Here is a 57,671-nt window from a genome sequence, read left to right as displayed (position 1 = left end):
TGGGTCGCACCCTGGTGCGCTGACTTGCAGCCTTGTCATTCTGCAACAGTTCGCTCGCGGGGCTGCAACGCTGAAAGGGATTCACGGGGGAGGGCGGGCGACCCGGCGTCCGCCCGCAGTGCCTGTCAGAGGGCGCCGAGCGCAGCGTCGTAGTCCGGCTCGTCGGCGATCTCCGAAACCTGCTCGGTGTGCAGGACCTTGCCGTCACCGTCGATCACCACCACCGCACGGGCGAGGATGCCGGTCAGCGGGCCGCCGGTGATGGTCTGGCCGTAGTCGCTGCCGAAGTCGGAGCGGAAAGTGGAGCCGGTGGCGACCTTGTCGATGCCCTCGGCGCCGCAGAAACGCGCGGCTGCGAACGGCAGGTCCGCGGATACGCACAGAATGCTGGCGCCGGTGTCGGCGGCTTTCTGGTTGAAGGTGCGCACCGAGGTGGCGCAGGTCGGGGTGTCGATCGACGGGAAAATGTTCAGCACCAGTTTCTGGCCCCTGTAATCGCCGAGCGTCACTTCGCTCAGGTCGGCTTTGACGAGCCTGAAGTCCGGGGCCTGGCTGCCGACGGCCGGCAGGTTGCCGCAGGTTTCGACCGGGTTGCCTTGCAGAGTAATGTTCGCCATGGTCTGTATCCTTGTTCTTCGTTGGGGTTGGGCTGCAGAGTGAAAAGAGCATAGCACTTTTCGGTTGGGTCAGACTGCGGGGCCGGGGCGGCGGCAGCTGGGCGTCCTGCTGGCCCCGGAGGCTGTTCAGGCGAGCTCGGCAAGCTTGTCCTCGAGCAGTTCGAGGCGGTCCTGCCCCCAGAACTGCTCGCCATCGACGAAGTAGGCCGGCGCGCCGAGCATGCCCAGTGCCACCGCCTGGTCGGTGTCGCGTTGATACTGCTCTTCCACAGCCTGCGAATTCGCCTGCTCCAGCACCCTGTCGGCATCGAAGCCGCAGGATACGAGGCGGTCACGTATCAGTTCGGGGTCGGCAAGATTCTGCTCTTCGTTCCAGCAGGCGGTCAGGACGCGGTCGACAAAGGTGGACGCATCTTCGCCGCCCATCTGGAGCGCGACGATACAGCGATTGACCAGCGTCGAATCGACCGGGAAATATTGCGGCTGCAGGTTGAGGGGGCGGCCGCGTTTCTTCGACCAGCGTGAAAGCTCCAGAAGGCGGTAATCACGCCGCGACTGCGCGCGCTCGGCCAGCGGCTTGGCGCCGGATGCCGCAAATACTGGACCGAGCTTAACCGGGCGATAGTGAATAACGGCACCGGCTTTGGCGGCAATCTCCAGCAGAAGGGCGTGGCCCAGGTAGACGAAGGGAGACTGGGCGTCGAAGTAGTAGTCGATTTGGGGTTGCATTGTTATCTCGCGGCTTCCTGTGGGTCGATTTGAATTTTCGTGGGTCAGGCAGTCTAGCAGGATTTATAATATATCCGTTTGATGCAATCGGGAGTCCGAAATGGAAAGGCCCCTTCGGTTAGCTGCGCGGCGAGCGCCGGTTGCGACTGGCGAGGGGGGCGCGGCCTTCAGGTTGCTGTTGGCCGCCGGCATGGGTGCGCTTGTCGCCGCCTGCGCTTCGGTGGACGCTCCATCGGGCGGTGTGACGGTCTCGGAACAACGGCAGGCCGTGCCGGCATCGCTGGCGGACACCCGCTGGCGCCTGCTTGAATTTCAGTCCATGGACGATAACACCGGAACCCGGCGCCCGGCCGATCCGTCGCTTTACACCCTGCGATTGAACGCCGACGGCAGCGCCAGCCTGCGCCTCGACTGCAACCACGCCACCGGTAGCTGGTCCGCGGAGCCTGCCGCCGATGCGCGCAGCGGCCGTTTCGAGTTCGGCATGCTGGCGGTGACCCAGGCGCTCTGCACGCAGCCGGGCATGGACGGGATGATCGCCGCCCAGTCGGCTTACGTGCGCGGCTACCTGCTGAAAGACGGCAACCTCTATCTAAGCCTGATGGCGGACGGCGGTATATTTGCCTGGGAGCCCGATAGCGCAGATTCAGGCGCCGCTGGCGACTATGTCTCGCCCGATGAAGGAGGCCCTCGTCACTGGGAAGTGACCGGTCAAACCGGCCTGATGGCGCAGCCATCCCATCGAGCCCAGGTCATCCTGACCTACCTGTCCGGCACGATTCTTTCCAACCTGGGGTGTCAGGCCATCGACGGCGAGTTCTGGTGCGACGTTCAAGCCTTTGGCGGCGGGCCGCGGGGCTATGTGGCCGCCGATGCCATCCGGCCCGCGGTATCGCCCGATGGCAGCGTCGCGACGGGGCCCGACGATTCGGCGTACCGGGCGGGGCAGGAGCATTTCGACGCCACCGGTCAGGTGCCCTGTGCCTGGCATCGCGGTCAATCCATGACCCGCTGCGACTACGGCGTCGCCCGTTCAGGCGGTGGCTTCGCCACTGTGGTGGTCGGCAGGCCCGATGGTACCCGGCGGGCCATCTTTTTCAGCAGGGGACAGGCGACCGGGGCCGATACCAGCCAGGCGGATGGCTATCCGGCCTTCAGTGCCGACACGGAAAGTGGCCTGCACCTGATCGGCGTCGGTAACGAGCGCTACGAGATCCCGGATGCGGTGATCTGGGGCGACTGAACCCTGTCCAGGCGCGATCGGCGCTGCCAGTGGGCGCACCGAACGGCGCCGAAGGCGCCCTGCGCCGGAAGTATCTACAGGGTATTTATGCCTTGCCGCTTATCCATTTTCGGTGCTAAATAACGAGAGGTTTATACTGAAAAACCTGCTGTTCGATACAGGAGCTGTACTCATGAGCACTGGAAAGGACGGAAGACACAAGCAGTCGCGGCATATCAGATTGACCAGCCATCCCGAAGGGCAAGGCCCCGATGGTGTCCCCGCCATTCACTGGGGAGCCGCCAGCGCCGCGGAGCGCGGACCTGTCATCGGCACTACCACCAACCGCAGCCAGCGCAACGTCATTGGCGCCCATAGCGGCAGTTACGGCGTTTATCGCGCGCTGGCGGTCGCGGCCGGCACCCTGCTGAAAGACCACAAGGCCGACCTGACCAATACCTCACCCACCGACGTTATCGGCCCCAATCCCCAGTGGGCCGGCGCAGAGAAGATCGTCTCGATCGACCCCTGGGGCGCCAGCGTGGCCGACGTGTTTTCCGACTATATAGCCCAGGGCTACGACATCCGGCCCACCATCGCTGTCACCAAGGCGCACATCAATCTGCCGGAAATTCATCACGCACTGGCATTCAAGCGCCTGGTCCCCGACAACCGCATCCTGCTGGAGAACGGCTCGGCCGTCGTGACGAAGGTGGCCATCGAGCCGGTGTGGTGGCTGCCTGGCGTTGCCAAGCGATTCAACGTCAGCGAATCGGATTTGCGGCGCATCCTGTTCGAGGAAACCGGCGGCATGTATCCGGAGCTGGTGACCCGCAGCGATTTCGAAGTGTTTTTGCCGCCCATCGGCGGACAAACGTTGTATATCTTCGGTAATCCCCGCGATCTGGCCAATCCCGACGTCACCCTGACCGCCCGCGTGCACGACGAGTGCAATGGTTCCGATGTGTTCGGCTCGGATATCTGCACCTGCCGGCCCTATCTCACCCACGCCATCGAGGAGTGCGTGCGCGGCGCCCAGACCGGCGGCGTGGGGCTGATCGCCTACAGTCGCAAGGAGGGCCGCGCGCTGGGTGAGGTGACCAAATTCCTGGTGTACAACGCACGCAAACGGCAGGTCGGCGGCGACAGCGCGGACAAGTATTTTCTGCGCACCGAATGCGTGGCCGGTGTTCAGGATATGCGGTTTCAGGAACTGATGCCCGACGTGCTGCACTGGCTGGGTATTCGGACGATCCATCGCCTGGTCAGCATGAGCAACGACAAGTACCGCGCCATCACTGACAGCGGTATCGAGGTGGAGGAACGGGTCAAGATTCCCGAAGAACTGGTCCCGGAAGACGCCCAGGTGGAAATCGAGGCGAAGATTGCGGCCGGTTATTACACCGACGGGACCGTGCCGGATGCCGACGCACTGGCGGGCACCAAGGGCCGCGGCTTTGATAAATAACGTCACGGCCAGTGCCGTTGCCTGTTTGCGTTCTCCCGCAACCATTCGCGAGCGCTGCTCCAATATTCTGCGCGCGGTCGAAGCGGGTGAGTCTGGGTATTTTGATCTGCAGCTGGAAAAACTCGATGCTGTCGCATGCCAGGTGGAAGCCGTTACCCGCAGACAATATCCGGATCTGAACATTCCCTACCACAGCCGGTGGCGACATTTCGAAGCGGGCGGTGTGGATCGCAAAGCCGCTCTGGATGCGTGCCTAGCGCATCTCGACTCTGCTGCCCGGGCACGGGCGTGTATCGATCTGACCCTTGTCAGTGTGTTGCTGGACGCGGGTGCCGGCGCGCAATGGCGCTACCGGGAAGCTGACAGCGGCAAAACCTTCGTTCGCTCCGAAGGTCTGGGCGTTGCCAGCTTCCATGGCTTTATGCAGGGCGTGTTCTCATCACGGCGCGATGATCCTTACCGCGTCGATGCCCAGGCGCTGAAGCGGATCCAAGTGGCGGATCTGGCGGGACTTTTTCAGGTCAGCGATGCCAATCCGCTGGTGGGGCTGGAAGGGCGCGTGCAGTTACTGCAGCGGCTGGGACACTGCCTGTCGGCCAGTCCCGCTGTGTTTGGCGCCGGGGGGCGTCCGGGATGTCTGTTCGATCTGCTGACGCGCAATGGTCAGCTCGGCCAGCTCCCTGCCGCCTGCGTGCTGCAGGCCCTGCTCGAACATTTGAGTCCCATCTGGTTGACCGGCAATAGGCTCAATGACGAAGCCCTCGGGGATTGCTGGCGTCACCCGTTGGCGGGCGGGGAAGGCGAGTCTGCCGGCTGGGTGCCCTTTCACAAGCTTAGCCAGTGGCTTACCTATTCGTTGCTGGAGCCCTTTCAGTGGGCCGGTATCCGCCTGACCGATCTGGATGGGCTCACCGGTTTACCGGAATATCGCAACGGCGGATTACTGCTGGATATGGGGGTCATCGTTCCCAGACAGGCCGATTTTTTCGCGCGTCAGTACAGTGCCGCCGATGAGGCCATCATCGAATGGCGGGCGCTGACGGTCGCTCTGATTGACCGACTCGCTCCAGCGGTACGTCAGAAATTGCAGATGTCTGCGGACGAAATGCCCCTGGCCTGTATTCTGGAAGGGGGCACCTGGGCCGCGGGGCGCGAAGTTGCCCGCCAGTTGCGCGAAGGCGGGACACCGCCGCTGCTGATTGCAAGCGATGGTACGGTTTTTTAGCGAAAGAAGGGAATGCCAACATGAGTCAGTCCGAAGTCCATGTCATCAGCCATCCACTCGTTCAGCACAAACTCACGCTCATGCGGGAGCAGAATCGCAGCACCAGCAGTTTTCGTCGTTTGCTGAATGAAATCAGCATGCTCATGGCCTATGAAGTCACACGGGATATGCCGACCCAATTAATCGAAATCGAAACACCGCTGGAGAAAATGCGAAGCCCGGTGATCGACGGCAAAAAAACCGTGTTCGTCAACATCATGCGGGCGGGGGCCGGTTTTCTGGACGGCATGTTGAATGTGGTGCCGGGGGCGCGGGTCGGGCATGTCGGTTTGTATCGCGATCCCAAAACCCTGGTGGCGGTGGAGTACTACTTCAAGATGCCCCACAGCATGCACGAGCGCGACGCCATCGTGCTCGACCCCATGCTGGCGACCGGCAACTCCGCGGTGGCGGCGATAGACCGCTTGAAGGAAGCCAGTCCCCGCTCCATTCGTTTTGTCTGTTTGCTGGCGGCGCCGGAAGGGATCAGAAATCTATCGGAAACCCATCCCGATGTGCCGATTTACACGGCCGCCATCGACCGGGGCCTGAATGATCATGGTTACATCATGCCGGGCCTCGGGGATGCCGGTGACCGGATGTTCGGCACCCGGTGACCGGCGTGTAACGAAACGGGTTCTGCGCTCCTGCAGCGCTGCTGCAATCGGGGGGATCGGGACAGGATATCTTTCAGGCGTGGCCGCCATGGGCTTGTATGGCGGCCTTTCACTGCCCGGGGCGAATCCGGATCACGTCAGGTGCTTTCCAAAGATCCAGAGCTGCCCGCCAGGTCGGGCTCTCCGCAGTGGCGCAGGATATGCGCCCGGGCCCTGTCGCGCAGCGCCAGGGCCTGTTCCCAGGTTGCCTTGCCCGGATCACCGGAAATCGGCGCGCCTATCACCAGATCAAGCGCGCCATGGTAGGCGTACCAGCTGTCGCCCCTCAGTATCGGACGGGTGCCGCGAATGGCGATCGGCACCACCGGCGTGCCGCTCTCGGCGGCACAGACGAAGGCGCCGGTGTGAAAGGGTAGCAGGCCGGCGCTGTCCTCGAAGGTGCCTTCGGGGAAGAACAGCATCCGGGCGCCCTGTTTCAGGTGCTCGCTGGCATCGCGGGCGTCGAGCAGTCCCTGCTCGGGATCCCGGCGGTTGACGTAGCGGATCCCGAGCCGGTCCAGTAGCGGTCGCAGCAGTTTGGCCTCCTGCAGCTCGGCCTTGGCGACGAAAGCCAGTGGTTCCGGCAAGGCCGCCAGCAATACGAAGGCATCGAGATAGCTCGAGTGATTGGCGACGCAGACACAGGCGCCACCGCCGCCGAGGTTGTCCAGCCCGCGTACCCGTATCGGTGTGCGGGTCAGCCTGGCCCAGAGGCGGGTGATGCGATGAAGCGCACGCCAGCGCGAGCGGACGCTCGGCAGGCCGAGCAGCGCGAGCGCCGCGATCAGGGCCAGAGGTATGCCGGTGACCAGCGCCCAGCCCGCGAACAGGTGCTGGCCCAGGCGACGGCTCAGCCGCCTGCCGGCCGGTTTCAGGGTGGTCAGCAGCAGGCGCATCTTTTGCCGCCAGGGCGGACGAATCCGGTAGTCGCCGCGCCGATAGCGTTCCCGGCAGTCGTTGCGGCGAATCTTGCCGCTGGAGGTTTTCAGCAGTATGCCAGCGGGCACCAGTACCACCTCGTCCGGCGGCTCGCCGATCAGGGCGCTGACCGCTGCGGCGGCATCCCGGCGCTGCTGCTCTTGCAACCGCTCGTCCCGGGTCCGTGACTCGGCCATCAGAATCAGGCGCTCGGTACCGGCGTCGTCGATGCCGAACGCCGCTACCCGGCCCCGGCGCAGCCCCGGCACTTCGCCCACCGCCCGTTCCAGTTCTTCGGGGTAGAGGTTGCGCCCGGCGCGAATGATCAGGTCCTTGCTGCGGCCGGTAATGTGCAGACCGTTGGCGGTGAGGTAGCCAAGATCACCGGTTTCCAGCCAGTCGCCTTCGAACAGCCGGGCGGTGGCCTCGCTGTTGCGATAGTAGCCGCTGGTGGCCGACGGGCCGCGGAACTGGATGCGCCCCTGCCGGCGTTGCGGCAGTTCGCGGCCGCTGTCATCGCAGATGCGAATGCGATGTCCCGGTATCGCCCGGCCGCAGCAGGCGAACTCGAGCGTATCGCTGTCCCTGGCCGTTGCCGGCTCGGCGATGCCCTCGCGCATCAGCGGCGCGCGCTGCACCCGGTCGATGACGGCTTCGAGGCCCGGCTCGGGGAAGGCCAGGGCGACGCTGCATTCCGCCAGGCCGTACACCGGAAAGACGGTGGTGCGCTGCAGGCCGCAGCGTTCGAAGCGTCGGGAGAAGGCCTCCAGGGTAGCGGGGTTCACCGCTTCGGCGCCGTTCAGGGCCAGGCGCCAGGCACTGAGGTCGAGGCCCTCGAGCAGGGGTTCCGGAACGCGTTGCAGGCAAAGCTCGTAGGCAAAGTTGGGGGCGGCGGACAGGGTGCCCCGGTGGCGGTGCAGCGCCTCGAGCCAGCGCGCGGGGCGGGCCAGAAAGTCCTGTGGCGGCAGGCTGACCAGCCTCACGGCATGGTAGAGGCTGCCGAACCAGGCGCCGATCAGCCCCATATCGTGGTACAGCGGCAGCCAGCTGACGAAAACATCGCGGCTGTCGACCCGTAGCGCCTGGCCGGCGGCGCGAATATTGGCCAGCAGGTTGGCGTGGCTGAGCACCACCCCCTTGGGGTTGCCGGTACTGCCCGAGGTGTACTGCAGCAGGGCGATGTCGCCGGGCGCGCAGGGCAGGATCCTGGCCTGGTCGGCGTCCGCTGCAAGGTCTGCAGGCTGCACCAGCGCCTGCAGGCCACCGACCCGGGCTTTTAACAGTGGCTCGAGCGGCTGGGCGGCCGCGGGTGCGATCAGCAGCCGTGCCTGGCAGTTGTCGAGAATACCGGCCTGGCGCTGCAGTTGGTCCTCGAGCTGACGCCGGCCCAGCGGTGGATAGAGTGGCACCGGCGTGGCGCCCGCCAGCCAGATGGCGACGAAGCTTATAAAGTAGTCGCGCCCGGTCGGCAGCATCAGCGCGACCTTCTGCCCCGCTTCGACGCCTTTGCGCTGCAGCCCTGCGGTGAGGGCGCAGGCTTCGCGCCAGAGCCCGCCGTAGCTGAGCTGCTCGCCGTCGTCGGCATCCCGGTGAAAATGGATATGGGTGCGTTGCGGATGGTGCTCGACATGCCAGGCGAGGGCTTCCACCAGTGTGCCGGCATGCCTTGGCAGGCCGGCAACGCTGTCGCCGTTATCGGCCGTAACCGGCGCCGCTTGCGGCGGCACGGCAACGGGGCTGGCGTTTTGCAGCGCCCGCAAAAGGTCGCGCGGGGTTTCGGCCTCGGCAAAGGTCTGGCCCGGCAGGGCGGCGCCGAAGCGCTGCTCGATGCGACTGAAAAGCTCGGCGCGGCTGAGGCTGTCGAGGCCAAGATCCTGCTCCAGTCGGCTGTCGAGCTCGACCGGACGGTCGAGGCCCTGCGAGCGAAGCTCCGTGCACAGTTGATCCACCAGTTGCAGCAGTTGCGCGCGGATGTCGGCGTCGGGGCCGGTCGCCATCATGTTCAGTCCTGTTCAGGCCCGGGAGGGCGGCGCCGGTTCAGGCGGCACTGCGGCGCGAGCCGTCACCCAGCACCTCGACCAGGCTGGCGCGGGACAGCTCGCCGCAGAGATTTCCGTCCTCTGAGACCACCGGCAGCGGGCCGGGGGTTTCCAGAGTGTCGGGAATCACCGATTCGATCAGCGCATTCGGCGCAACCGTCGCAACCGTCTCGAGCAGGCTGGCGTCGATATGATCACCCGGGGCCTGCTCCAGCGAGCGCCGGCTGAGAGTGCCGCGATACTGACGTCCCGCGACCTGGAAACCGTACTCGCGACCCGCCTGCTCCAGTGCCTTGAGTGCCGCCTGCACCGAATCGCCTTCGATGCAGCACTGTGCCGGGGTCATCACCGTTTCCACCGTCAGCGCCCGCGCCCGGTTGACGTCCTTGACGAAAGCGGCGACGTAGTCGTCGGCCGGGTGCAGCAGTATGTCGACGGGCGTGCCCTCCTGTACCAGGGCGCCGTCCTTGAGAATGGCGATGCGGTCGCCCAGGCGCAGGGCCTCGTCGAGGTCATGGGTGATGAAGATGATGGTCTTGTGCAACTTTTGCTGCAGTGCGAGCAGCTGATCCTGCATTTCGCTGCGGATCAGCGGATCCAGCGCCGAAAAGGCCTCGTCCATCAGCAGGATTTCGGCGTTGGTGCAGAGCGCGCGTGCCAGTCCTACCCGTTGCTGCTGGCCGCCGGACAGCTGGGCGGGGTACTGCTCGCCGTAACCGGAAAGCCCCACCGCCTCGAGCCACTGCTGCGCCTGCTGCGCCCGGCTGCTGCGGTCGACGCCCTGGATGGCGAGACCGTAAGCGACGTTGTCGAGTACGGAGCGGTGTGGCAGGAGACCGAAACGCTGGAATACCATCGACATCTTGTGGCGACGAAAATCGATCAGCTGCCTGGGCGACAGCTGCATGACGTCGGTGCCCTCGACCAGAATGCGTCCTTCGGTGGGGTCGATCAGACGGTTGAAATGGCGGATTAGGGTCGACTTGCCGGATCCCGACAGGCCCATGATGACGTAAATCTCGCCCTTGGCGATCTCCAGATCGATCGACTTGAGGCCCAGGGTGTGGCCGGTTTCGGCGAGGATGTCGTCTTTGGAGCGGCCCTCGTGCACCAGCGGCATGACCGACGCCGGGTCCTTGCCGAACACCTTGTAAAGCCCCTCGACCCGGATCAGCGCGTCAGACATTGCGACCTCCATTCGAGTGCCGTTGGGTGCGGCGGGCATAGGCCTGGGAGACGCGGTCGAAGATGATCGCAAGGGCGACGATCGCCAGACCGTTGAACAGGCCGAGGGTGAAGTACTGGTTGGTAATGGACTTCAGTACCGGCTGGCCGAGCCCCTTGACGCCGATCATCGATGCGATCACCACCATCGCCAGCGCCATCATGATGGTTTGGTTGATGCCGGCCATGATGGTCGGCATTGCGAGGGGCAACTGCACGCCGAACAGCCGCTGCATGGGGCTGGCGCCATAGGCCGTCGCCGCTTCCATGACCTCCGGGTCGACCAGACGGATGCCGAGGTTGGTGAGGCGGATCACTGGCGGAATGGCGTAAATCACCACCGCGATCAACCCGGGTATCTTGCCGATGCCGAGCAGCATGACCACCGGAATCAGGTAAACGAAGGCCGGCATCGTCTGCATGATGTCGAGTACGGGCGTGACGAAGGACCGGATGCGGTCGGAGCGTGCCATCAGAATGCCGATCGGTATGCCGAGCACGATCGACATCAGGGTGCAGACCGTGATGATGCTCAGCGTGCTCATGGTGTCTTCCCACATGCCGAAATAGCCGATCAGCAGAAAGGACACAACCACGCTCAACGACAGTTTCCAGGAGCGGGTGGCGGCGTAGACCAGCGCCGTGACCACCAGAATCACCGCCCACCAGGGCGAGTTGATCAGCAGCTGCTCGAACCACACCAGAAAGTGCAGCAGCGGATCGAAAAAGGATTCGATGCTGTCGCCGTAGCTGCGGGAGAATTCGCGGTAGGCGCTATCGAGGGTCTTGCGGATTTCGAGCAGGTCCATCCGGTCCATCTGGGGAAATTCCCTGAGCCAGGACGTATCGGCCATAGGTTACCTCCGGGAGAACAGGCGCAACAGTGCAGCCGTAGGATGGGTGGAGCCGCCGTGGGACCTGCGATCGGTACGCAAGGTCGGTCGAGCGGCGCAACCCATCAATGACCGGTGTGGGGGCCTGATTCAAATGCAGTATTCAACGCCTAAAGGTTGGCCAGGGCGTCTTTGACCTTGCCGGCAACGTCGTCCGGAACCCAGGCTGTCCAGGTGTCCTCGTAGTTCTTGAGAAAATACTCCATGGCGAAGTCGCCGTCGGCCTGGTTGTCTTCCATCCAGGCGAGGATTTCGTTCATCCGGGCATTGGTGAAGGAACGCTTGCTCAGGTATTCGAAGGCGCCGGGCGCCCGCTCCGCGAAGCCCTCGGTGGTGACGGTGTGCACCGGTGCCGGCGGATACATGGTGACATGTGGCTCCAGGCAGTCGGCAGCGCTGATACAGTTGACGTAGTGTTCCTCGTCGACGCCGCTACCGAAGTCGACCTTGACCATTTTGTACTTGCCCAGTACCGCGGTCGGCGCCCAGTAATAGCCGAACCAGGGCTCCTTGCGCTCGTAGGCACGGGCGATGGAACCGGACAGGCCGGCGGCGGAACCCGGATCTATCAGCTCGAAACCGGCTTCGCCGAGTTTGAGGGCCTTGAACAGGTTGCCGCTGGTGATCTGGCAGGTCCAGCCGGCCGGGCAGCCGACGAAGGCGGACGTGCCGGGATTTTCAGGGTTCTTGAACAGGTCGGCATGGGCGACGACACCTTCAATGGTGGCCAGGCTCGGGTCCTCGTCGACCATGTACTGCGGCACCCAGAAGCCTTCCTCGCCGCCGTCGGACAGCGACTTGCCGGCGATGCGCAGGCGCTTCTCCTCGACGCCTTTTTCCAGCGCCGCTTTCATCGAGTTGCTCCAGAGCTCCGGCGCGATATCCGGTTCACCCTTTTCGGTCATCGAGGTGCCGGTCGGCATGGTGTCGCCGGGGACCAGTTCGGCATCGCAGCCATAGCCGTTGCTGAGGATGAAACGGTCGACGTTGGCCATCAGGGTGGCGGAGTTCCAGTTCATGTCTGCAATGGTCACGCGGCCGCAGTCGTCGGCGGCCTGGACGAAAGTGGCGGCGAGTACAAGCGGGAGTGCGCCGATCAGAGCCTTCATATCTTTCTCCTTGATAAGCGATGGGGAAGCGACATCTGGGTAAATTATTGCAGAACAAACAGTTTTTGCCCGCAAATGGCTGAGGGCGGGTGACAATCGAACAGACAGGGATACCCGTTCGCTTGCCTTGGGGGAGGGCGGGAGGCGTGCTGCAACCGGGGCGGTCGCCCGGTGCAGCGGGATTCAGGCTCCGGCGCCGAGCCCGAAACGTTCGGCGGCGGTTTCGAGGATATGCCGGCCGATTGGCAGCGCCGAGGTGGCCGCAGGGGAAGGGGCGTTGCAGACATTGATGCTGCGGGCACTGTTGACGAACAGGAAGTCGTCGACCAGCCTGCCGTCGCGCGAGACCGCCTGGGCGCGGACGCCGGCCGGGTAGGGCAGCAGGTCGGCCTTGTCAAGCGAGGGGCAGTACTTGCGCACCTGCTCCAGATAGCCGCCCTTGAACAGCGAGTTCTTCAACTCTGCAAGTCCGGGTTTCAGGTTCTGTAGCAGTACCTTGCGAATGCCCGGATAGCCCAGGGTCTGAAGGCTGTCGCGCAGCGAGATGTCGCTCTTGCGGTAGCCCTCGCGCTTCCACGCCAGCACGGCGTTGGGGCCGACCGTCACACTGCCGTCGATCATGCGGGTCAGGTGTACCCCGAGGAAAGGCATCGACGGGTCCGGTATCGGGTAGATCAGATGTTTCACGATGCTGTTGTGTTCCGGGGCGAGACGATAGTACTCGCCGCGGAACGGGCAGATGCGAAAGTCCGGTTCAATGCCGAGCATGCGGACCACACGGTCGGCCATCAGGCCCGAGCAGGACAGCAGATAACGCGTGCTGAAGTCGCCGGCAGCGGTCGTGACGCGCACCTCGGTGGCGGATTCGTGCAGCGCCGTGACCTCGCAGTTGAGCCGGATTTCCCCGCCAAGCCGGCGGAACTCCCGGCCCATGGCGGCGGTCACGGCGGAGTAGTCGACGATGGCGCTCGATGGCACGAAGATACCGCCGACGCCGGTGATATTCGGCTCGCGCTCGCGCAGCGCGCCGGCCTCGAGCCATTCCCGTTCCAGACCGTTGGCTTCGCTGCGCTCCCAGAGCGCCTTCATGCGCTCCATCTCCAGCGCATTGGTTGCGACCAGCAGCTTGCCGCATTCGTCGTACCTGATGCCGTGCTCGTCACAGAATGCCTTGGTCGCCCGGTTGCCCTCGAGACAGAACTTCGCCTTCAGACTGCCGGGTGTGTAGTAGACCCCGGCGTGGATCACCCCGCTGTTGTGGCCGGTCTGATGCGCCGCCAGGGCGCTTTCCTTTTCGAGCACTACGACCTTGCGGTCCGGGTAGCGTTGCAGCAGCTGCATGGCGGTCGACAGACCGATGATGCCGCCCCCGATAATGATGAAATCGTACAAGTCATTCTCCCTTCAGCCGTTGTCGGCGCTGGCGCCCGGCAATGTCTGTGCGTGGGTGAAATAGCCGCGCTGGCGCATCAGCTCGCGGCGCAGGCCCCGATGGGCGGTGAAGCGGTCACGACCGTGCAGCCAGAAGTGGTTGTTGATCAGCAGGAAGCTGCCGACCGGCACCGGTACCGACAGTCTGCCCCGGCTGTTTTCCAGGGCCTCGGAGAGGTCGGCCAGCCAGTTGCCCTCTTCGAAATCCTTCGGCTGCACGAACTGATCGATGTAGGACATCACCGGGCGGCCGCGGTTATCGCTGCCGAATACCGGGTGAAAGACATCCCTGCGGGTGTTCTTGCTCGGCGGCGCCGCCCAGCGCATCACCCTGTGCGCCATCGGGTCGGAACTGAAGCGATCAAGATGTTCCCAGTCGTCCAGATGCAGCAGCAGCGAATCGCCGCCGTCCATGTTCTGCTCGTCGATCTTCAGCATCAGCACGTAGTCGGTGCGCTGCTCCACGAAGGTTCCGTCGTTGTGGAGCTCCATGACCCGGTGCGCCTGACGCAGGTAACTGTCGGAGTCGTCCTCGTTCCTGACCACGAAACGAGCATAGTACTGGCTGCTCATGGCGTCGAAGTTGGAGCGGCCGAACAGGTGAGCGACGGCAGTGGTGAACTTTACCATATCCTCCGCCTGCCCGGCGTCGTCGAGGCCCTCCGGCGTGATCAGCAGGGCACCGCTGTCGCGGTCCACCAGGGTTTCGATGAGTAGCGGCTGCAGTTGATTACCGCACAGGTCGTCGAGAATCTTCGCTGCGCGAAAACGCAGAAACGATTTGTACTCCAGTGCCTGTACCGGGAGGTCGGCGACCTGGTCGAGAAACTGTTTCACGGTGGCGGGATGAAAACGCAGCTCCAGCAGCCGCGGCGAGCGGGCGCTCGGGGACAGGCTGAATCCGGTGTCGTCGACGGGGTTTGCGTAAAGGGGTGTGGCCGCTTGTGTCATGGCTCTCGGGTCTCTGTCGGTTAATATCGTCGTTTTTTAAAAATATCGACATTTTTATTTTTCGTCAACATATCGATGTGTGGGCGACAAAGCGTCTGAATGGGTATAATCCTGCGGTGATAAGCGCGATGGGATGGCGAGATGGAAACCGAACGACAGAACCAGGCCGTGGCGGCTTACGACCGGCTGAAACAGGATATCGTTGCCGGGCACTTTCGCCCGGGCGAAAAACTGCTGATGAGTCATTTGAAGGAGCGCTACAGCTTGGGCACCGGCCCGATGCGCGAGGCGTTGTCGCAACTGGTGGCGGAGCGTCTGGTGACCGCGATCAGCCAGCGCGGCTATCGCGTGGCGAAAATGTCGCTGGCGGAGCTGGAGGATATCTACGATGCCCGGGCGCACCTCGAAGCGATGATTGTCGGGCTGGCGGTGGAACGTGGCGATGAGCACTGGGAGGCACAGGTGATTGCCAGCGCCCATACCCTGGCGAGCGTGGCGGAGATTCGCAGTCCGGAGGAAATGCTGAGCCTGTGGGACCGCCGCCATCAGGCGTTCCATACCGCCATCGCTTCGGGTTGCGGCTCGGACAAACTGATGGAAGCGCGCGCCAGCCTGATGGGGCAGGCCGAGCGCTACCGCCAGCTGTGGTTGCGTCAGACGGTATTCTCGACCGAGGCGCTGGCGCACAAGCGCGAGGAGCATGCAGCACTGGTCGAAGTGCTGCTCGCACGGGATGCGGCACGGGCGTCACAGATGATGCTCGAGCACCTGCAGACGCCCGTACCCATCATCACCGCGGTGGTGCGCGACGCGCACCTTGTCGCCGATTGAGGGTACGGCGCAAGGCCCGGTACCGCCCCTCCCCAATGAAACACCGGACCGGAGGATGACCGCCATGGTTAGCAACGCATCGCAGCGAGGTTCAGGTTCACTGCAGGGCTCGGGCATCGCGAACCCCGTCAAATCGATCGTATTCCAGATCGATTGGTGTCGGTCGGTATCTGGCAATCCCGAAATCTCGGGTGTTGGGTTACGGTCCTTCGGACCTAGACCCAACCTACAGATAGTGCCGCCCGGTCCGCCATTTCCTTCAGCCCCGCAACGACTTCACCAGATCCCGTACCGCCGCCCGGCCGCCGTCGTTGAAGGCATCGAGAATTCCCGAGCCGAGAATGGCGATATCGGCCTTGCCGGTCAGCGCTCGGACCTGGTCGGCGCTACGAATGCCGAAGCCGACCGCAAGCGGCAGGTCGGTGCCGGTACGGATGCGCGCCAGGTAGTCATCGAGCGGTTGCTCAGCGCCCGTTCCCTTGCCGGTTACGCCGCGGCGGCTGACGCAGTACAGAAAGCCGCTCGCGGCCGCGCAGATTTCCCGCATCCTCGATTCCGGGGTTTCCGGCGTCAGCATCCAGACAGGCTCCACCGCCGCATCCTGGCAGGCGGCGCGGAAGGAGTCGGCCAGCTCCAGTGGCAGATCGGGCACGATAAAGCCGCCCACGCCGGCTTTCACCGCGTCGGCGGGCAGGCGTTCGAGCCCGTAGCGATACAGCGGATTCAGGTAGCTCATCAGCAGCACCCGGCTGTCGGGGAAGTCCCGCGCCAGGCCGCCGATATCCTCCAGGCACTGCGCCAGCGTAGGTTTGTTCACCAGCGCCGCATGGCAGGCGTGCAGTATCGAGGGGCCGTCGGCGGACGGGTCGGAGAACGGAAACTGGACCTCCAGCAGCTCGACCCCGGCGCCGAGCAGATCGCGCATCAGCGCCAGGCTCTCGTCCACGCTGGGATAGCCGTAGACAACATGGGTCATCAGCAGAATCTCGCGATCGCCACGCTGTTGCTGGATAAAGCTCTGAAGTGCGCTCATCGTCCTGCCTCCCGTTCCAGATAGCGCTGCAGAAATCCCGTGAATTCGGGGTCCTGCAGTGCGCTCGCTACATTGAAGATATCCTTGTCGCCGCGGCCCGATACGTTGATCACGACGCGCTGTTCCGGTGACAGTTGCGGTGCTTCGCGCAGCGCGCCGGCCACGGCGTGGGCCGATTCCAGCGCGGGTATGACGCCTTCGTGGCGCAGCAGCATGCCGAAAGCGGCCATGGTTTCGTCGTCGCTGGCGGCGTCCATGCGTATCCGGCCGGCTTCTGCCAGGTGCGCCAGAATTGGCGAGACGCCGACGTAGTCGAGGCCGGCGGCGACCGAGTGAGTGTCCATCAGCTGGCCCTGGTCGTCCTGCAGAAACATGGTTGAAAATCCCTGAGCGATGCCGGGGCTGCCGAGATCGTCGGACAGCCGGATCGAGTGTTCGCCCGGCGCCTTGCCGCGTCCGCCGGCTTCGATACCGACCAGTTCCACTTCCGGATCGTCGAGGAAGGGCAGCAGGATGCCGGCGGCGTTGCTGCCGCCGCCGACGCAGGCGTAGATGCGGTCCGGCAGGGCGCCGAACTGCGCCAGGCTCTGCTGGCGAACCTCGCGCCCGATCACCGACTGGAACTGCGCCACCATCTCCGGGTAGGGTGCCGGTCCGCAGGCGGTGCCGATCAGGTAGTGGCTGCCGGAGGGATCGGCCGACCAGTCGCGCAGCGCTTCGTCGAGGGCGTCGCGCAGGGTCTGGCCGCCGCTGGTTACGGGCACCACGGTGGCGCCGAGTTGCTTCATCCAGAATACGTTGGGGTACTGGCGCTCGATGTCGCGGGCGCCCATGTAGACGGTGCAGTCGAGACCGAGGCGCGCGGCGATCAGCGCCGAGGCGACGCCATGCTGGCCGGCGCCGGTTTCGGCGATGATGCGCTTCTTGCCCATGCGTTTGACCAGCAGGCCCTGGCCGATGACGTTGTTCATCTTGTGGGCGCCGCTGTGATTGAGATCTTCGCGCTTCAGGTAGATCCGGGCCCCGCCCAGCGCCCGACTCAGATTGGGGCAGGGGGTCAGCGGTGTCGGCCGGCCCGAATACTGCTGCATTTCGCGGTCGACGAGCGCCATGAAAGCAGGATCTTCCGAGGCTTCCTGCCAGGCGGCAAGCAGGTCGCGCTGGCTGGCGTGGAGTATTTCCGGAATGTAGCTGCCGCCGAAGCGGCCGTAGAAGCCCTGATCGCTTTTCATCACCGTCTCTCTGATTAATTTAACTATACCGTTTAGTTAAAATATTGATAAAATCCGCGTTTGTCAATCGGGTTTCGGGAGCGGATATGGCCAGGGGACGACCGTCGAAAAAGCTGCAGATTCTGGACAGTGCCCGCGAACTCTTCGTCGAGCTCGGCTATCAGGGCACGACCATCGATCTGGTGGTACAGAATGCTGCCGTGTCCAAACCCACCGTTTACGGTCATTTCCCCAGCAAGCAGGTGCTCTGGCAGGCGATGCTGGAGCAGACCATTGAAGCCGCCGAACAGCAGCGCAACGCCATCGAGGTGCTGAGCGGCGACTGGCTTGGCGCCGTCATCGAGGCCTATCGGCTGCTGGCTGCAAAGCCCGAAACGGTGGCGGTCTATCGCATAATGCTCGGTGAACGGCACAAGATGGCCGGGGAGGCACGCCGGCTGTTCGACGATTTCGAATACAGGCTAACGGTCTGGTGCGATGCGGTGCTTCAGGCGCAGGGAGCGACGCTGGACGAGGAGCAGCGTTTCGTGCTTCACGCCCTGTGCCGGGAAGGCATGCTGCAGCCGGCTTTACGCCAGCGTCCGGGGCCCGACGTTGGCCGCCTCAAGCAGACGATTGCCAGGGCAATCGAATAGGTCCCTGGCGGCGTGCCGATTGTCTTCGCGTTCGCGGCGGGGCGCCGCTCCTACGCTACCGTGGCTCCGCGGTCTCCGTAGGAGCCCGGTCTCCGGGCGAAGCCGCCCGGCGCCATACCAAACCCGTTTCGCGGCGGGGCGCCGCTCCTACGCTACGGTGATTCCGCGCTCCCCGTAGGAGCCCGGTCTCCGGGCGAAGCCGCCCGGCGCCATGCCAAACCCATTTCGCGGAGGGGCGCCGCTCCTACGCTACGGTGATTCCGCGGTCCCCGTAGGAGCCCGGTCTCCGGACGAAGCCTCCCGGCGCCATACCAAACCCGTTTCGCGGCGGGGCGCCGCTCCTACGCTACGGTGATTCCGCGCTCCCCGTAGGAGCCCGGTCCCCGGGCGAAGCCGCCCGGCACCATACCAAACCCATTTCGCGGAGGGGCGCCCCTCCTACGCTACGGTGATTCCGCGGTCCCCGTAGGCGCCCGGTCTCCGGACGAAGCCTCCCGGCGCCATGCCGAACCCATTTCGCGGCGGGGCGCCGCTCCTACGCTACGGTGGCTCCGCGGTCCCCGTAGGAGCCCGGTCTCCGGACGAAGCCGCCCGGCGCCATGCCGAACCCATTTCGCGGCGGGGCGCCGCTCCTACGGTGTCGTGCGGTGGTCCCTGGTGCGTAGGATGCCGCGCCCCGCGGCGAACCGGGTCTGGCACCTTGGTGGATGGTTCGCGGCGAGGGAAGTGCCCGTAAGTTTGGGTACGCCGCTCCTGCGGGCGTCGCCCCTGGTGGGCTGTTGCGCTAGCGCTCGCCGCGGTCCTGTTTCGGGAACAGCCAGAACGCCAGCAATCGGGTCAGTAACGGCATCAGCACATAGGTCATCAGCAGTGTTATCACCACCGTCATCCCCAGGGTTCGGGGAATCAGCGGCAGGTGACCGAGCCAGGGCCCCAGTCCCCAGGTGATCAGCGTGATCAGCGGGAATATTGCCAGCCAGGCGACGACGGCCATCTTGTACTTCGGCGGCGGTTGCACCGGGTTCTGGCCCGGCAGCGAAAACCAGGCGACCAGCCCGGAGAGCACTTCGGTGCTGTCGGGCGCATCGAGACACTGTTCGATATCATCCAGGTACTGATGGCGCTCGGCGGAGTGTTGCCAGCGTTCGAAGTCCTCGCGGGTGCGGAACTTGAAAATGATGCGGTATTCGGGATCGTCACTGCTGGCCGGGCGGAACAGGGTGGTGCCAAGAAATCCGGGAAATTGCAGCGCTTCGCGGCTGAGGGCCGCATTGAGTTGTTCGAAATCCTTTTCCTTGCCTTTCTTGATGCGGCGGGAAATGACCACCGTGATGGCATTCTCGGCCGCCTCGGTGGCGTTGAGCTTCGGCGTCGGCTCTTGATACTTCGGGTCCATAATGGGGCAGCTCCTGTGCAAGCTGCCATCTTAGCAGGCTGTTGAAGATCTATCTGCGTTGCCGAATGCGTCGTTAAAATCAGGCTCAAAATGCTCATTTAGTCCACTAAACTGCGCTTTTTCGCCTGTTTTTGCCTAGCCTCGGCTGCCTCGAAAACGTTTTTCAACACCCTGTTAGGAAACCTGCGAACAAGTCTCAACGAAGCGCTGGCTTGCCGCGCGTGCGCGAATCGAGGCGCCCCGGCGGGGCGCAGGTCTTACAGGTCTCGAAATTCCTTGTTGAAGCGGTAGCGACTGGACGTGACATAGCGCTCCATCGCCTGCAGGCGCTCATCGAGGGCGCGCATCCGTTCGCCGATCTGTCGCAGTCTGGCGTTCATCGGCTGGCCGTAGTCGAAGGCGGGTCGGCGCGGGGTTTCCCGCGGTGCTTCACTGGGGCGGCGCGCCAGCAGCACCACACCGGCGAGATACAGCAGTACCGCCAGGCTGCCGCTGAACAGAAACAACGTCAGAAAGATAATGCGTGCCAGCCATACCGGCTGACCGTAGCTTTCGGCAAGTCCTGCGCAGACGCCGGCGATCCAGCCCTGGGACGAGCTGCGGTAGAGGTTGCGGTTGTATCCGTTGGCTTTGCATGCCTTCTGCATGATCAACTCCTTGCGCTGCGGCGGGTCGGCCCGTCTTCGTCCCGGGCCGTACGCCAGCCGGCGTGTTCGCTGTCGAGAATGGTTTCAAGAGTCGCAACGCGCTGCTCGAGGCGTTCGGCCACGGCCAGTGCCTCTTCCAGTTCGTGGCGCTCATCGTCGGACAAACCCTTGTTCAGGCGGGCGCGGGTCCAGTAATGCAGCACCAGCCAGATCGGCACCACGACGGTGAGGAAAATCACCGTCGGGATGAAGAAGAACATCATTGTGGACATCAGTCGTCACTCCGCTTGTCGGCCTGCATCCGTGCCTTGAGGGCCGCCAGCGCCTCTTCGACCTGGTCGTCACGCTCCAGGTCCTCGAATTCCTCGTGCAGGTTGCGGTTACGACCCAGGTCGCGGGATTCGAGTTCCGCCTCCATGTTGTCCATCCGGCGCTCGTAGGTCTCGAATTTGCGGAACGCCTCTTCGAGTTTTTCCCGGCTGCCGGAGCGGTGCATGTCCATGCGCGAGCGGTTGGTCTGTTCGCGAACCTGCAATGACTTCTGCTTCGCCTTGGCGTCGTCGAGCTTTTGCTGCAGCTGGCCGACCTCCTCGTTGAGGATGCCAAGCTGTTCCTCGATGGCATCGACCTCGCGGCTGGCCTGGCGCAATGCCTCCTCGACGGCCTGCTGCTCGGCCAGCGCGGCGCGGGCCAGGTCCTCGCGGCCCTTGCTGATGGCCAGGCGGGCCTTGCGTTCCCATTCGACGGCTTCTTCCTGAAGCCGGGCCATGCGGCGCTCCAGGGTCTTGCGGTCGGCGATGACGCGGGCGGAGGTGGTGCGGACTTCGACCAGGGTATCCTCCATTTCCTGAATCATCATGCGGATCATCTTGGCCGGGTCTTCGGCGCGGTCGAGCAGGGCGGTGATATTGGCGTTAATGATGTCACCAAAGCGTGAAAAGATGCCCATGATTGCGGTCCTCCTGCGAATCGGGTTTCGCGATAGTCTTGACCGATTAGAAGCGAGGGTCGTGCCAGTAATTTTTAACTAATTGAAAGTAATTGGTTTTTTTGGGTCATGGCTATCGCGGGTAGCCTTTGACTGATTGTAGATGTGGGTGATAGGGCTATTATATGGTTAATTTGGCTGATAAATAGTTAATATGGCTCAATCCCGACAGGCCTTGATCGGCAGTTCTGACAGCTTTCACCGCGTGCTGGCGCAGGCCTCGCGGCTGGCGCCGCTGAACCGGCCGGTGCTGATTATCGGCGAGCGCGGTACCGGCAAGGAGCTGGTCGCCGAACGGCTGCACTACCTTTCCGGCCGCTGGCAGCAGCCTTATCTGCAGGTCAACTGTGCCGCGATGAGCGAATCACTGCTGGAGTCAGAATTGTTCGGCCACGAGGCCGGAGCCTTTACCGGCGCCAGCCGGTCGCGCGCCGGGCTGTTCGAGCGCGCCGAGGGCGGCACCCTGTTCCTCGATGAGCTGGCGACGGCCTCGCTAAGGGTGCAGGAAAAGCTCCTGCGCATCATCGAGTACGGACGTTTCGAGCGACTCGGCGGCAGCCGCACCCTGCAGGTGGATGTCCGGGTGGTGGCTGCCACCAATGAGGATCTGCCGGCGGTGGTGCGGGACGGGCGCTTTCGCGCCGATCTGCTCGATCGGCTGGCGTTCGATGTGCTCAACCTGCCGCCACTGCGTTACCGGCGTGACGATATTCCGGAGCTTGCCGAGCATTTCGCCCAGCGCATGTGCCGCGAACTGGATCAGGACTGGTTTCCGGGTTTCAGCAGCGAGGCGCTTGCCCAGCTGCTGGAGTACGACTGGCCGGGCAACGTGCGGGAGCTGAAGAACGTCGTCGAGCGCAGCATTTATCGCAATCAGGATCCTCAGCAGCCGGTGTCGCGTATCGTGCTCGACCCCTTTGCTGCGCCCTGGAGAGCGGCTGGCGAGCCGTCGGCGGAGGTCGCTGACAGGAGTGCTGGAGAGACTGCTGCGTCATCCGCGCAGGCCGCTTTTCCGCTGGATTTGCGCGAACACCTGGCGACGCAGGAACAGCAGTTGATCCGGCAGGCGCTGGAAGCTTCGCGTTTCAATCAGCGCCGCGCTGCCGAGGCGCTGGGGCTGAGTTATCACCAGCTGCGCGCGGCACTGCGCAAGTATCCCGGGTTGCTGGCCGAAGCCGACTGAATGTCGGGGATTCCGCGGGCGGGCACCGGTCGCGCCGTGCAAAGCCTCCGGCATGGGCATGCCGGCGAGGCTCCGCGGGCTCATCAGGTCATGCGGGTACGGTTCATCAGTTCGGAGTTGGGACAGAAGTCGGGTGCGGGGTCCTCGTGATGTTCCTGGCTCAGCCAGCGTTCGCACTCGGCCTCCCGGCGACAGCCGAGACAGCGATAGGCGGCGGAACGGAATTCGGTTTCGAGGGTTTGGCCGGATAGCCGGGCAAGGTCGGCGCCGGTCGCTTCCAGCATCAACCCCATTAGTTCGAGGCGGTCGTCGATGTGTCGAATGATGCCCATTGTCGGATCCTCCGGTAGAGACTGGTTACCATCATCGGACGAATCGCCGGTCATTGAATTGACGGTCGTCAAGACCATGACTCAGCCGCCTGCTGACGGGAAGTTCGACCGGTATATAAATAGCTTTTAACTATTAGTTGATTTTATAAAATTGATTTTAACAACATTCTGATGCTCGCTACCATGACTCCTGTTTTCGAGATACCCATCAGCGAGCAGGAGCACGACATGAGCCAGTCTCTGATCAATACCGAAGTCAAACCGTTTCAGGCGACCGCTTTTCACAACGGCGAGTTCGTCGAAGTCAACGAAGCCAGCCTGAAAGGCCAGTGGTCGGTGTTCTTCTTCTACCCGGCCGATTTCACCTTCGTCTGCCCGACCGAGCTCGGCGACCTGGCGGATCACTACGAGGAGCTGAAGTCCCGCGGCGTCGAGGTGTACTCGGTCTCCACCGACACCCACTTCACCCACAAGGCCTGGCACGACACCTCCGAAACCATCGGCAAGATCCGGTTCCCGATGATCGGCGACCCGACCGGTGCCATCACCCGCAACTTCGGTGTGATGATCGAGGAAGCGGGCCTCGCCGAGCGTGGCACCTTCGTCATCGATCCGGAAGGCAAGATCCAGATCATCGAGATCAACGCCGGCGGCATCGGCCGCGACGCCAGCGAACTGGTGCGCAAGATCAAGGCTGCCCAGTACGTCGCCGCCCACCCGGGTGAAGTCTGCCCGGCGAAGTGGAAGGAAGGCGAGGAAACCCTGGCGCCGTCACTGGATCTGGTCGGCAAGATCTAAGACCAGGGATGCTCTGTATGTCGATAATGCAGGAGCAATTATCGACGAGTGACTGGTGAGTGGTTTGCGACTGGCACGATCCGGAGGGTGGGTCTAGCAGCCCGTCGGACTTAACGCAGATCTACTGCGGGAAAGCCGATTTTGGTCATTTTTTGTTCTCCTTTTCGTTAAATCGAACCACTATTCGCCTCAAAAGAGCTCAAAAACTGCCTCAAAACGGACTTCCCCTCGCTACGATCGGTCAAGCCCGACAGGCTGCTAGCGATGCAATGCCGTCGTATGATTCGGTTGGCACGGGGGTTGGGCATCGCGTAACCCGCCATATCGATCGCATTACAGATCGATGGTTGTCGGCTGGCACGCACTTGCCTGAAACCTCAGTGTTGGGTTACGGTCCTTCGGACCTAGACCCAAGCTACGGGGTCTGAGCGCTTTGCGAGCTTCGCGTAACCTGTTATATCGATCGTATTAGAGATCGATGGTTGTCGGCTGGCACGCACTTGCCTGAAACCTCAGTGTTGGGTTACGGTCCTTCGGACCTAGACCCAACCTACGGGGTCTGAGCGCTTTGCGAGCTTCGCGTAACCCGCCATATCGATCGCCGTACAGATCGATTCGTGTCGGCTGGCACCGCGCAAGCCACGGACCACACTCGAAACCCCGCAGGCGCATGCGCGTCTGCGGGGTTTTGCATTTTTGCTTCTGTCGAAACGGCGGCAGGGACCCTGTGGCCGGATCGGCTGTCTGACGGTGGACAGGTTCCCGCAGGAGGTTTGTACGATGCGGTCGATCGATCGACGCACGCTGCTGGCGTCGGCACTGGCCAGCCTGGGCTGGCTGGTGCTGCCGCGTCCGGTGCGCGCCAGCGTCATGCATGCTCGCACCATTCCCTCCAGCGGCGAGGCGATTCCCGCGATCGGCATGGGTACCTGGCTGACCTTCGATGTCGGCGCAGACGCCTCCGCGCTGGCGCAGCGCGCCGAGGTGTTGCGTACTTTTTTCATGGCCGGCGGCGGACTTATCGATTCCTCGCCGATGTACGGCTCGTCCGAGGAGGCCGTCGGGCGCTGTCTGGAGCTGATGGGTTATCCAGGCGGGCTTTTCTCCGCGACCAAGGTCTGGACGCCGCTCGAGTTTCATGGCCGTATGCAGATCGAGCACTCGTTCGATCTCTGGGGGCTGGAGCGCTTCGATCTGATTCAGGTGCATAACCTGGTGGCCTGGCAGCAGCAGCTTGAAACCCTGCGCGGATTGAAGGCCGACGGCAGGTTGCGCTATATCGGTGTGACCACCTCCCACGGCCGGCGTCACGACGAGCTGGAGGCCATTCTGCGCAGCGAGCCGCTGGACTTCGTGCAGCTCACCTACAATGTCCTCGATCGCGAAGCCGAAGCCCGGCTGCTGCCGCTGGCGGCGGAGCGCGGCGTGGCGGTGATCGTCAACCGGCCGTTTCAGCGCGGTGGGCTGTTCCACCGCTTCGCGCGTTATCCGCTGCCGCCCTGGGCCGTCGAGATCGAGGCGGGGAACTGGGCCCAGTTCTTCCTTAAATACATCCTTTCCCACCCGGCGGTGACCTGCGCCATTCCGGCAACCCGCCGGGTCGATCATATGACCGAGAACATGGGCGCGCTCTACGGCCCCTTGCCATCGCGGCGGATGCGGGCGCAGATGGTCGAATATATCCAGGGACTGTGACAGCAGTCGGGTGCAGGGTAGACGGCCGCAGGAGCCCGGTGCCCGGGCGAAGCTTTTGCCGAGGGGGCTATTCGCCGTACGACCGGTCAAGACCGGCAGCCGGCTAGGGCAGCAGCTTCATCGCCTCTTCATTGCTCAGCAACTGGCGGGTCAGCTGGTAGCCCAGCTCGCGGTAGGCTTCGAACTGACGCTCGTCGAAGAACTGATCGCTGGTGGGCTGATTGGGATAGCTCGGATTGCTCAGCTTGTAGGAATACAGATCTCCCGGCAGGTGCCGGGTCATCGCCGATTTGATGTAGACCAGGCGTCCGACGAAGGCTTTATTGTCGCCTGCATCGGGGTAGAGGATATCGCCGATGGCGTAGCCGCGCTCCGACAACTGGTACTTTTCGTCGTAGATGCGGGCGCTGTTTTCGCTGCTGGCGGCCTGACTTCCCGGCAGCACGCCGGCCATGTTGTAGGATTCGTGGGGAAAGCGGATGGAAACGCCGAAATCGACACGGATGCGCTCCACGGCATTGCCGAAGTCGTCGAAGGTGGCGCCGGGGTCGGCGCTGGCGTCGGAGAGAATGATCACCGGCGTACGCCGGCGCACCAGTTCGTAAAGCCCGGTGTTGTCGAAGTGGCCGCCGTCGGAGAGTTCGACCAGCAGGCTGTGTTCGGTATGACCATAGTTGAACAGGCTGCGAAAACCCGGGAACAGATAGTTGGGACCGATCAGGCGCTGCAGTGCCAGCAGCGGATGGTTCGGGTTAAAGGCCCAGTATCCCAGTCTCAGGCCGAGAAAGGTGGCCAGGAACGACAGCACCGGGCTGGTGACGCCGCCGGCACCGGCGACACCCGAATGGGGGTTTTCCGCGGCGCCGGATATCGACATGGCGGTGGCGAGCGTCATGCTGCCGTTGGCAAAGCCCCGGGTGTCGATATAGTCGGTCGCCAGACTGCCGCAGTACAGCGGCGACAGCAGAAAACTGTCGCCGAGGCGGCCGCGGTAGCGGGGCGTGATGGCGTTGTTGAGAATGATATTGCAGTTGATCAGGTGGTAGGGCGACCAGCTTTTGGCGCTGGCGATGTCGGCAAGGGTGGTGGCGTTGGCGGCTTTGCCCCGTTCGCACAGCGGCTCGGTTGGCGCTACCTCCGGGGCCTTGAGAAAGGTTTCCATCAGCCGGTCGCGGTACATCTTGTGCGGCGATACCTGGTTGATGTTGACGATCAGTGGTACCACCACCGCCAGCAGCACGAACAGCAGCAGCCAGGAGGGGTCGCCGGAGCCGCGGTACAGCTCGTGAACGTACTCTGCGGTGATGTAGGCGATCAGGAAAACGAAGAAGGTAAAGAGCATTGCCGCGACGATCGTCAGTGCCCGGGTAATCCAGCTGCTGCGGCTTTGGTTGTTGCTGGCGGCCTCGGTATTGAGGCGGAACTGACGTATCGACAGCAGCACGCCGGCCAGACCCGACGCCATCGAACTGAAGAGTCCCGGGTCGTTCAGCGACAGGTGAGTACCGAACACCAGGTGTGCGACCAGCGGTATGGCGGCGAAAAACAGCGCGGTGGCGATCCCTTTCAGCAGCAGTCCCAGGGTGCGCTGTATCCGAACCCTGTAGCAATAGGCGCGGGAAAAGGAGGTGGCGAAGTAGCTGCTCAGGCCATAGAGGAAGACGATGGCAAGAAACAGCGCTGTGCCGATCAGCGCCAGGGTGAGGAAAAACACCGAGAAGGCGATGCGGTGATTGCTGACGGCCTCGTCCTGTATAGAGGCCAGCATGCGCGGTCCCCGCTCCAGCAACGATTCGACGCTGGTGGTGCTGATGACCGTCATGTTCAGCAGCGGGTCGAGCACGCCGGTGGTGATCAGGATCGAGAACAGCAGAAACGCCAGGCCGAACAGCAGCGTATAGGCGACCACCGAGTGGGTCACGCTGAGCAGCACATTGCCGATCAGCGAGGCGGTGCCCAGGTGTGAAGGCGTGAGGTATTTGCCGTGCTGGCGAATGTAACTGAGGATGCGGTCCTCTTCGCTCTGGCTGCGCAGACTGCCGGCGAAGGTCTCGATGTTGCCGAACGGAAAGCAGTTGAACAGCTTCTGGTACCAGGTCAGCGCAGAGCCGGCGTAGCCGCCGCCGGATACGGTGGACAGGTATGCCAGACGTTCGAATACCGGCGGCTTGTTGCCGGCCAGGTGGCGGTTGCGCAGCGCCTGGATCACGCCGGTGGCGAAGGAGGCCGAGCGTATGCCGCCGCCGGACAGCGCTAGGCCGTAGCAGGGGCGCTTTTTGTGCGGATAGGCCTCCGGATCCATGTAGTCGTAATGGGCGCGCACATAATCCGGGTATTCCTTCTCGGTGAAGGTGCGATAATGCTGCTCGAGATAGGCCCTGTGGCTTTCGTCGAAGGCCCGGGACTGTCCGTCCTCGATATACTCCCGTTCCTTCGACATTACCGTCTCGACCTTGACGGGCTCGCAGCGAGCGAAGCGTTCGGCCAGCCATTTGAGCATCGGGCGGACTCCTCAGCCGGCATCCTTGAGAATCACATCGGCGGCTTTCTCCGCCACGATGTAGATGGCGCAGACGATGAAAAAGCCCGGGATGCGCGGAAATACCGACGCGTCGACGACGCGCAGGCCTTTGGTGCCGCGTACCCGGAACTCGCTGTCGAGTACCGCCATCGGATCGTCGTCGGCGCCGATCGGGCAGGTGCAGGAGGCATGGTGTCCCCAGGCCTGGTTGCGCACGAAGTCGCGCAGTTCATCGTCGCTCTGCAGCGCCTCGCCCGGCAGTTCTTCCTCGGCGATCAGGCCCTTTTTCTTCAGCGGTGCGGTGAGTTTACGGATGAACTTGATGCCCTCGACCACCGACTCGAGGTCTTCGCCACTGGCATCGTTGCCTTCCTCGAAGTAGCGGAAATTGATGTGCGGCGTATCCCGGGGATCGCCGGATCGCAGTGTGACCGACCCGGCAGTATTGTTGGTATGCGCCTTCAGGATCGCCCAGGTCAGGTAATTGAGATGCTCCGCCAGCAGCTTCGAGTAGGTCGGAAAGTAGCCCCTGAAGAGCCCGAGCAGCGCGAAGCAGAACAGGTCGGGCAGCGGCCGCTCCTGCAGCGAGCGCTTGATCACCGCGATGACCGCACCATTGGTGGTGTAGACCCCCTCGCGTTTCTCGGCCCACTGCCGGTACTGAGGGTCGCCCTTGGCGTATTTGGCCCCCTCCAGCACTTCCCAGTTCTCGAAGTTCATGCGGTTGACCACGCCGACCTCGTAGCGATCCTGCAGGTTCCGGCCGACGCCCGGCAGCTCGACGCGCACGTCGATGCCGTGGCGGTTGAGTTCATCCCGCGGACCTATGCCGGACAGCATCAGCAGCTGCGGAGTATTGAAGGCGCCGCCGGCGAGGATGACTTCCCTGCGCGCGCGCGCGATCACGGTTTCCCGAGGCTGGCCATGGGGTTTGCAGTGGGCGCGATAGAGGCGTGCGCCCTTCATGACTTCGACTCCGGTGGCGCGGTTGTCATCGTCGAACAGCACCCGGGTTACCAGAGCGTCTAGTTCGATCTTGAGAAGATCGGGGTGGCGTTTCTGGACGTCGAGCAGACGCTCGCGTGATCCCATGCGCTGGTGGTTTTTCGTCGCCAGCGGCGGATAGCGCAGCCCGGTGGCATTGTCCTTGACCAGCCGCCAGTCGTTGGGGTCGCCGTGTCCCTGGCGCAGCCACTCGCCACGCTTGAAGGGCTCGCCCAGCTCGTCGAAGGCGGTCTCGACCGAGCTGACCAGTGTCTTGACCAGGTCGCCGTCGCCGAGCGCGCTTTTCGGAATCGCCTTCTCGGTTTGCAGCCAGCCCTTGAAGCCGTGCTTGCTGGGATTCGCCAGCCGATTGTAAAAGCGCTCGTCGGGCCGGTGGTGGCAGTTTTCCAGTTTCTGGAAGTATTCGCGCATCGGCCGCGCCTTCCAGGAGTCGTCGCCGGTGATTGCGGCGATATGCTCCCAGTCGTCGTTGTGCGGATACACGGTGATCATGGCGTTGTGGGCGGTGCAGCCTCCAAGGCAGCCGGCGCGGGGGTAGAGCACCCCGTCGACGTCCTCGCCCTCGTAGCTGGCACTGTACTTGGGGTCTTTCCGCTGTTGCCCGTCGTCGCCGTAGTGGCGCACGAAGTAGTCCCACTTCATGGCCTTGTTTTCGCTGGAGAAGGCGTGGAACACCGGCACGTCGTAGTCGTCGGGTAGCCGGTTGTCGTCGCTGACGGCGTCGCCGCCTTTCAGTGTGCGGGGGTCTCCGCCGGCCTCGAGCACCAGTACGCTGTGGCCGCTTTCGGCAAGCCTTGCGGCGAGGGTGCCGCCGCCGGCGCCGGAGCCCACGACGATATAGTCATATTCAATGCTCATGCTGATTCCCCCGCTCAGAGTGTTTTCAGGAAGGCGATCAGGGCGTATTTGTCGTCATCGCTAAGCCCCTGTTCGTCGACCATGTAGTCGGTGCCGAAGTAGTGGCCCTTGTTGACGACGAAATCCGGGCATTTGTTGACCGCCAGAAGCGGGTCGACCAGATCGGCAAAGACCGCTTTGGCCTCCTCGTCGCTGGCGTTCTCCGGCAGCGCCTTGAGGTCCTTCTTGGCCTCGAGCAGCACTTTGATGACCTCTTCGCGCTTTTCCATGTCGATGTTCGACAGCAGATTGATCGGCGTGCCGGTCGGGATCGGGCCGATCTCGACGCCGCCGTCACCGAACAGCCAGGGCAGCAGTTTGGCCAGGGTGCCTTCCAGGGCCTGCAGCGAGCTTGGCAGATATCCGCTGGCGACCCGCAGGTAGCTCTGCTCGGAGGTGCGGTCGATCACGCCCGGGTGGGTCTTGCCGGAGCGGGTGATGACCTCGAAGTCGCCCTCGCGCTTTTCCGGCCACAGCATTTTCTCGATCGAGTCGTCGAACGAGGCCATGCGGTCGGCGACGGAGCCCGTCCACTTGAAGTCGCCTACGGTGTTGTTGAGCAGGTAGGGGGCCGAGGACCAGAGGCTCACCAGCGAGGCCGGGCGGGTATAGCCGCGACCGTCGGCGGGCAGCTCGTAGTTCCAGGGTTCGCCGCTGATCGGGTGCTGAACGGTCAGGGTACCGGCCGACGGCAGCTTCTTGTACGACTCGGAGGTGAAGTTGTCCCAGATATTGCCGCCGATGCCGTTGGTGGCCAGCGGACTGCAGGCGTTGGTTTCCAGCAGGGTCACGGGAACGCGCAGCTCGGTGGAGAGGAAGTTGTCGTCCAGGAAATCGTCCTGCTTCACGATTTCGCGCATCTGCCCCTTGAACTCGTCGCTCTGGCTCCAGCGCCAGTAGTTGGCGAAGCATTGCAGGTAGCCGTCCTCGACGCAGCCGTGGTTGGGGAAGAAGTCGAAGGTTTTCTCCGGCAGTTTGCTGGAGTGGCAGCGCGCGCAGGTGTCGGCGAAGACCTCCTTGCCGCGTTCGAGTTGCGAGCCGTCGCGGCTCAGGTACTGTTCGCCGCCGGGGGCGTTGGCGAGGTAGTCCGGGCGTGCCGAGGCCAGCAGGAACAGCGCCAGGTCCGGGGTTTGGGTTTCGTTGGCGTTCCAGTAGCTGGAATTCTTGCGCGCCACCTCGATTTCGAACGGGGTGATGGGCTTGCCGCCGATCAGCGGCTTGAAGTGCTCCAGCCACTCCTGGCTGAACAGACCGATGTTGATGTAAACCCGGTTCAGCGCGCCGAGGGCGCCCACCGAGTCCGCGCCGTCCTTGAGTACGCGCGGGGTGAATACGGTATCGGGCTCCTCATAGAACTGATTCAGCGGGCTCTGTTCGGGAACGGCGTCGAGCTGATTGAACTGCTTGTTGTTGAGCCCGCCGCCGGCGAGTTTTTCACGACCGAGTTTGGAGGCGATCTCCATGCGCGCGCCGAGGTTGTAGATGGCGTTCATGGTGCGCGGATTGTTGATGTAATCCGATGAAATCAGCGAGGTGTCCAGGGCGCCGGGTCGCGAGGTATGGAACAGCTGGAACGGGAAACTGCTGCGATCGGCGTCCCACATGAAGATCCGATCGACCCAGAAGTACTGTGCGCCGGGGTTGGAATTGAGGTTGGCCCACTCGGGGTTTTCCGGATCGGCGGGCGGATTGGCCGGATTCGGGCCGACGTGGCAGAAACCGCAGGACATGCCCACGCGATAGGGCTTCACCAGGTCCCTGTTCTGATAGTAGTCGGGGTCGTTGTAGTAGCGTTCCGGGTCCCAGTTCTCTTCGGCCTCTTCGTCGAAGTCCGGGTTCGGGAACAGCCGCAGACCGACGATGCCGGTACCGTAGCCGTAGTAGGATCCGGCGGGGATGTTCTTGCCGCGAGCACCGATCTCGACCCCGGGATACTTGACCTCGTCTTCGAACGGGTCCGGCCCGCAGTCCGGATCCCGGACATCGAGCCATAGGCCGTAGCGATCCTCCCGCGGCCCTTCGGCCTTGTTGTAGCAGGGCTCGTTGACCACGCCGAGATACTGCCAGCGATTGTCGCGGCTGAACTTCAGGCTGGGGTGGTTGGAAAGGGTCTTGAGAAAGTCGAGGTTGCCGACGCTGACCCGCGAAATTTCGTCCCAGAGCGCATCGTTGCCGGCCGTCCAGACGATCCAGTTGTTGCGCCCGCGGACGATGGCATCGCGCGCCTGCTGCGGTGTGATGCCCGGTATATAGGGCTCGAGGCGCCGCGCGACTTCCTCGGGATCCTTGCTGATGCCGTAATCCATATCGGCGAAGTAGTCTATGTCCGAGCCGGCCAGCGAGTCTGCATCCCGGCCGACGCACAGAGCCTCGTCACGTACCTTGCCGGCACCCTCGCCGCAGATATTGGATGGGCTACAGGCCTGCAACAACAAAGAAAAGGCGGCCAGCAATAACGATATTCTGACGGCTTTCATCTCCTCGACTCCTTTCCGGGCTTTATTGGGTCATCTGTGCACAGGTTCCGATTTACCGGAACAGACCGGCATATCGGGATATCCGTCCGGTTGATTCGTATATTTCCGATTCGACCGCTACGTTCTCGGTTCTCGGGCAGGGAGGATGACGCCAGACAGTCCGGATACCGCGGAAATCAACCGCCCTGTGCGGGCAGTGCGAGGCTCCGGGATAGGGAGGTGCGTCCCTGCCTTCGAATATTCAGCTTCCTTTTGCCAAGAAGTATAGGCCGGCTTTTTTTCGAACATAAAACCGGCTCTCAAGTTTTTTCCGGGGTGCAGCATTAGCGAAGGCTTTTACTGAATCTTTAAAATCTTAAACGCTTGTTTTAAGTAAGATTTTTTATTGCGAATTGTGCTGGAGTTTTATTTTCTCATTCAAGGGTCGGTGTTTGTTAGGGAACCTGCGAATAAGTCCCAATGAGGCTCTGGCTTACAGCGCGAGCCGGAATCGAGGCGCCGTTTCGAAGGCATGCTGGTGGCCTGTTGAGAAGCGGCAACAAAGAGTCCGGTTCGCGCTGTAAGCCCCGAAGGGCGGGCCCTGAAGCATGCATCTGCTGTGTTGCAGTGCTTGAAAAGGACTAAGGCCATTCCCTGCGCACTGCGTCGGGATGCCGCACCACTTGCATCTGCACGCTTCAGGGCCCGCAGAGTCCAAATGGGACTTGTTCGCAGGTTCCTTAGAAATACTGAAATTTTAACTGTCTCTATAAGGCAACATTTCAGGTGGGTGGCCGCGAAAAGCAGCGGATCGCATCAGTCGGTGGGCGGTCGAATGATTTAGGGAGCCTGCGACCAAGTCCGCAGAGACCAAATGGGACTTATTCGCGGGTTCCCCAGGGGTCTGGATATGAGAATCGCGCATTACGAACGCAACGACCGAGGACGCGATTTTGCCGTCGGCGACCTGCACGGCCACCGTGGTTTGCTGCAAGCGCGTCTTGATGGGGTCGGTTTCGATCCCCGGCGTGACCGCCTGTTCTGCGTCGGGGATCTGGTCGACCGGGGCCCCGAGTCGCTGGCGTGCCTGGAGCTGGCCTTCGAACCCTGGTGCCACAGCGTGATGGGCAACCACGAGGCGATGATGTTCGATGCGCTGCTACGCAGGCGGCACTTCGATCTCTGGATGCGCAACGGCGGCGAATGGATCTACGAGCTCAGCATCGGCAGGGTCACCGGCCTCTGTCACCGTCTCGCGCCATCGTTGCCGCTGGCACTGGAGGTCGAAACGGCGTGTGGCCGGGTGGGGCTGGTGCATGCCGAGGTGCCGGGCGACGACTGGCCGCAGGTCGAGAACGGCGATCCCCAGATACTGCTCTGGGCGCGGGAGCGGGTCGAGCGTCGCCGCGAAGATCCGGTCCGGGGCATCGCCCAGGTAATCTGCGGCCACACGCCGGTACGCGAACCGCTAAGACTGGGCAACGTGCTCGATATCGACACCGGCGCATACTTCACCGGACGTCTTACCCTGGTCGGGCTGAATGAGCTGCTTCAGCAGGGCTGATCCAGGCCCGCGGGCTTTGGACACGGCTCGGTGTGGTTTTCCCAACAGAACCGTCTATGCTGCATTTGCGCAAAACAACGCCTCGCGGTTCGCGGGTGGCGACCGGTTGTCGTGCGTCATGGAGAGGGAATGTATACGGAAACGTCCAGCGAACGGCCGGGCGACGGCGGCAGCCCGGCGGGTGCCTATGCCATCCTCGATCAGGCCCTTTGGACCCGCTTTCGTGAAGCGGCCGGGCCTTCCGAATATCTTGCCGTCTGGCTCGCATTGCAGTGCCGTCAGTTGGGTCCGGATGTCAGCGGTGTGCTGCTGATGGGAGAGCCCGACACGGGGCCCTTCACGCCGGTTGCAGGCTGGCCCGATACCTCGGCGCCGGACAACAGTCTGCTGTCTGCAGCGCAGCAGGCGGTGCAGCAGGGGCGGGGTGTCGTTGTCGGCGAGGGCAGCAGCGAGCGCATCCTGGCGCAGCCGCTATTCGTGAAACAGCAACTCTATGGCGTCGTCGCGATCCTGGCGGGCAGCGTGCCGGTCAGGACCGTCGACCTGTTCCGGCGTTTGCAGTGGGGCGCCGGCTGGATCGAGGTAATGACCCGGCGCGAGCAGGAGTCGATGGATGCGGAGCTGCGCGAGAAAAGCGCCGGCGCCTTCGATGCCCTCGCCACCGTGCTGGAGCATTCCCGCTTCGATGAAGCCTGCAATGCGCTGGTCAGCGAGCTTGCCACTACGCTCGCCTGTGACCGGGTCAGCGTCGGCTTTGTGCGTTTTCGGCGCTGCCGCGTTCGCGCGCTGTCGCTGAGCGCCGGATTCGCCAACCGCATGAGCCTGATGCGGGATATCGCCGTGGCGATGGACGAGGCCGCCGATCAGGAAGCCGTCATTCTCTATCCTCCACCCGAGGACTGGGAGTTCCGCGTCACCCGGGCCCATCAGGAGCTTGCCGACAGCCACAGAAGCGAAAGCGTCCTGACGGTGCCATTGCAGTCGGCCGGTGAAGTCACCGGTGCCCTGACGTTCGAGCGCGCCTCCGGTGAGCCATTCGAAGCGGCGGAAGTGGAGCTCGCGGATGCCATTGCCGCCGTGGTCGGCCCGGTACTCGAGGACCGGCGACTCAACGACCGCCTGCTGCTGATCAAGGTGCTGGACTCGGCGGCGACACAGCTCAAGCGGCTGCTCGGGCCTTCCTACTTCGGACGCAAGCTGGCTACCCTCGGTGTGGTGGCGCTCGCCGCTTTTCTCTGGCTCGCCAAAGCCGACTACTCGGTGTCGTCGCCGGCTCATCTGCAGGGCACCATTCAGCGCACCATCGTTTCGCCCGTCAGCGGGTATCTTGCGGCGCAGTACGCCCGTGCCGGAGATCTGGTGGAGGAAGGCGAGCTGCTGGCGGTCCTGGACGATCAGGATCTGGCACTGCAGCGGTTGCGTCTGCTGACCACCGTGCAGCAGCGCAATGCTGAGCATGATCGTGCGCTGGCCGAGCGCAACCGTGCCGAAGCCAACATCATCAAGGCCCAGATCGAGCAGGCCCGGGCCCAGCTGGCGCTGGTCGAGGAGCAGCTGGCCCGTACCCGTATCGTCGCCCCCTTTGCAGGTGTGGTGGTCATGGGGGATCTGAGTCAGTCGGTCGGAGCGGCGGTCGAACGCGGCCAGGAGCTTTTCCAGATTGCGCCGCTGAACGCCTACAGGGTCGTGCTCGAGGTCGACGAGCGTGACATTCAGGACATCGCGGTCGGGCAGCAGGGCGTGCTTCGGGTTTCGGCCATGCCCGAAACACCGCTGCCGTACCGGGTCGAGCGCTTCACCCCGATGGCGCAACAGGGGGAGGGACGCAACTTCTTCGAGGTTGAAGCCGCGCTGGACGCCGCCGACGCCGACCTGAGGCCGGGTATGGAAGGGGTGGCGCGCACCGAAATCGAACAGCGCCGGCTGCTGCGGATCTGGGGCGAGAAGACCTGGAACTGGGTCCGGCTTGCGTTCTGGCGCTGGCTGCCATGACGGGGGCCTTGCAGCCATGAGCAGGTCATGGTTCAGCGCATCCTGGTACCGTGTCGCCGAGTTCAAGCCGCGGCTGCGGGCGCACGCCAGCATTCACCGACACCACTTCCGCGGTCAGCTCTGGTATGTACTGCAGGATCGGACCTCGGGACGCTTTCACCGCCTCACGCCCCAGGCTTATCGAGTCGTGGCGATGATGGACGGCACCCGTACGGTCGACGAGATATGGGATATCGCCTGCCAGCAGCTGGAAACCGACGCCATCACCCAGGACGAGATGATCGCGCTGCTCGGCCGGCTCCATACTGCCGATGTGCTGCTTGGCGATATACCGCCCGATATCGCCGAACTGTCGGAGCGTGGGCGCAAGATGAAACGCCAGAAACTGGTCAGAAGCATTCTCAATCCACTGGCGGTGCGGATTCCGCTGCTCGATCCGGATGACTTCCTGCGCGCCACCCTGCCGCTGGTGCGGCCGCTACTGTCCTGGCTCGGTGCACTGATACTGCTGGCACTGGTGCTTTACGGCGCGACTCTGGCCGTTCTGCACTGGAGCGAACTGAGCGAAAACGTCGTCGACCGGGTGCTGGCCTTCGATAACCTGCTGCTGCTGTTTCTGGCCTACCCGGTGGTCAAGGCCCTGCACGAGCTCGGCCACGCATACACGCTGAAGCGCTGGGGCGGCGACGTTCATGAAATCGGCATCATGTTCCTGGTCTTCATGCCGGTGCCCTATGTCGACGCCTCCGACAGTATCGCCTTTCACAGCAAATGGCAGCGGGCGCTGGTCGCCAGTGCCGGTATTCTCACCGAGATGCTGCTGGCGGCCCTGGCCATGATTGTCTGGGTCAACGCGGAGGAGGGACTGGTCCGGGCACTGGCGTTCAACGTCATGCTGATCGGGGGCGTCTCGACCCTGCTGTTCAATGGCAATCCGCTGCTGCGCTTCGACGGTTACTACGTGCTGTGCGACCTGCTCGAGATACCCAACCTCGGTACCCGCGCCAACCGATATCTGGGCTACCTGATCCAGCGTTACGCCTTCGGCATGGAGGAGGCCGACTCGCCGGCGACCTCGGTGCGCGAAGGATACTGGATGTTCGGGTACGCGGTAGCGTCCTTTCTCTACCGGCTGTTCATCACCTTTGCGATCGTGGTGCTGCTGGTGTCGAGCAAACTGTTCGCGGTCGGCATTCTGCTGGCGGTGTGGGCGGTGTTCCTGATGCTGGTATTGCCGCTTCTCAAGCAGCTGCGGTTTCTGCTCACCGGGCCCGCACTTAGACGCCGGCGCGGACGTGCTCTGGCGGTGACGGCGGCCTTTCTGGCAGCTCTGGGCGTGCTGTTGTTCCTGGTCCCGACGCCGCACTACACCCTGGCGCAGGGCTATGTCGCGACCGGCGAGGAAGCCGCGGTCAATGCCAGGGCCGATGGCGTCATTGCCGAACTGCTGGTCGCGCCAGGAGCGGAACTGGCGGCTGGGGCGCCGATACTGCGTCTCGAAGATCCATTGCAGCCGGCGCGCCTGAACATGCTGCGCGCCCGTATCGATGAGCTGAAGCTGCGCCTGCAGGCGGATCTGGTGTCCGATCAGGCGGCGGCGATTATCGCCCGCGAGGAGCTGGAGCAGGCCGAGGCGGATATCGAGGATGCGCGGCAGCGCGCCGAGGATCTGGTGGTGCGGGCTCCGGTGGCGGGACGCCTGGTGCTGGCGCGACCGTCGGATCTGGTGGGCCGTTTCGTCCATCGCGGTGATCTGCTGGCCCATGTTGCGGAATTTCGCGATCCGCTGATAAGGGTACTGGTGCCGGAAAGGCGGGCCGATCTCGTGCGGCGGCGTACCGAAAGCGTTGACGTGCGCTTTGCCAGAGCTCCGGGGGATATCCATGTCGCCCGGATCGTGCGCGATGCGCCGGCGCTTTCATCGCTGGTGCCAAGTCTTGCGCTGTCGACGGAGGGCGGCGGCGACATCGCACTGGATCCCGCCGCCCCCGGGCACGACCGCGCGCTGCAGCATCTGTTGCACCTGGATCTGAAACTGCAGGACGCCCCGTCTGTCGAGACCTACGGCGACCGGGTCTATGCCCGCTTCTACCATGGCAACGAACCTATGGCGGCGCGGCTGTACCGCGGAGCGATGCAGGTGTTTCTGAGATTTTTCAACCAGTGATCGATCATTTTTCGGGCGCCCGAAAAGGGTGAGCGCGAATCCATGAGGCAAAGGAGAACAGCGATGGCGACGCAATTGCTTTTTTACCATACGGCGGTACCGGTCAGTCAGGAGAAACACGGCGACATATCCGTCAAGGCGGGCGGCACCTACGCCTTTGCACGCGAGGTCAACTCGGTACCGCTGACGGCGGTGGAGTTTTCGCGGGCGGCGGCGGAGTACCCCATTGTCTTTGCCGGTAACGACGAGGCCGTGATGCCGGCGGTGATTCTCGGTGTGCGCGACAGTCAGAACCTCTTCGTCGATGATGAAGGACGCTGGAAAGAAGGCTACATACCGGCTTTCGTGCGCCGCTATCCCTTCGTCTTTTCGGCGGACAAGAGCGGTAAGCAGTTCATTCTGCACATCGACGAGGGCTTCGAGGGCGTCAATCGCGACGGCAAGGGCGAGCGGCTGTTTGATGCCGACGGCGAGCGCACCCAGTACCTGCAGAATGTGCTCGGCTTCCTGCAGGAGTACCAGGCCCACTTCCAGCGTACCCAGGCGTACTGCAAGCGTCTCAAGGAGCTTGGGCTGTTGCAGCCGATGCAGGCGCAGTTCAACCTGGCCGACGGCGAAAAGCGCTCGCTGTCCGGCTTTCAGGTTGTTGACCGGGAGAAGCTCAAGGCGCTCGAGCCCGAAACCCTGGCGAAGATGATGAAGAGCGATGAGCTGGAGTGCACTTTCCTGCACCTGCATTCGCTGCGTCACTTCAACGATATGGTCGGCCGTATGGCGTCCAGGTCGCCGGCTGCCGGAGTCGCCGGGCCGATGGCCGATACCGAAGAGGTCGTTGCCGATGCCTGACCGGCAACGGTTGCGCGGTGCCTAGCGGCACGCCTGCGGCAGAGCCGCGGCTCTGGTCTTACCCGGAGCGGGAAGACCGCAGGGACGGCTGGCAGGCGCGGCTGGAGGCCCTGTGCGCGACGGCACCGGCAGCTCTGGGTCACCGCAGCTTTCGGCTGCGTGCCAGAGGCTTTCTGCGGCGGGTCAACGCCGCAGAGCCTGCGATGCGGCAGTGCGACGAGCGGGAGCTGGCGGCGGTGGTCACGGAGGTGCGCTCCCGGCTGCGCCGGGACGGGCTGGATCCGGTCGCTGTCTGCCGCGCCTTTGCGCTGGTGCGGGAGCTGTCCCGCAGGAGTCTCGGGCTGCGCCATCACGACGTCCAGCTGCTCGGCGGTCTGGCGATCCTGCGTGGTCATATCGCCGAAATGGACACCGGCGAGGGCAAGACCGTTACCGCGGCTCTGGCGGCCGCGACGGCGGCGATGAGCGGCGAAGCGGTACAGGTCGTCACGGTCAACGACTATCTGGCCGAGCGCGATGCCACCGGCCTGGCACCGCTGTATGCGCAGCTGGGGTTGCAGGTTGCCGTGATCAAGGCGGGTATGAGCCCGGATGAACGCCGGCGCGCCTACCAGGCGAATATCGTCTATGGCTCCAACAAGGAAATTGCCTTCGACTATCTGCGCGACCGTCTGGCGCTGGAGGGTCGGCCGCAGGAGCTGCGACGCCGGGTGCATCAGCTGTCTGGCGGCGCCTGCCCGGAAAGCCGGCTGGTCATGAGGGGACTGCACTTCGCCATCGTGGACGAGGCCGACAGCGTGCTGGTGGACGAGTCGCGCACACCCCTGATCATTTCGCGTAAAAGCGATGTCGAGGACGAAAAGCGCTGGGCGGAAACGGCCATCGAGCTGGCGCAGGCGCTGCGCCCGGGCGAACACTTCAATCGCAAGGCAACGGCAAGGCGGATCGAGCTGACATCGGCGGGTCGTGCTTTCGTCGAGAACCTGGCCCAGGGCTACGGCGGCATCTGGGACAGCCGTATTCGTCGCGACGAGTCGGTGCGCCAGGCGCTGTCGGCGCTGCACCTGTTCCGGCGCGGCGATCAGTATCTGGTACAGGATGGCAAGGTGCAGATCGTGGACGAGTACACCGGCAGGATTCAGGCTGACCGGTCCTGGTCCGAAGGCCTGCATCAGCTGGTCGAAGTGAAGGAGGGTGTGGAGGTCACCGCCCGCAACCTGCCGGTGGCCCGCATGACCTATCAGCGGTTTTTCCGGCGCTATATGCGCCTTGCCGGCATGACCGGTACCGCCTCTGAGGTGCGCACCGAGCTCTGGCGCGTTTATGGGCTCGGGGTGGTGAGGGTGCCACCGCACCGGCCGTCGCGGCGCAAGCGCTATCCGGTCACCGTTGCGCGGACCCTGGATGACAAGTGGGACCGGGTCGTTGCCCGGGCACAGCGGGAGCGGGAATGCGGAAGGCCGGTGCTGATCGGCACCCGCTCCGTCCTGGCGTCGGAGATCGTCAGCGAACGCCTCGGCGCGCTTGGGCTCGAGCATGAAGTCCTGAATGCGCAGAACGACGCCGAAGAGGCGCGGATTATCGCGCAGGCCGGACAGACCGGCCGTATCACGGTGGCGACCAATATGGCAGGGCGCGGTGTCGATATCGCGCTGGACGAAGCCGTGGTCGCCAGCGGAGGGCTGCACGTGATTCTGACCGAGTGGCACGACGCCCGCCGCATCGACCGCCAGCTCGAGGGGCGCGCGGCGCGACGCGGGCAGCCGGGCAGCGCAGAGGCGATACTTTCGCTGCAGGATCCATTGCTGGATCTGCTACATGCGAAAATTTCACGACTGTTGGTGGGCTTCCCCCTGGCGGGACGAACCGGACTTTTGCTGATGCGCCTGTCGCAGCGACGGGTCGAGCGCAGGCATGCCCTCGCGCGACGCGATCTTCTTCGCCAGGATCAACGGCTTGTCAGGCTGTTGGCGTTTGCAGGAGGGGTGGAGTAAAGACTTCAATCGAACGTTTGAATGTCACGCCGCAACAAAGCCCGGCGCGCCGCCATTACAAACTCTGTCTCTGTTCGGAGACAAAAAATGCTGCGCGAGCACAATGATGAAATAGATTCCTGTGGCATATCCCCCGATGACTGGGAAGTTTGCCGATATCGTTCTACTTTCTTTACGCTGCAGTTGTACTTTTTCAGCCTTGTTCAGTTTGTTGTATTGAGTTTTTGCAGTTCTATCAGCTGTATTCGCCTGTTGCGAAGTTGCTCGCAGTTCCCGTGTAAGCAGTAGAGGAGAGCACGACAGAACATCGACACTTAAGGGATGGATATTGTCATGGCACATCCGTTTGGAGCACTGCATACCGAAACGGACACTGCGCTGCCGAGTAAGCCTTTACCGCTGTTTTCCTGGCTATCCCGACGCACCAAACACCAATCTCTGCGCCCCCGCCTCTGGCGCCGGCCGGCTTCGAGGCCGATCACCGTTACGTCCGTCAAAATGGAGCCGCTCGAGCCGCGCTATCTTCTGTCGGCGGACCTTATGCCGCTCAGCGTGGAAATGGGCGACGCCGATGGCAGCTCGTTCACGCTGACCTATGACGATGTGGCCGAGGTTTATCAGGTCTACGACGACAACACCGGCGAGCTGATTGATCAGCGCGCGCTGCAGGACACCAGCGAGATCCGTGTCCTCGGCAGCGCCGGCAGCGACCGCCTGACGGTCGACGTCAACGGCGGCTTGTCCTCCGCCGTCACGATCGAATTCGACGGCCAGCAGGGCGACGACGAGCTCCGGCTGTTGGGCGACGGACTCGACAGCAGCGTGCTGCGGGCCCAGAGCGAAACCAGCGGCGTTGTCGCGCGCACTGCCGGCGGGGAAAGCGGCGTCGTTCGGTTCACCGGCGTCGAGTCGGTTCAGGACCAGACGGTCGTATCGACCCGCATGTTCGAAAACGCCAGTGGCGCCTCCCAGTCGATCCGCATCTGGGATGCGCTGGCGGACGATGGGCTCATCAACATCGATGCCGCCGGTTCTTCCGCTTTCGGCGGCTATGCACTGGGCGTTGCCGACGATCTGTCAATCTTCGCCTCCGATGCCGGCGACGACTTCCTGCTTGAATGCGTCGATCCGGCCGCCAGCGGCCTGCTGCGGATCCTGGGCGGCGCCGGCGAGGACAGCCTGACCGGGCCTGCCGAGGACACCGTCTGGACGGTCGACGGCGTCAATGCCGGCGAGGTTGTCGGGGTGCGCTTCAGCTCGGTCGAGAACCTGCTCGGGCAGGCGGACAACGAAGACTACTTCGTCGTCACCGCCACGGGCTCGCTGTCCGGCGGCCTCGACGGCGGCGAGGGCGGTTTCGACAGCATGGAGTTTTCCGGCGGCATTTACGACAGCATCAGCTATGTCGCCTTCGATGCCCATTCGGGTACCGTCTCGCGGGATGGCGATATCCTGACCTACTACGGTCTCGAGCCGATCACCGACAATATGAGTGTGGCGGACAGGGTGATCGACCTGTCGGAATTCTCTGATACTGCCACGCTTACACAGACGGGCGGCACCTACACCATTGCATCGGACACTCCGCTGGGTGTCCCTACCTTCGAATCGGTCACCTTTAGCAAGCCGACCAATAGCCTGACCATCAATCTCGGTCAGGACGAGGGCATCAAGTACCTGTCCCGCGACCAGCTGACCGTCGGCGCCGTCGATCTCGACGGCGTCGACCTCACCATCGACGGCGAAGCCGGTGTCGACGCGGTCATCTTCAACGGCGCCATGACCGTCGACGACCTGACCGTAAACGCCGAGCTGATCCAGATACTCGCGGGCATTACCGCCAGTGGCAGCATTACGCTCGATGCCACGGCTATCGACGACGGGGCGGTCGACGCGGGCGGCGACTACCTCGGCGGAATCTTCCAGGGGCTTTACATCGCCACCCCGGAGGCGAGCATCGAGGTTAGTGGCGCAAGCCTGACGGCTGCCGGCGACATTACGCTGCTGGCAAGCGCGACGACCAGCCCCGATGTCACGCCAAGCACCCTCGGCGGCACCCTGGACGCGGCCCTGCTGACGCTGCTGCCCAAGGCCCTTATCAGCCTGACCGACTCGATCCTGACCGGCGCCAATATCAGCGCCGACTCCAGCGTAAACGTGACGGCGGCCTTCGAGGATAATGCCGACGCATCGGACACCGACGCGAGCTCCGATGCCGCGGTTACCATCGTCGTTGTCGAGTCCGAGTCGCACACCAGCGTCGGCGGCACCAGCAGTATCCTGGCATCCGGCGACATCAGCCTGAACGCCCTGACCAACCTGTCGGTCACCAGCACCGCCGACGGTTCCGGCGGCAGCGCCGGTGCGACGCTGGCGGTGACCGAGATCGGCTCCAGCACCCAGGCCTCACTGGCGGATGCCACCGTCATCGGCGCCAATGGCGGCGACGCGCCGGACAGCCTGGCACTGCTTGCAGGGCTGATCAGCAACGTGGCCACCACCGCGACATCGACCGCCGGTGGTGGCGACGAGAGTGGCGAGACCGGTGACCAGAGAAACCGGTCGGAGCAGCGCCTCGAGGATCCGAACGATGACGGCGATACCAGCGATCAGGCGGCATCCAGCGACGGCGCCGTCAGTTTTGCCGGCGCCGTGGTGGTTTCCGACTATCGACCGGTCACCTCGGCGTCGATCAACACCAGCGGCGGCATCAGCACCGACGGCAGCATGACGGTTGCGGCGCTGAGCAACGACAGCGTGCATGCTGCCGCCAACGGCTCCAACACCGGCAGCGGCGGCAGTGGTGTTGGCGTTGCCGTCGCCATCGGTATCGTCGACCCGAGCGTCAGCAGCTCGATCACCGGCGTCGGAGGCGGCCTTTCGGCGGCCGGCGGCGTCACCGTCACCGCGCTGATGGACGCCGGTGACACCTTCGCCGTCGAAGCGACCTCGGGCAGCGGCAATTCCACCAAGACCGGCGTGGCGGGTTCACTGGCGATTCAGGCCGTAACGATTGACGTCGGAGCCTTGGTCGGCGGCAGCATCGACCTGATGGGGTCGGACCTCAGCATCAGCGCCCACTCCGACGTGCATGTGCTTACCCGCGCCACCCCCGACGAGGACGGCGTCAGCGCGGAGAGTCTCGGCATCGGCGCCTCCGTCGCCCTGGGTATCGTCGACGTCCAGACACAGGCTGCTGTCGACGACGGGGCCCTGCTGAGCAACGGTAACGACCTCAGCGTCAGCGCCGAATCCAGCCAGACCGTCGAGACCACAGCGGTGGGCGGTGCCACGGCTGGGTCGTCGGGCACGGTGCTGACGCCGGTCGTGGCGATCACGCTGCTGTTTAGCGATACCGAGGCGGCCATCGGTATCGGTGGCGCCCTGAGTTTCGCCGGCGATATCGATATCGACGCCCTGCACGACAGTGCAGCCTCGACCCGTGCGGAAGGGGATGCCGAAGGCGGCAATGCGGCGATCGGCGCGTCCTTCGCGCTGACCATCGACGAGCAGACCTCGATGGCACGTCTGCTTCGCGATATCACCACCACCGGTGGCGCCCTGGCATTGGTCTCGACCGGCGTCATGCGCTCGCGTACCGAGGCCCGGGCCAGCGCGGCCGGTGCGGCTGAAGACGACGGGTCCAACGACGACCAGGTCAACGATCAGAGTAACGATCAGCTCGATTTCGCCAATACCCAGGCGCAGGATCGAAGCGGGTCTGGCTCCGGTACCTCAACCGCCCCGGACGCCTCGACCGGGGATGGCTCGGTGTCGGTGGCCGCCGGCATCGCGATCAATATTCAGAACGTCGACGTCGGTGTCGAGCTCGGTGACGGCATCCAGATCGTTGCCGACGAGTCGGTGACGCTGCAGGCGCTGAGCAACGTGGATTCACGGGCGATCGCGGATGGCAGCGCGGCCAATGGCGCCTCCGGCACCGTTGGTGTGGCTGTGGCCATCAACTATGCGAATGTTGCGACCACCACCGATACCGGCACCAGCACCATCACCAGCGATGGTTTGGTGCTCGAATCCTTCGCCGTCGAGCGCGACCTGGGGATCGAAGCCGAGACTTCCGAGGTCGTCGATACGGCCGGGGATACGATCTATCTGGGCGAGGCGGCGGACGCGCTGTCGACCGGCGATGAAGTCACCTACAGCAACGGCGGCGGGAGCAGTATCGGCGGCCTGACCGACGATGGTGGTACCACCAAGTATTACGTCATCAAGGGTGAAGCTGGTCGTATTCAGCTGGCGGCCTCGTCCAGCGATGCCACAGACGGCACTGCTATCGATCTGACCGGCCAGGGCTCGGGCGATGAGCACAAGCTGACGCCGACCGGTGGCGACGACATCGTCTTCGATCCCGACAAGGACCTGTTCCAGCTGACCTCGGACGAAACCGAAAGCCTGCGTACCGGCGATGCCGTTGTTTACGACAATGGTGGCGGTGGCGATATCGGCGGGCTCAGCGATGGCGTCACCTATTACGCCATTGTCGAGGACGGCAGGCTGTCGCTGGCGGAGACGCGCGACAAGGCCTTTGCCGGCGACGCCATCGAGATTACCAGTGCCGGAACCGGTACCGACCATGGGCTGAGCGAACGCACCAGTCGTGCGGCGGCGGATGCGACGTCCGGTGCCAGCGCCGGCAATCTCGGCGTTGCCGGATCGGTCGCCATCAACGTCGCCGACTTCAGCGCCAGCGCCACCCTCGGTGACGGCTCGACGCTGACCATGCTGGACGGCGGCGATATCGGTTCCGGGGTCGGCGAGCTGACCGCGGCTGCCGGGTCCGACACCTTCGCCGGCGCCGATGCCGGCGCGCAGCAGTCCGAGGCCGGCAATATCGGCGTCGGGGCGTCCTTCGCGCTCAACATCGTCGACAACCGCAGCTGGGCGCAGATGCAGGGCACCGCCGTGGTGGTGTCCGCCGAGGATATCCTGATCTCCAGCGAGGGTACCTATGGCATGCGCACCGATGTCGAGGGCGGTGCCGAGGGAGGCACCGCGGTATCGCCGGTGGTGGCGATTTCGGTGGCAAGGAACGATACCGGCGCTGTCGTCGCCGACGGCACGGCGTTGTCGATCAGCGGTGACCTTGAGATCAGCGCGACCCATATCGCCGAAACGGTGACCACTGCCAAGGGGGATACCAAGGGTTCCAGCGCGGCGATCGGCATTTCGTTTGGCCTTACGGTTGCTGAAGACAGCGTAACGGCCAGCCTGCTACGGGACCTGACCTCGACCGGCGGAGGCGTCTTTCTGCTGGCCCAGGGCGCCGCGGCGTCGCGGGCCGAGGCCGAAGCCTCCGCGGCCGGTGCCAGCGATGACTCCGCGGATAACGGCGGCAACGCCACGCAAGCCTCCCAGAACCAACTGAATACCGCGAATTCGCAGACAGCGGCACGTACCTCCGGTGGCGGGACCGACACCAGTTCCTCGCCGGATGCATCGACGTCGGACGGCCCGATAGCCGTGGCTGCGGCTATCGGCCTGAATATCGGTACTCTCAACGTCAGCTCCGGCATCGACGGCGTGGCTATCGACGCCGCAGGCGATGTCGACAGCGTCGCAGAGGGCAACTTCGACGCCGGTGCCGAGGCCAGCGGCGAAGCGGCCGAGGGCGGCTCCGGCTCTGTCGGTGCCGCCGTGGCACTTAACTTCGCCAACGCCACCGTCGCCTCGACCATTACCGATGCAAGCATCAGCGCCGGCGGGCTCAGCGTCGAGGCGCTGATGTTCGAGAACGACGGCGACGACATGCACGATGTCTACGCCAAATCGACCTCGGGCGCCAGCGGCGGCAACCTGGGCGTTGCCGGCTCCTTCGCCCTCAACCTGTCCGATATCCACACCAGTGCGGCGCTCGGCGATGGCGTCGACGCTGTCACTGTCGATATCGACGGCGCCGGTTCGGTGGTGGTGGCGGCCGAATCGAACAGCGGCAGCCTGGCCTCCGCCGAGGCCGCGCAGGTAAAAGGCGAGTCCGAAGAGCAACCTGCGGCCGAATCCGGTGGTGAAGGCAGCCAGACGGAGCAATCTTCCCAGACCGGCAATACCGTGGGCGTGGGAGCCTCCTTCGCGGTCAACGCCGCCGATACCACCACCCGTGCGGCGATTGCCGGTATGACGACGCTGACCGGTGCCGGCGATGTTACCGTCTCAGCGAGTGCCGAACATGAAGCCAACGCCAATGTTATCGGCGGTTCGGAGGGCGGTACCGCAGTGACGCCGGTGGTCGCCATCGCCGTCATCGAAAACAGCGTCAGCGCCCTGATCGAAGACGGTGCGGCCCTGGCTGCTTCCGGCGATATCGAGGTCTCCGCGTATCTGCAGGCCGATACCGCCACGGATGCAGAGGGCAGCGCCGACGCGACCAAGGCCGCGATCGGCGCATCCCTGGCGCTGACCATCGCCAACGACAGCGTCCTGGCGCGCATCGCCGGCGACGTCAGCACCTCGGCCGGCGGTGTGACCGTACTGACGCGGGCCCTGACTTCCAGCCGCTCCTCCGCGACCGCCAGCGCCAGGGGCGCGGCGGAAGACGATGGCGCGGACGGCACCGCCGATGACAACGGCGTGCAGAACCAGACCGACAGCCAGGTCCAGCACGCCAACAGCACCGGCGGCACCAGTGAATCCTCGCCCGATACCTCGACCTCGAGCGGCTCGCTGAGCGTCGCCGCGGCGATCTCGATCAATATCGCCAACAGCGCCTCGGTCTCCGAAATCGTCGGGCAGGCCGGCGCCAGCACCGTCGATGCCGACGGTGAGGTACTGGTTGCAAGCGAAGCCAATGCCGACGCCGCGGCCCTTGCCGACGGCCGGGCGGCGAGCGAAGACGCCGGCGCCACCAATATCGGTGCTGCGATTGGCGTCAATGTCTTCACCCTCGACAACAGCGCCACCATCGCCAACGCCAGTGTGTCCGGCGACGGCGTGTCGGCCGAGGCCCTGATGGCCGAGCGCGATTACGATTTCGAAGTCAGCGAGCGCACCGTCGTCGATACCGACGATGACAGCATTTTCGTCGGTGAGCAGGACGATGCGTTTACCACCGGCGAAGAGGTTGTCTACAACAACGGCGGTGGTACGGACATCGGCGGCCTGACTGACGGCGAAACCTACTACGTGATCGTCGGGGATGACGGCTTTATCAAGCTTGCCGCCAGCGCAGACGATGCCAACGACGGCAAGGCGGTCGACCTGACCGATCAGGGTATCGGCGATGCCCATGTCCTGGATCGCTCGGCTGCAGGGTTCGACGATTTTACCTTCGATCCCGACGAAAGCCGCTTCGAGGTCGATTTCGACGATACCAATGGCCTGACCACCGGGGATGCGGTGCGCTACGAGGTCGGCGCCGCAAGCACCGATATCACGCCGCTGGTGGACGGCACCACCTACTACGTCATCATCGATGACGGCCAGCTGAAGCTGGCCGAGAGTTTCGAGAAAGCGCTGCTCGGCGAGGCCATCGAGCTGACCGATGCCGGCAGCGGCGACAACCACTCGCTGATCAACGCCAGCCACGGCGCCAATGTCGACGCGCGCTCGGGCGCTGCGGGCGGCAAGACCGGCGTCGCGGGTTCGGTGGCGGTGAACATCGTCCAGGGTCAGACCCGGGGGCTGTTCGGCGACGGCGCCACCATTCTGGTCAACGATGGCGACAACGATGGCGATGCCGTCGTCGGTGATTCGAGGGTGCAGGCCGACACCGCAACCTATACCCTAACCCGGGCGCTGCCCGGGACCGCCGCCACCGGTTCGACCGCCGGTATCGGCCTTTCCTTCGCCATCGGCTACAGCGCCTATGACACCGATGCCAGCATAGACGGCACCGCTATCGTCGATGGCGCCAACGGTCTGGCCGTCGATGCCGACGGCGATCATTCGGTGATTACCCTGGCTACAGCCGGTGCGGCATCGAACAAGACCTCCGTTGCCGGCGCTATTGCCCTTGGAATCTCCAACAACACGACCGACGCCAGGGTCTTTGCCGGCACGGCACTGGACGTCGATGGCGATTTGCTGATCACGGCAGACAACACCTTGCGTCAAACCACCGAGGCCAATGCCGAAGTGACAGGGTCCGGCGGGACCGGTGTAGGGGCGGCCATCGCACTTGGCTGGGCCGAGGACGACACTGCGGCGCGGCTGCAACGGGACGTCTCCACCGGCGCGACGAGCGCCGACGATGTCGCGGTCGAGGCCAGGGGCACCATCACCGCTACCGTGCTGGCGACCGGTAGCGCGGAGGGTGAGAAGAACGCCAACAGTGGCGGACGGACCGCACAACAGCAGACCTCGAGTCAGACCAGCTTCGTCAACACGCGTACCAATTCCAGTCTGACCGAACCGACCCCGCAAACCGAGGTCGCGAGCGCCAACCAGACCTCGCAGAATCAGACCTCGAACCCGGGCGGCCAGAACAACACCAACGCCAATCAGTCGAGCACCCAGACCTCCGGTGGTGTCTTGCGTATTGCCGCCTCTATCGGCGGGACCGTTATCGTCTCCGACGTTAGCGCGCAAATCGACGACGGCCTGACCATCGATGCCAGCGGCGACCTATCGGTCAAAGCGATTAGCGACGCCGATGCCCAGGCGGAAGCGGTGAGCCTGGCCTTTACCCAAAGCTCCAGCGATTCCGACAACGTCAGCGCGGCGGTCGCCTTCAACATCGCTCTGATGGACACCGTCGCCTATCTCGGCGACGGCATCACCACTGCCGCAAGCGTGACCGTCGAGGCAGGTACCGGCAGTGGCGAAATCAACGAGTTCAAGACCCTGGCGATTTCCGGCGCCGGTTCCAAACAGAGCAGCACCGGCGGTAGCAGCAGCGGTGGCTCCGGTGGCAGCGGCAGCGGTTCCGGCGGCGACAGTTCCAGCCTCGGGATTGCCGGCGCGGTCGCCTTTACGGTATATGGCTCTCCCGCCACGGACGATGCCAATGTCGTCAGCGCCCGGATCGCCGACAACGCCACAGTCGATGCCTTGAGCGGAGCGGTTACGGTGACTGCGCGCCAGGATATCGGCATGCAGAACATCGCCGGCGGCGCGGCGCTCAACATCTCCTCCGGCGGAGGCGGCGGCGGTGGAGGTGGTGGCGGTGGCGGTAGCAGCTCCGATACCACGGTCGGCGCAGCCATCGGTATCGGCGTGGCCGACTATGACACCATCGCCGAAATCGGCGATGGCGCGACCCTGTCCGCCGCAGGCGATGTTACGGTCAGCGCCAGCAGTTCCTTCAATCCGCTGGAGATCATTTCGCCGTTCATCAAGGCGGTGGAAACCGGTGTTGACGTCACCACCATGGTGATCGGCGCGGCCATCGGGTCCGGCGGCGATGCCGGGGCCGGTTCGGCGGCGATCAATGTCATTACCCCGACGACACGGGCTCGAATCGGCGCCGGTGCGAGCGTCGATGCCGATGGCGACGTCTCGGTGCTGTCGTCCAGCCAGGTAAAAGTCATCGACTTTGCCGGCGCCATCGGCGTGACAATCGGTTCGAATCAGGGCTCCAGCCAGGACAGCGGCTCCGGCGTCGGTATCGGCCTCGATGTCACGGTACTGGTGGAAACCACCGAAGCGGTGATCGATACCGCCAACGGCGGGCACACCGGCATTACCGCGATGGGCAATGTCATCGTCGACGCCCGGTCGAGCGAGGATGTTTTCCAGCTGACCCTGAATGCCGGGGCCGGGGACAGCACTTCGGGCGCCGGCGGCCTCAATGTGCTGGTAACCGATACCACTACCCGGGCGCTGGTCGGGCAGGATCCCGCGGTCGAGGATCCGCAAACCGGCACGACCCTGATTGACGCTGACGGCACCGTTGTCGTGTCCGCGGACTCGATCACCACCATCAACAGTTCGTCCGGTCTGGTCGCCTTTTCCAACAGCGGCTCCTCGGTCGGGATCTCGATCGGCATCGTTGTCGATCTGGACGAGACGGCGGCGATGATCGGCGAGGGCAGCACGATCTTTACCGATGGCGACAGTGCTGCACCGGTGCGCAAGGGCAACTTTGACAGCGACGGCGACCAGGACACGGAATCCGTCCGGGGGCTGGCGGTTACGGCGACCCGCTTTGACAGCGTCTTTCTGTTGTCGGTGGCGGCCTCAGCGTCGTTGGGACAGGACAATCAGGGTAATTCCAGCGGTGGTGGAGGGGGCGGTACCAATGTCGGCCTCGCCGCATCCGTCGGCGTCGCCGTGTTGCACGGCGAGACCCGGGCGACCATCGGCGACGGCGTCGATGTCAATCCGGTAAACAGTACCCCGGATGCCGGTCAGGGCATCCTGTTGCGGTCCATGGACGAGGTCAAGGTGACCAATGTCACCGGCGGCGCGTCCTTCTCCTTCGGCGAAAGCGATGTCGGTGTGACCGGTTCGGTCACCGTCAACGAAATCGATAATCACGTCCAGGCGCGCGCCCTGGGCGGCAATGTTCTGAATGCGGATGCCGGCGGCGTGCGCCTCGAATCCCGGGCCAGGACAGATATCGATGCGGTGACCATCGCCGTTGCAGGCGTCGTCAATACCGGCTCCTCGGGCAACAACAACCAGTCCGGTTCCATTTCGTTCGCCGGCGCCGGTGCGGTCACCGTCAATATCGTCGACAGCGAGTCCCGCGCCGAAATCGGTGCCGGCAGCACGGTGTCAACCAGCGGCGATCTGGTGCTGAGTGCGGACGATAATTCCAGCATCAGCGCTGACGCCGGCGGTGTGGCGATAACCATCACCAATGACGACGGCAGCACCGCCGGCTCCGTTGGTGCCTCGGTGGCGGTCAACGATGTCACGCAAACCGTTTCGGCAACGGTCACGGATACTCCGATTGGCGCCGCCAACGTCGAACTGACGGCAACCAACAGTTCCGCCATCAGGGCCCTGACCATCGCAGGTTCCGCGTCGGTCTCGACCAGTGGCGGCGATGCCTTTGGCGGCGCCGGCGCGGGGTCCGGCAACTTCATCAGTTCCGATACCATTGCAGCGGTACGCAATCCGGGCGGTCAACAGGTTCTGACGGCGACCGGTGATGTGATTGTTACGGCGACTGACAGCAGCGTTATCGACGCCGACGCGGGTACCGGCGCCCTGGCGGTTTCGACCGGTGGCAGCAGCGGCAGCAGCGGCGATTTCGGGGCGATCGCGGTGGGCGCGGCGGCGGCCGAAAATACCATCACCAAGACCACCGGCGCGGAGCTGGTGAATGTCGATGCCAGCGCCGTGAATGTCACCGTCGAAGCCCATGCGACCGGCAGCATCGACGCCTTCACCCTGGGTATTTCCGGCTCCTTCTCGAAGAGTGGTTCGGTGTCGATCTCGGCGGCCGGTTCCGGTTCGGGCAACTTCATCACCAGCACGACCCGGGCACTGATCGACCCCAGCACCGTCAACGCCACCGGCGCGCTGACGGTCGCGGCCTCCGATAGCGCGGATATCACCGCCACCGCGGGCGCCGTCGGCGTCAATATCAATGTCGGTGACGGCCTCAATGTCGGCGTCGGTCTCGGCATTTCCGTCGCGGTCAACGAGATCACCGCCAGCACGGTGGCGCTGATCGACGATACCAGCGTCGTTGCCGGTGGGGCGGTGTCGGTCTCGGCCGATACCAGCGGCGATATCAGAGCGATTGCCTTCGGTGTCGCCCTCGGTATCACCACCTCCAGTGATTCCAGTGCCATCAGTGTCAACGGCGGTGTCGCCGTGACCCTCAATACCCTCGACCTGACGACCCGCGCCGCCATCTCGGACTCCGAGACCGGTACCGTCGACGCCCTGAGTGCGGGCGGCCCCGTTACCCTCAGTGCCAGCGAGTCCGGCGTGATCGAGGCGGATGCGGTTTCGGTTGCCGCCTCCATCGCCATCGGCAGCAGCAGCGGGGCCAGTATCAGCGGCTCCATCGCGGTTTCCTACGCCGAGAACGATATCGACAGCAGCGTCGAAGCCACCATCGACAGTGTCGATACCACGGCGCAGGGCAGTGTCGAACTCGCGGCTTCTTCGTCCAAGATCATCACCGCCCACGATGTGGCGGCGGCCGCCGGCATCTCGGCCGGCAGCGGCAGCGGCACTTCGGTGGCACTGACAGGCGCCGGGGCTTCGGCGACCAATACCACCGACAATTTCGTACTGGCGGTCATCAATAACGCCGAGGTCAACGCCGAATCCGGTGGCAGCGTATCGCTCACCGCCACCGACTCGACGACCATCACCGCTGATGTTGTGGCCGCGGCGCTGAGCGTCGGTGTCAGTTCCAGCGGCAACGGCGGAAGTCTGGCGGTGGCGGTGACGGTCGCTGAAAACAGCATCACCAACACCACCCGGGCCCTGGTGCTTGGCGCATCGGTCATCGACGCGGACGGCGACTTCGACGCTCATGCCAGCTCTGCCGGTTCGATTTCTTCCGATGCCGCCGCAGCCTCGCTGAGCGTGGGTGTCGGCGGCGGCACGGCCAGCCTGTCCGGCGCGGGAGCCGGTGTGGGCGCCACCAATACCATCGCCAACACCATCGAGGCTGGCGTCATCGAGGCGTCGTCCGTCGAAGCCGGGGGGCTGGCGGACATCAGCGCGACGGACTCGGCCGCCGTCTCCGCTACCGTGGTCACCGCCGCTGTGGGTGTGAGCGCGGGCAGCAGCGATGTCAGTATCACCCTGGTGGCCGCGGTATCGGTGGCGACCAATACCATCGACAACAGCGTCCAGGCGCACGTTCTGGATTCGTCGCTGGATGCCGGCGGGGCGCTCTCCGTCACGGCGACATCCGACAAGGACATCGATGTTATCGGTACCAGCCTTGCGGTCTCGGTCAGCGCCAGCAGCGGTACCGTATCGCTGTCGGGTGCGGTGGGCGTGGCCGTGGCGACGAATACCATCGGTGGCGAAGTCGAGGCGGTTATCGCCGACGCCGATAATGCGGACTCTCAGTTCGTCAATGCCGGTGGCGCTATCACCATGCTTGCCGACAACACCAGTATCATCGATGCAACGCTGGTTGTGGTATCGGCGTCGGTTTCCGTCAGCTCCGGCGATGTCTCCATCGCGTTTTCCGGTGCCGCTTCGGTGACCACCAACGACATCAGCAGTGCGGTGCTTGCCAGCATCGACAACTCAGTGGTCGAGGCCGGCGGAGCCGTCAGCATCGATGCCGGCGCGCATAGCCAGATCAGTGCCGATACGGTTGCGATAGGCGTCAGCGTTTCCGTAAGCAGCGGTTCGGTCAGCGTCGCCGGTGCTCTGGGGCTTGCCAAGGCGAATAACGTCATCGGCGGATCCACCCAGGCCCTGATCATCAACGGCAGCGACCTTGGTGCGAGCGGACCTGTCGCCGTCAGTCTCACGGACATGGCGTCGATCGCGTCCAACGTGGTGGCGGCGACGGTGGCGATCTCGGTTTCCAGTGGTGAGGTCGCCGGCGCTCTGGCGGTATCGGTCACCCTGGCCGAGAACAGCATCAGCGGCAGCAGTCGCGCGGCCATCGATGGCTCAACAGTGGTGGCCGTGGGCGGGGCTAGCGATGTTACCGTCCAGTCCGTGGTGACGAATACCATCGAATCGGTGGCGGCCGCCGTGTCGTTCTCGCTGGCGGGCACCAGTGGCGAGGTGGCTCTCTCAGGGGCGGGCTCGGGCGCCTATGCCCACAACGTCACCAGTAACCAGGTACTGGCGGAAATTCTTGATTCCAGCGTCACCGCGGGCGGGGCCGTTGCCGTGACGCTGACCGGTGAGTCGACCATCATGGCCGATACCGCATCGGTAGCCGCCGCGATCTCGCTGTCGAGCGAGGTGGCGCTTTCGGGCGTGGTGGCGGTGACCGTCGCCGAAAACGAAATCGGCAGTGATTATCGCGCCACCGTCAGGAATTCCACTGTCGAGGCCCAGAACGGCGGCGTCAGTGTCTCGGCCGAGGCCACCGACCTGAACAGGATCGATGCCCTTGGCCTTGCCGTTGGCATATCGCTTTCCGGTAGCAGTAGTTTTGCGGCCTCGGTCGCCGTCGCCGGCGTCGTCGCCACCAACAGGTTGAACAACAGCATCGAGGCCAGCATTGACAACAGCACCGTCACCGCCACGGATGCGATCGGCGTCGAGGCCATGGACAAGTCCTCGATCAAATCGGATCTGGCGTCGGTGTCGGCATCGATGGCGTTTTCCAGTACCGCTGCCGTTGCCCTTTCGGTCAGCTTCACGGCCGCCGAGAACGAGATCAACACCCTGACCACGGCCACCATTAGCGGATCCTCCGTCGATAACAGTGCGGGCGCTGGCGGTATTAGCGTCGAGGCGCTGACGGATACCCGCATCGATGCGCTGGCGCTGACCATCAGCATTTCGCTCTCGGGCGCCGGCGACTTCGCCCTGAGCGGTGCCGGTGCCGGCGCCTATGTCTCCAACAGCACCGGCAACAGCACCAGCGCCACCATCTTCGATTCGAACGTCTTAGCCGGTGGCGACGTGCTGGTCGCTGCGACGGACAGCTCCAAGATCAACGCCGAGATCGTCACCGTGGCGGCCTCGATAGCCGGCAGCGGCACCGCGGCAGTCAGTATCTCGATCGCGCTGACCCTGGCTGAAAATAATATCGGCGGCTCTACGCTGGCCTCTATCGATGCCTCGTCGGTCACGTCGCCCGGAGCGGTTTCCGTCTCGGCGCGGGCCGACAGCGATATTTTCGCCATCGCGGCGGCCGTGAGCATGAGCATCGCCGCCAGCGGCACGGTTTCGGTGGCCGGCGCCGGCGCCGGGGCGCACGCGGCCAATGTTACCTCCAATTCGGTCGAGGCCTCGATCCTCGGCGGGTCCACGGTAACGGCCGTCGACGACGTTCTGGTCGAGGCCTTCGATACCTCGACGATCAGCGCCACGCTGGTATCGGCTGCGGTCGGGGTTTCGGGAAGCGGTACCGTGGCGGTCTCGGTGTCGGTCGCGGTTACCGTGGCGGAGAACACCATCGGCAGCTCGCTGCTGGCGACCATCGACAACGCCGAGGTGTCGACCTCGGCCGGCGCGGTCAGCGTAACGGCTGCCAACTACGATGATTCGACTCTCGATCAGCTGAGCATCACGTCCGCGGCGGTGGCCGCCGCCATTTCGGCCGGCGGCTCGGGCGGCGTGTCCGTCCAGGGCGCGGGCAGCGGCGCCGTCGCCTTCAACATCGTCGAAGCCAGCGTCGAAGCCAGTATCGTCGACAGTTCGGTCACCGCGATGGGCGACGTTGTGGTCGAAGCGGTGGGCCGGGCCCATATCCTGTCGGAGATCCTGGCGGGTTCCATCGGCGCCGGCGGTGCCGGAACGGTTTCGGTCAATGTCGCCATTTCCGCAACCTACGCTGAAAACAGCATCGGCGGTGGGCTGCTGGCGACCATCGACAACTCGACGGTAAACACCTCGGGCGGCGCGGTGACAGTGGAGGCCTTCGCCGATAACCTGATCGAGGCGTTCGGCCAGTCGGTCGGCGTGGCGGCGGGTGGTTCGGGCGCCGTCTCGGTCAACGTATCGCTCAGCGTCGTTGCCGCGACCAACGTAATCGGCAATACCGTCGAGGCCAGCATCCGGGGCAACAGTGATGTCGATGCCATGGATGCCAGCGACGGTTTCGTTACGGTCGCGGCTCAGGATCTTTCCGATATCTTTGCGGTGCTGACATCGGCGACTGTCTCGGCCGGCGGCTCGGGTGCGACTTCGGTGAATGTCGCCGGCGCATTCGTCTATGGCAGCAACGCACTGTCGGCCACCACCGATTTCGACTGGAACGGCGATGGCGTTATCGACTTCAGCGACATGCACGCCGGCACGGAAATTCTGAGCCGGCTCTATGATCTGCAGGCCGGCGCCGACGGCATTCGTGGCGATCTGGCGGGCGTTGACGGCGAGTTCGGTACCGGCGACGACGTGCCGGCGGACGACCTGACGACGGACCAGGCGATCGATGCCCTGGGCAGCCTGGGTGTCTTTGCCAACGGTCAGCCCGACGCGGCCTACAAAACCGCACTGAAGAGCCTGGTCGGATCCAGTTTCGATATCAACGGTGATGGCAGCATCAACTATCTCGATCTGCTGCTCACCGACAGCACGCTCGACGACGTCGTCGTCGCCAACTCCATAACGGCGGCTATCGATGCATCGACCGTCGACACGGCCGGAGCCGTGACGGTATCCGCATCCGACCATGACGCCGGGACGGCGGATTCGATGAGCATCACCGCGATCGGAGTCGCGATCGGTATCGCCGCGGGTGGCTCCGGCGGGGTTTCCGTCAACGTCAGTGGCGCCGGCGTCATCGCCTTCAACGAGATCAACACCGCAATCGAAGCCGGCATCAGCGACAGCACGGTCCTCGCAGGCGGCGATGTGACCGTTGAGGCGGTGGATCAGGCGCATATCCTTTCTGAGCTTGCCGCCATCACGCTGTCGGCCGGGGGCTCCGGCGCGACATCGGTGAATGTCAGCGTATCCGTGACCTATGCGCACAACACCATGGGCGGCAGCCTGCTGGCGACCATCGACAACTCTACCGTTGACACCAGCAACGGTGCGGTTGTCGTCGATGCCCGTGCCAACAACCTGATCGAAGCTTATGGCCAGGCGGTGGGGCTGTCCTTCGGCGGCTCGGGCGCGGCGTCTTTCAATGTGGCGATGGCCGGTGTCGGAGCCACCAACGCGACCACCAACTCGGTCGAGGCCAGCATCAGGAACGGCAGCGACGTCGATGCCAACGACCTGCTCGGCGGGTCGGTCACCGTTGCTGCCGAGGACCTGTCGGATATCTTCGCGGTCCTGATATCGGCGGCAGTCGCCGGCGGCGGTGCCGGCGGTTTCTCGCTCAACGTCACGGGCGCCGGTGTCTACGCCAACAACAGTATCGGCGGATCGCTGCTGGCGAGCATCGAGGGTTCCAGCGTCGATACCGCGGGCGCGGTCAGC

General features: G+C 64.0%; 34 protein-coding genes (1 of these 34 running past the window's edge). 16 read left to right on the top strand and 18 right to left on the bottom strand.

Annotated features, from left to right (window positions below):
* A protein-coding gene (locus IEX85_RS22065; protein WP_188862805.1) for a patatin-like phospholipase family protein crosses the window boundary here: on the top strand, positions 1–23 show its end. It extends 2,224 nt beyond the left edge of the window; only the last 23 of its 2,247 coding nucleotides appear in the window; its start codon lies off the left edge, out of view; it ends in the stop codon at positions 21–23.
* A gap of 102 nt (positions 24–125) precedes the next feature.
* Here the strand turns inward: IEX85_RS22065 and tpx are convergent, their stop codons facing one another.
* Both tpx and IEX85_RS22055 read right to left on the bottom strand, forming a co-directional pair.
* On the bottom strand, positions 126–617 hold the full coding sequence (gene tpx, locus IEX85_RS22060; RefSeq protein ID WP_188862804.1) for a thiol peroxidase: 492 nt from the start codon (positions 615–617) through the stop codon (positions 126–128).
* Between the two features lie 126 nt (positions 618–743).
* On the bottom strand, positions 744–1,346 hold the full coding sequence (locus IEX85_RS22055; RefSeq protein WP_188862803.1) for a 2-hydroxychromene-2-carboxylate isomerase: 603 nt from the start codon (positions 1,344–1,346) through the stop codon (positions 744–746).
* Between the two features lie 100 nt (positions 1,347–1,446).
* Here IEX85_RS22055 and IEX85_RS22050 point away from each other — a divergent pair, with 100 nt between their 5' ends.
* From IEX85_RS22050 to upp, 4 genes are all read left to right on the top strand, one after another.
* Entirely contained in the window at positions 1,447–2,589 is a 1,143-nt protein-coding gene (locus tag IEX85_RS22050; protein WP_188862802.1) for an META domain-containing protein, read from the top strand.
* 172 nt (positions 2,590–2,761) lie between these two features.
* On the top strand, positions 2,762–4,036 hold the full coding sequence (locus tag IEX85_RS22045) for a GTP cyclohydrolase II (RefSeq protein WP_188862801.1): 1,275 nt from the start codon (positions 2,762–2,764) through the stop codon (positions 4,034–4,036).
* Positions 4,026–5,261, top strand: coding sequence for a URC4/urg3 family protein (locus IEX85_RS22040; protein ID WP_229722060.1), 1,236 nt, complete (start codon positions 4,026–4,028; stop codon positions 5,259–5,261). Before IEX85_RS22045 ends, IEX85_RS22040 begins: the two co-directional genes overlap by 11 nt.
* A 20-nt stretch (positions 5,262–5,281) precedes the next feature.
* Positions 5,282–5,917: a uracil phosphoribosyltransferase gene (upp, locus tag IEX85_RS22035; protein ID WP_188862799.1), complete on the top strand. Its 636-nt coding sequence runs from the start codon at positions 5,282–5,284 to the stop codon at positions 5,915–5,917.
* 137 nt (positions 5,918–6,054) lie between these two features.
* On the opposite strand, the gene IEX85_RS22030 is transcribed toward upp, so the two are convergent.
* The 6 genes from IEX85_RS22030 to glaH all read right to left on the bottom strand — a co-directional run bounded on the left by IEX85_RS22030 (position 6,055) and on the right by glaH (position 14,521).
* A complete protein-coding gene (locus IEX85_RS22030) occupies positions 6,055–8,874 on the bottom strand; it encodes an AMP-binding protein (RefSeq protein WP_188862798.1) in 2,820 nt (939 codons plus the stop codon).
* Between the two features lie 37 nt (positions 8,875–8,911).
* Complete coding sequence (locus IEX85_RS22025; RefSeq protein WP_188862797.1) at positions 8,912–10,099, bottom strand: quaternary amine ABC transporter ATP-binding protein; 1,188 nt, start codon at positions 10,097–10,099, stop codon at positions 8,912–8,914.
* Complete coding sequence (locus tag IEX85_RS22020; RefSeq protein WP_188862796.1) at positions 10,092–10,991, bottom strand: ABC transporter permease; 900 nt, start codon at positions 10,989–10,991, stop codon at positions 10,092–10,094. Before IEX85_RS22020 ends, IEX85_RS22025 begins: the two co-directional genes overlap by 8 nt.
* A gap of 149 nt (positions 10,992–11,140) precedes the next feature.
* On the bottom strand, positions 11,141–12,139 hold the full coding sequence (locus tag IEX85_RS22015) for an ABC transporter substrate-binding protein (RefSeq protein WP_188862795.1): 999 nt from the start codon (positions 12,137–12,139) through the stop codon (positions 11,141–11,143).
* 183 nt (positions 12,140–12,322) lie between these two features.
* Positions 12,323–13,531, bottom strand: a complete 1,209-nt coding sequence (gene lhgD, locus IEX85_RS22010; RefSeq protein WP_188862794.1) for an L-2-hydroxyglutarate dehydrogenase — start codon at positions 13,529–13,531, stop codon at positions 12,323–12,325.
* A gap of 12 nt (positions 13,532–13,543) precedes the next feature.
* Positions 13,544–14,521, bottom strand: a complete 978-nt coding sequence (gene glaH / locus IEX85_RS22005) for a glutarate dioxygenase GlaH (protein WP_188862793.1) — start codon at positions 14,519–14,521, stop codon at positions 13,544–13,546.
* A 141-nt stretch (positions 14,522–14,662) separates the two neighbouring features.
* Here glaH and csiR point away from each other — a divergent pair, with 141 nt between their 5' ends.
* The gene (csiR, locus tag IEX85_RS22000; RefSeq protein ID WP_188862792.1) at positions 14,663–15,352 is read left to right on the top strand and encodes a DNA-binding transcriptional regulator CsiR; all 690 of its coding nucleotides are present in this window, start codon (positions 14,663–14,665) and stop codon (positions 15,350–15,352) included.
* Positions 15,353–15,611: 259 nt separating this feature from the next.
* Here csiR and trpA read toward each other — a convergent pair whose 3' ends face one another.
* Entirely contained in the window at positions 15,612–16,385 is a 774-nt protein-coding gene (gene trpA, locus IEX85_RS21995) for a tryptophan synthase subunit alpha (RefSeq protein WP_188862791.1), read from the bottom strand.
* Complete coding sequence (trpB, locus tag IEX85_RS21990) at positions 16,382–17,617, bottom strand: tryptophan synthase subunit beta (RefSeq protein ID WP_188862790.1); 1,236 nt, start codon at positions 17,615–17,617, stop codon at positions 16,382–16,384. Before trpB ends, trpA begins: the two co-directional genes overlap by 4 nt.
* 86 nt (positions 17,618–17,703) lie before the next feature.
* Between trpB and IEX85_RS21985 the strand changes: the two genes are divergently transcribed.
* On the top strand, positions 17,704–18,252 hold the full coding sequence (locus IEX85_RS21985) for a TetR/AcrR family transcriptional regulator (protein ID WP_188862789.1): 549 nt from the start codon (positions 17,704–17,706) through the stop codon (positions 18,250–18,252).
* 784 nt (positions 18,253–19,036) lie between these two features.
* Here the strand turns inward: IEX85_RS21985 and IEX85_RS21980 are convergent.
* From IEX85_RS21980 to pspA, 4 genes are all read right to left on the bottom strand, one after another.
* On the bottom strand, positions 19,037–19,648 hold the full coding sequence (locus IEX85_RS21980) for an antibiotic biosynthesis monooxygenase (protein WP_188862788.1): 612 nt from the start codon (positions 19,646–19,648) through the stop codon (positions 19,037–19,039).
* Positions 19,649–19,905: 257 nt separating this feature from the next.
* A complete protein-coding gene (pspC, locus tag IEX85_RS21975) occupies positions 19,906–20,295 on the bottom strand; it encodes an envelope stress response membrane protein PspC (protein WP_188862787.1) in 390 nt (129 codons plus the stop codon).
* A gap of 2 nt (positions 20,296–20,297) precedes the next feature.
* The gene (pspB, locus tag IEX85_RS21970) at positions 20,298–20,567 is read right to left on the bottom strand and encodes an envelope stress response membrane protein PspB (RefSeq protein ID WP_188862786.1); all 270 of its coding nucleotides are present in this window, start codon (positions 20,565–20,567) and stop codon (positions 20,298–20,300) included.
* Positions 20,567–21,244: a phage shock protein PspA gene (gene pspA / locus IEX85_RS21965; RefSeq protein WP_188862785.1), complete on the bottom strand. Its 678-nt coding sequence runs from the start codon at positions 21,242–21,244 to the stop codon at positions 20,567–20,569. Before pspA ends, pspB begins: the two co-directional genes overlap by 1 nt.
* A 193-nt stretch (positions 21,245–21,437) precedes the next feature.
* On the opposite strand from pspA, the gene pspF reads away from it, so the two are divergent.
* Positions 21,438–22,466: a phage shock protein operon transcriptional activator gene (gene pspF / locus IEX85_RS21960; RefSeq protein WP_188862784.1), complete on the top strand. Its 1,029-nt coding sequence runs from the start codon at positions 21,438–21,440 to the stop codon at positions 22,464–22,466.
* A gap of 83 nt (positions 22,467–22,549) precedes the next feature.
* Here the strand turns inward: pspF and IEX85_RS21955 are convergent, their stop codons facing one another.
* Positions 22,550–22,798, bottom strand: a complete 249-nt coding sequence (locus IEX85_RS21955) for a DUF6455 family protein (protein ID WP_188862783.1) — start codon at positions 22,796–22,798, stop codon at positions 22,550–22,552.
* A 240-nt stretch (positions 22,799–23,038) separates the two neighbouring features.
* Here IEX85_RS21955 and ahpC point away from each other — a divergent pair, with 240 nt between their 5' ends.
* Together ahpC and IEX85_RS21945 are read left to right on the top strand one after the other, a co-directional pair.
* Positions 23,039–23,596 carry an alkyl hydroperoxide reductase subunit C gene (ahpC, locus tag IEX85_RS21950; RefSeq protein WP_444543282.1) on the top strand — a complete coding sequence of 186 codons (558 nt, stop codon included), beginning with the start codon at positions 23,039–23,041 and terminating at the stop codon, positions 23,594–23,596.
* A gap of 780 nt (positions 23,597–24,376) precedes the next feature.
* Complete coding sequence (locus IEX85_RS21945) at positions 24,377–25,291, top strand: aldo/keto reductase (protein WP_188862781.1); 915 nt, start codon at positions 24,377–24,379, stop codon at positions 25,289–25,291.
* 103 nt (positions 25,292–25,394) lie between these two features.
* On the opposite strand, the gene IEX85_RS21940 is transcribed toward IEX85_RS21945, so the two are convergent.
* The 3 genes from IEX85_RS21940 to IEX85_RS21930 are packed head-to-tail and all read right to left on the bottom strand — an operon-like array spanning position 25,395 to position 32,191.
* Positions 25,395–27,791, bottom strand: coding sequence for a hypothetical protein (locus IEX85_RS21940; protein WP_188862780.1), 2,397 nt, complete (start codon positions 27,789–27,791; stop codon positions 25,395–25,397).
* Between the two features lie 12 nt (positions 27,792–27,803).
* Positions 27,804–29,675 (bottom strand): GMC family oxidoreductase, encoded by a 1,872-nt coding sequence (locus tag IEX85_RS21935; protein ID WP_188862779.1) that lies wholly within the window; start codon positions 29,673–29,675, stop codon positions 27,804–27,806.
* 14 nt (positions 29,676–29,689) lie between these two features.
* The gene (locus IEX85_RS21930; RefSeq protein WP_188862778.1) at positions 29,690–32,191 is read right to left on the bottom strand and encodes a hypothetical protein; all 2,502 of its coding nucleotides are present in this window, start codon (positions 32,189–32,191) and stop codon (positions 29,690–29,692) included.
* An 889-nt stretch (positions 32,192–33,080) separates the two neighbouring features.
* Here IEX85_RS21930 and IEX85_RS21925 point away from each other — a divergent pair.
* The 6 genes from IEX85_RS21925 to IEX85_RS21900 form a co-directional block, all read left to right on the top strand.
* Entirely contained in the window at positions 33,081–33,734 is a 654-nt protein-coding gene (locus tag IEX85_RS21925) for a metallophosphoesterase (RefSeq protein ID WP_188862777.1), read from the top strand.
* Between the two features lie 129 nt (positions 33,735–33,863).
* On the top strand, positions 33,864–35,726 hold the full coding sequence (locus tag IEX85_RS21920; protein ID WP_188862776.1) for an efflux RND transporter periplasmic adaptor subunit: 1,863 nt from the start codon (positions 33,864–33,866) through the stop codon (positions 35,724–35,726).
* A 16-nt stretch (positions 35,727–35,742) separates the two neighbouring features.
* On the top strand, positions 35,743–37,893 hold the full coding sequence (locus IEX85_RS21915) for a PqqD family peptide modification chaperone (RefSeq protein WP_188862775.1): 2,151 nt from the start codon (positions 35,743–35,745) through the stop codon (positions 37,891–37,893).
* A gap of 63 nt (positions 37,894–37,956) precedes the next feature.
* On the top strand, positions 37,957–38,739 hold the full coding sequence (locus IEX85_RS21910) for a SapC family protein (protein WP_188862774.1): 783 nt from the start codon (positions 37,957–37,959) through the stop codon (positions 38,737–38,739).
* Positions 38,740–38,756: 17 nt separating this feature from the next.
* Positions 38,757–40,733 (top strand): preprotein translocase subunit SecA, encoded by a 1,977-nt coding sequence (locus IEX85_RS21905; RefSeq protein WP_188862773.1) that lies wholly within the window; start codon positions 38,757–38,759, stop codon positions 40,731–40,733.
* Positions 40,734–41,231: 498 nt separating this feature from the next.
* Positions 41,232–57,671: LEPR-XLL domain-containing protein (locus tag IEX85_RS21900; RefSeq protein ID WP_188862772.1), on the top strand; the 16,440-nt coding region annotated here is incomplete at its 3' end.

It is taken from the genome of Marinobacterium nitratireducens (assembly GCF_014645375.1).
Lineage (GTDB): Bacteria > Pseudomonadota > Gammaproteobacteria > Pseudomonadales > Balneatricaceae > Marinobacterium_A > Marinobacterium_A nitratireducens.
This window is presented reverse-complemented; position numbering and strand designations above follow the sequence as displayed.

What these genes read in the sequence shown, in the direction of transcription:
- pspA (WP_188862785.1), bottom strand. Translation starts at nt 21,244, where the DNA reads ATGGGCATCTTTTCACGCTTTGGTGACATCATTAACGCCAATATCACC.
- pspB (WP_188862786.1), bottom strand. Translation starts at nt 20,567, where the DNA reads ATGTCCACAATGATGTTCTTCTTCATCCCGACGGTGATTTTCCTCACC.
- IEX85_RS22055 (WP_188862803.1), bottom strand. Translation starts at nt 1,346, where the DNA reads ATGCAACCCCAAATCGACTACTACTTCGACGCCCAGTCTCCCTTCGTC.
- IEX85_RS21945 (WP_188862781.1), top strand. Translation starts at nt 24,377, where the DNA reads ATGCGGTCGATCGATCGACGCACGCTGCTGGCGTCGGCACTGGCCAGC.
- upp (WP_188862799.1), top strand. Translation starts at nt 5,282, where the DNA reads ATGAGTCAGTCCGAAGTCCATGTCATCAGCCATCCACTCGTTCAGCAC.
- glaH (WP_188862793.1), bottom strand. Translation starts at nt 14,521, where the DNA reads ATGACACAAGCGGCCACACCCCTTTACGCAAACCCCGTCGACGACACC.
- IEX85_RS21935 (WP_188862779.1), bottom strand. Translation starts at nt 29,675, where the DNA reads ATGAGCATTGAATATGACTATATCGTCGTGGGCTCCGGCGCCGGCGGC.
- IEX85_RS22050 (WP_188862802.1), top strand. Translation starts at nt 1,447, where the DNA reads ATGGAAAGGCCCCTTCGGTTAGCTGCGCGGCGAGCGCCGGTTGCGACT.
- csiR (WP_188862792.1), top strand. Translation starts at nt 14,663, where the DNA reads ATGGAAACCGAACGACAGAACCAGGCCGTGGCGGCTTACGACCGGCTG.
- pspF (WP_188862784.1), top strand. Translation starts at nt 21,438, where the DNA reads ATGGCTCAATCCCGACAGGCCTTGATCGGCAGTTCTGACAGCTTTCAC.
- IEX85_RS22045 (WP_188862801.1), top strand. Translation starts at nt 2,762, where the DNA reads ATGAGCACTGGAAAGGACGGAAGACACAAGCAGTCGCGGCATATCAGA.
- IEX85_RS22015 (WP_188862795.1), bottom strand. Translation starts at nt 12,139, where the DNA reads ATGAAGGCTCTGATCGGCGCACTCCCGCTTGTACTCGCCGCCACTTTC.
- IEX85_RS21955 (WP_188862783.1), bottom strand. Translation starts at nt 22,798, where the DNA reads ATGGGCATCATTCGACACATCGACGACCGCCTCGAACTAATGGGGTTG.
- IEX85_RS21930 (WP_188862778.1), bottom strand. Translation starts at nt 32,191, where the DNA reads ATGAAAGCCGTCAGAATATCGTTATTGCTGGCCGCCTTTTCTTTGTTG.
- IEX85_RS21980 (WP_188862788.1), bottom strand. Translation starts at nt 19,648, where the DNA reads ATGGACCCGAAGTATCAAGAGCCGACGCCGAAGCTCAACGCCACCGAG.
- IEX85_RS21920 (WP_188862776.1), top strand. Translation starts at nt 33,864, where the DNA reads ATGTATACGGAAACGTCCAGCGAACGGCCGGGCGACGGCGGCAGCCCG.
- IEX85_RS21985 (WP_188862789.1), top strand. Translation starts at nt 17,704, where the DNA reads ATGGCCAGGGGACGACCGTCGAAAAAGCTGCAGATTCTGGACAGTGCC.
- IEX85_RS22020 (WP_188862796.1), bottom strand. Translation starts at nt 10,991, where the DNA reads ATGGCCGATACGTCCTGGCTCAGGGAATTTCCCCAGATGGACCGGATG.
- tpx (WP_188862804.1), bottom strand. Translation starts at nt 617, where the DNA reads ATGGCGAACATTACTCTGCAAGGCAACCCGGTCGAAACCTGCGGCAAC.
- IEX85_RS21925 (WP_188862777.1), top strand. Translation starts at nt 33,081, where the DNA reads ATGAGAATCGCGCATTACGAACGCAACGACCGAGGACGCGATTTTGCC.
- IEX85_RS21915 (WP_188862775.1), top strand. Translation starts at nt 35,743, where the DNA reads ATGAGCAGGTCATGGTTCAGCGCATCCTGGTACCGTGTCGCCGAGTTC.
- IEX85_RS22025 (WP_188862797.1), bottom strand. Translation starts at nt 10,099, where the DNA reads ATGTCTGACGCGCTGATCCGGGTCGAGGGGCTTTACAAGGTGTTCGGC.
- IEX85_RS21910 (WP_188862774.1), top strand. Translation starts at nt 37,957, where the DNA reads ATGGCGACGCAATTGCTTTTTTACCATACGGCGGTACCGGTCAGTCAG.
- IEX85_RS22030 (WP_188862798.1), bottom strand. Translation starts at nt 8,874, where the DNA reads ATGATGGCGACCGGCCCCGACGCCGACATCCGCGCGCAACTGCTGCAA.
- pspC (WP_188862787.1), bottom strand. Translation starts at nt 20,295, where the DNA reads ATGCAGAAGGCATGCAAAGCCAACGGATACAACCGCAACCTCTACCGC.
- IEX85_RS21940 (WP_188862780.1), bottom strand. Translation starts at nt 27,791, where the DNA reads ATGCTCAAATGGCTGGCCGAACGCTTCGCTCGCTGCGAGCCCGTCAAG.
- trpB (WP_188862790.1), bottom strand. Translation starts at nt 17,617, where the DNA reads ATGAAAAGCGATCAGGGCTTCTACGGCCGCTTCGGCGGCAGCTACATT.
- trpA (WP_188862791.1), bottom strand. Translation starts at nt 16,385, where the DNA reads ATGAGCGCACTTCAGAGCTTTATCCAGCAACAGCGTGGCGATCGCGAG.